Annotated in this window: 49 protein-coding genes (1 of these 49 running past the window's edge); 7 read left to right on the plus strand and 42 right to left on the minus strand. The window is 37.4% G+C overall.

The genetic code is table 11. From position 1 onward, the window contains the following. Positions 1 to 315: 315 nt before the first annotated feature. The 9 genes from DBR40_RS25065 to DBR40_RS27090 all read right to left on the minus strand — a co-directional run bounded on the left by DBR40_RS25065 (position 316) and on the right by DBR40_RS27090 (position 8,583). Positions 316 to 810: a hypothetical protein gene (locus tag DBR40_RS25065; RefSeq protein ID WP_124562473.1), complete on the minus strand. Its 495-nt coding sequence runs from the start codon at positions 808 to 810 to the stop codon at positions 316 to 318. 37 nt (positions 811 to 847) lie between these two features. Then, positions 848 to 2,452: a hypothetical protein gene (locus tag DBR40_RS25070; RefSeq protein ID WP_148090186.1), complete on the minus strand. Its 1,605-nt coding sequence runs from the start codon at positions 2,450 to 2,452 to the stop codon at positions 848 to 850. Between the two features lie 512 nt (positions 2,453 to 2,964). After that, on the minus strand, positions 2,965 to 3,132 hold the full coding sequence (locus DBR40_RS26795) for a hypothetical protein (RefSeq protein WP_158674134.1): 168 nt from the start codon (positions 3,130 to 3,132) through the stop codon (positions 2,965 to 2,967). Next, a complete protein-coding gene (locus DBR40_RS25075) occupies positions 3,129 to 3,440 on the minus strand; it encodes a hypothetical protein (RefSeq protein ID WP_124562475.1) in 312 nt (103 codons plus the stop codon). Before DBR40_RS25075 ends, DBR40_RS26795 begins: the two co-directional genes overlap by 4 nt. A 491-nt stretch (positions 3,441 to 3,931) precedes the next feature. After that, a complete protein-coding gene (locus DBR40_RS25080; RefSeq protein WP_124562476.1) occupies positions 3,932 to 6,586 on the minus strand; it encodes a TonB-dependent receptor in 2,655 nt (884 codons plus the stop codon). A gap of 172 nt (positions 6,587 to 6,758) precedes the next feature. Then, the gene (locus DBR40_RS25085) at positions 6,759 to 7,511 is read right to left on the minus strand and encodes a GLPGLI family protein (RefSeq protein ID WP_158674135.1); all 753 of its coding nucleotides are present in this window, start codon (positions 7,509 to 7,511) and stop codon (positions 6,759 to 6,761) included. 56 nt (positions 7,512 to 7,567) lie between these two features. Then, on the minus strand, positions 7,568 to 7,831 hold the full coding sequence (locus tag DBR40_RS25090) for a hypothetical protein (protein WP_124562478.1): 264 nt from the start codon (positions 7,829 to 7,831) through the stop codon (positions 7,568 to 7,570). 112 nt (positions 7,832 to 7,943) lie between these two features. Beyond that, positions 7,944 to 8,336 (minus strand): recombinase family protein, encoded by a 393-nt coding sequence (locus DBR40_RS27085; RefSeq protein WP_233603985.1) that lies wholly within the window; start codon positions 8,334 to 8,336, stop codon positions 7,944 to 7,946. Further along, entirely contained in the window at positions 8,266 to 8,583 is a 318-nt protein-coding gene (locus DBR40_RS27090) for a recombinase family protein (RefSeq protein WP_233603986.1), read from the minus strand. The genes DBR40_RS27085 and DBR40_RS27090 overlap by 71 nt, the downstream gene beginning before the upstream one ends. 526 nt (positions 8,584 to 9,109) lie before the next feature. On the opposite strand from DBR40_RS27090, the gene DBR40_RS25105 reads away from it, so the two are divergent. Beyond that, positions 9,110 to 10,339 carry a hypothetical protein gene (locus DBR40_RS25105; protein WP_124562480.1) on the plus strand — a complete coding sequence of 410 codons (1,230 nt, stop codon included), beginning with the start codon at positions 9,110 to 9,112 and terminating at the stop codon, positions 10,337 to 10,339. Here the strand turns inward: DBR40_RS25105 and DBR40_RS25110 are convergent. Beyond that, positions 10,317 to 11,096 (minus strand): hypothetical protein, encoded by a 780-nt coding sequence (locus DBR40_RS25110; RefSeq protein ID WP_199748426.1) that lies wholly within the window; start codon positions 11,094 to 11,096, stop codon positions 10,317 to 10,319. The two genes, DBR40_RS25105 and DBR40_RS25110, sit on opposite strands and share 23 nt — an antisense overlap. On the opposite strand from DBR40_RS25110, the gene DBR40_RS27335 reads away from it, so the two are divergent. Together DBR40_RS27335 and DBR40_RS25120 are read left to right on the plus strand one after the other, a co-directional pair. Further along, complete coding sequence (locus DBR40_RS27335; RefSeq protein WP_410522646.1) at positions 11,089 to 11,493, plus strand: GtrA family protein; 405 nt, start codon at positions 11,089 to 11,091, stop codon at positions 11,491 to 11,493. The two genes, DBR40_RS25110 and DBR40_RS27335, sit on opposite strands and share 8 nt — an antisense overlap. 119 nt (positions 11,494 to 11,612) lie before the next feature. Beyond that, complete coding sequence (locus DBR40_RS25120; protein WP_124562483.1) at positions 11,613 to 14,012, plus strand: carboxypeptidase-like regulatory domain-containing protein; 2,400 nt, start codon at positions 11,613 to 11,615, stop codon at positions 14,010 to 14,012. Between the two features lie 196 nt (positions 14,013 to 14,208). Here DBR40_RS25120 and DBR40_RS25125 read toward each other — a convergent pair whose 3' ends face one another. From DBR40_RS25125 to DBR40_RS25190, 15 genes are all read right to left on the minus strand, one after another. Beyond that, the gene (locus DBR40_RS25125) at positions 14,209 to 14,613 is read right to left on the minus strand and encodes a hypothetical protein (protein WP_124562484.1); all 405 of its coding nucleotides are present in this window, start codon (positions 14,611 to 14,613) and stop codon (positions 14,209 to 14,211) included. Positions 14,614 to 14,664: 51 nt separating this feature from the next. Continuing rightward, positions 14,665 to 15,324, minus strand: coding sequence for a redoxin domain-containing protein (locus tag DBR40_RS25130; protein WP_124562485.1), 660 nt, complete (start codon positions 15,322 to 15,324; stop codon positions 14,665 to 14,667). Next, positions 15,294 to 16,538 carry a glycosyltransferase family 39 protein gene (locus DBR40_RS25135; RefSeq protein ID WP_124562486.1) on the minus strand — a complete coding sequence of 415 codons (1,245 nt, stop codon included), beginning with the start codon at positions 16,536 to 16,538 and terminating at the stop codon, positions 15,294 to 15,296. The genes DBR40_RS25130 and DBR40_RS25135 overlap by 31 nt, the downstream gene beginning before the upstream one ends. A gap of 61 nt (positions 16,539 to 16,599) precedes the next feature. Next, positions 16,600 to 17,799 (minus strand): 6-bladed beta-propeller, encoded by a 1,200-nt coding sequence (locus tag DBR40_RS25140; protein WP_124562487.1) that lies wholly within the window; start codon positions 17,797 to 17,799, stop codon positions 16,600 to 16,602. A gap of 93 nt (positions 17,800 to 17,892) precedes the next feature. Further along, positions 17,893 to 18,222 carry a DUF2304 domain-containing protein gene (locus DBR40_RS27340; RefSeq protein WP_124562488.1) on the minus strand — a complete coding sequence of 110 codons (330 nt, stop codon included), beginning with the start codon at positions 18,220 to 18,222 and terminating at the stop codon, positions 17,893 to 17,895. Then, positions 18,222 to 18,911: a glycosyltransferase family 2 protein gene (locus DBR40_RS25150; protein ID WP_124562489.1), complete on the minus strand. Its 690-nt coding sequence runs from the start codon at positions 18,909 to 18,911 to the stop codon at positions 18,222 to 18,224. Before DBR40_RS25150 ends, DBR40_RS27340 begins: the two co-directional genes overlap by 1 nt. Continuing rightward, the gene (locus DBR40_RS25155) at positions 18,908 to 20,380 is read right to left on the minus strand and encodes a hypothetical protein (RefSeq protein WP_124562490.1); all 1,473 of its coding nucleotides are present in this window, start codon (positions 20,378 to 20,380) and stop codon (positions 18,908 to 18,910) included. Before DBR40_RS25155 ends, DBR40_RS25150 begins: the two co-directional genes overlap by 4 nt. 1,356 nt (positions 20,381 to 21,736) lie before the next feature. Continuing rightward, entirely contained in the window at positions 21,737 to 22,075 is a 339-nt protein-coding gene (locus DBR40_RS25160; RefSeq protein ID WP_124562491.1) for a hypothetical protein, read from the minus strand. A 220-nt stretch (positions 22,076 to 22,295) separates the two neighbouring features. After that, complete coding sequence (locus tag DBR40_RS27220; RefSeq protein WP_124562492.1) at positions 22,296 to 22,409, minus strand: histone H1; 114 nt, start codon at positions 22,407 to 22,409, stop codon at positions 22,296 to 22,298. 43 nt (positions 22,410 to 22,452) lie between these two features. Beyond that, the gene (gene arsB, locus DBR40_RS25170) at positions 22,453 to 23,514 is read right to left on the minus strand and encodes an ACR3 family arsenite efflux transporter (RefSeq protein WP_124562493.1); all 1,062 of its coding nucleotides are present in this window, start codon (positions 23,512 to 23,514) and stop codon (positions 22,453 to 22,455) included. Position 23,515: 1 nt separating this feature from the next. Beyond that, complete coding sequence (locus DBR40_RS25175; protein ID WP_124562494.1) at positions 23,516 to 23,935, minus strand: arsenate reductase ArsC; 420 nt, start codon at positions 23,933 to 23,935, stop codon at positions 23,516 to 23,518. A gap of 11 nt (positions 23,936 to 23,946) precedes the next feature. Then, positions 23,947 to 24,300 (minus strand): GNAT family N-acetyltransferase, encoded by a 354-nt coding sequence (locus DBR40_RS27095; protein ID WP_317125545.1) that lies wholly within the window; start codon positions 24,298 to 24,300, stop codon positions 23,947 to 23,949. Further along, positions 24,242 to 24,418 carry a hypothetical protein gene (locus DBR40_RS27100; RefSeq protein WP_233603987.1) on the minus strand — a complete coding sequence of 59 codons (177 nt, stop codon included), beginning with the start codon at positions 24,416 to 24,418 and terminating at the stop codon, positions 24,242 to 24,244. Before DBR40_RS27100 ends, DBR40_RS27095 begins: the two co-directional genes overlap by 59 nt. Positions 24,419 to 24,428: 10 nt before the next feature. Continuing rightward, a complete protein-coding gene (locus DBR40_RS25185) occupies positions 24,429 to 24,896 on the minus strand; it encodes a DUF6428 family protein (RefSeq protein ID WP_124562495.1) in 468 nt (155 codons plus the stop codon). 54 nt (positions 24,897 to 24,950) lie between these two features. Continuing rightward, a complete protein-coding gene (locus DBR40_RS25190; RefSeq protein WP_124562496.1) occupies positions 24,951 to 25,280 on the minus strand; it encodes an ArsR/SmtB family transcription factor in 330 nt (109 codons plus the stop codon). A gap of 205 nt (positions 25,281 to 25,485) precedes the next feature. On the opposite strand from DBR40_RS25190, the gene DBR40_RS26800 reads away from it, so the two are divergent. After that, positions 25,486 to 25,716, plus strand: a complete 231-nt coding sequence (locus DBR40_RS26800) for a transposase (RefSeq protein WP_158674136.1) — start codon at positions 25,486 to 25,488, stop codon at positions 25,714 to 25,716. Here the strand turns inward: DBR40_RS26800 and DBR40_RS25200 are convergent. The 4 genes from DBR40_RS25200 to DBR40_RS26930 form a co-directional block, all read right to left on the minus strand. Beyond that, the gene (locus DBR40_RS25200) at positions 25,677 to 27,308 is read right to left on the minus strand and encodes a beta-1,6-N-acetylglucosaminyltransferase (protein WP_124562498.1); all 1,632 of its coding nucleotides are present in this window, start codon (positions 27,306 to 27,308) and stop codon (positions 25,677 to 25,679) included. The two genes, DBR40_RS26800 and DBR40_RS25200, sit on opposite strands and share 40 nt — an antisense overlap. A 6-nt stretch (positions 27,309 to 27,314) precedes the next feature. After that, on the minus strand, positions 27,315 to 30,164 hold the full coding sequence (locus DBR40_RS25205; RefSeq protein ID WP_124562499.1) for a glycosyltransferase family 2 protein: 2,850 nt from the start codon (positions 30,162 to 30,164) through the stop codon (positions 27,315 to 27,317). A gap of 20 nt (positions 30,165 to 30,184) precedes the next feature. Further along, on the minus strand, positions 30,185 to 30,652 hold the full coding sequence (locus DBR40_RS25210; RefSeq protein ID WP_124562500.1) for a hypothetical protein: 468 nt from the start codon (positions 30,650 to 30,652) through the stop codon (positions 30,185 to 30,187). A 104-nt stretch (positions 30,653 to 30,756) separates the two neighbouring features. Next, positions 30,757 to 31,335 (minus strand): lysozyme, encoded by a 579-nt coding sequence (locus tag DBR40_RS26930; protein WP_199748424.1) that lies wholly within the window; start codon positions 31,333 to 31,335, stop codon positions 30,757 to 30,759. A gap of 175 nt (positions 31,336 to 31,510) precedes the next feature. Here DBR40_RS26930 and DBR40_RS25220 point away from each other — a divergent pair, with 175 nt between their 5' ends. From DBR40_RS25220 to DBR40_RS25230, 3 genes are read left to right on the plus strand one after another with little or no spacing between them, the layout of a single operon-like run. Then, a complete protein-coding gene (locus DBR40_RS25220; protein WP_124562501.1) occupies positions 31,511 to 33,712 on the plus strand; it encodes a peptidase domain-containing ABC transporter in 2,202 nt (733 codons plus the stop codon). A 10-nt stretch (positions 33,713 to 33,722) separates the two neighbouring features. Then, positions 33,723 to 35,045 (plus strand): HlyD family efflux transporter periplasmic adaptor subunit, encoded by a 1,323-nt coding sequence (locus DBR40_RS25225; protein WP_124562502.1) that lies wholly within the window; start codon positions 33,723 to 33,725, stop codon positions 35,043 to 35,045. 17 nt (positions 35,046 to 35,062) lie between these two features. Further along, on the plus strand, positions 35,063 to 35,740 hold the full coding sequence (locus DBR40_RS25230) for a class I SAM-dependent methyltransferase (RefSeq protein WP_124562503.1): 678 nt from the start codon (positions 35,063 to 35,065) through the stop codon (positions 35,738 to 35,740). Between the two features lie 94 nt (positions 35,741 to 35,834). Here DBR40_RS25230 and DBR40_RS25235 read toward each other — a convergent pair whose 3' ends face one another. The 13 genes from DBR40_RS25235 to DBR40_RS25295 form a co-directional block, all read right to left on the minus strand. After that, complete coding sequence (locus tag DBR40_RS25235) at positions 35,835 to 36,734, minus strand: helix-turn-helix domain-containing protein (protein ID WP_124562504.1); 900 nt, start codon at positions 36,732 to 36,734, stop codon at positions 35,835 to 35,837. Between the two features lie 703 nt (positions 36,735 to 37,437). Then, on the minus strand, positions 37,438 to 38,562 hold the full coding sequence (locus tag DBR40_RS25240) for a metallophosphoesterase family protein (RefSeq protein WP_124562505.1): 1,125 nt from the start codon (positions 38,560 to 38,562) through the stop codon (positions 37,438 to 37,440). 144 nt (positions 38,563 to 38,706) lie between these two features. Then, complete coding sequence (locus DBR40_RS25245; protein ID WP_124562506.1) at positions 38,707 to 40,119, minus strand: hypothetical protein; 1,413 nt, start codon at positions 40,117 to 40,119, stop codon at positions 38,707 to 38,709. A gap of 4 nt (positions 40,120 to 40,123) precedes the next feature. Further along, positions 40,124 to 42,916 (minus strand): TonB-dependent receptor, encoded by a 2,793-nt coding sequence (locus DBR40_RS25250; RefSeq protein WP_124562507.1) that lies wholly within the window; start codon positions 42,914 to 42,916, stop codon positions 40,124 to 40,126. A 131-nt stretch (positions 42,917 to 43,047) separates the two neighbouring features. Next, a complete protein-coding gene (locus DBR40_RS25255) occupies positions 43,048 to 43,347 on the minus strand; it encodes a hypothetical protein (protein WP_124562508.1) in 300 nt (99 codons plus the stop codon). Between the two features lie 512 nt (positions 43,348 to 43,859). Next, positions 43,860 to 46,247 (minus strand): glycosyl hydrolase family 95 catalytic domain-containing protein, encoded by a 2,388-nt coding sequence (locus DBR40_RS25260; RefSeq protein WP_124562509.1) that lies wholly within the window; start codon positions 46,245 to 46,247, stop codon positions 43,860 to 43,862. A 23-nt stretch (positions 46,248 to 46,270) separates the two neighbouring features. Then, positions 46,271 to 47,524: a DUF2264 domain-containing protein gene (locus tag DBR40_RS25265; protein WP_124562510.1), complete on the minus strand. Its 1,254-nt coding sequence runs from the start codon at positions 47,522 to 47,524 to the stop codon at positions 46,271 to 46,273. Between the two features lie 11 nt (positions 47,525 to 47,535). Then, positions 47,536 to 48,903 (minus strand): glycoside hydrolase family 105 protein, encoded by a 1,368-nt coding sequence (locus tag DBR40_RS25270; protein ID WP_124562511.1) that lies wholly within the window; start codon positions 48,901 to 48,903, stop codon positions 47,536 to 47,538. A gap of 153 nt (positions 48,904 to 49,056) precedes the next feature. Next, positions 49,057 to 50,598, minus strand: coding sequence for a discoidin domain-containing protein (locus DBR40_RS25275; RefSeq protein ID WP_124562512.1), 1,542 nt, complete (start codon positions 50,596 to 50,598; stop codon positions 49,057 to 49,059). Between the two features lie 45 nt (positions 50,599 to 50,643). After that, positions 50,644 to 52,323 (minus strand): RagB/SusD family nutrient uptake outer membrane protein, encoded by a 1,680-nt coding sequence (locus DBR40_RS25280; protein WP_124562513.1) that lies wholly within the window; start codon positions 52,321 to 52,323, stop codon positions 50,644 to 50,646. Between the two features lie 55 nt (positions 52,324 to 52,378). After that, positions 52,379 to 55,402, minus strand: a complete 3,024-nt coding sequence (locus DBR40_RS25285; RefSeq protein WP_158674137.1) for a SusC/RagA family TonB-linked outer membrane protein — start codon at positions 55,400 to 55,402, stop codon at positions 52,379 to 52,381. A 61-nt stretch (positions 55,403 to 55,463) separates the two neighbouring features. Next, complete coding sequence (locus DBR40_RS25290) at positions 55,464 to 57,122, minus strand: RagB/SusD family nutrient uptake outer membrane protein (protein ID WP_124562515.1); 1,659 nt, start codon at positions 57,120 to 57,122, stop codon at positions 55,464 to 55,466. Between the two features lie 10 nt (positions 57,123 to 57,132). Continuing rightward, on the minus strand, positions 57,133 to 57,671 hold the 3' portion of the coding sequence (locus DBR40_RS25295) for a SusC/RagA family TonB-linked outer membrane protein (protein ID WP_124562516.1). The gene runs 2,653 nt beyond the window's last position; the window shows 539 of its 3,192 coding nt (coding positions 2,654-3,192); its start codon lies off the right edge, out of view; it ends in the stop codon at positions 57,133 to 57,135.

Genomic DNA, 57,671 nt, shown 5'->3' on the forward strand with positions numbered 1-57,671 from the left:
GCTATTTCAGGACAAGACATACTATTACCGAAATCCCCAGGATCAGCAGCTAAAGAGAGTGAATTTGCCTCTTAAAGTTTTAAAGCGTGATTAGAATCAGCGGTCCTGACAGCGCACCTTCTAGGGATTATAGGTATTAATAGCCCATGAAACCTTATACGATTATAGAGCTGCTCCCGCCCGATCTTTATATTTCCCTCGCCGTAGCACCGCTGATATTATCTTATGCTATAATAAAAAAGCGAAACAGGTTTATGAACCCGTTTCGCTTTTTTATTATCCTATGAAGTGGCATTCCTGCCTGAGGACAAATTTTTAATTAATAACAAATGGTATCTCATTACTGTTAAACCACCCTTTAATACAATCCGAGCCATATTGGTTATGGTATGAAATTTTTATCTTGTATTTACCTGGAGCCAATGATATACCCTGTTTTTTTAATGTTGCACTTATATTTAAGACTTTTGTATATGAGCTACTTTGTGAAATCTCAATATATTTAAACTTGTTTGCTTTGCCAAAATCCATTTTGCCGGCTCCTGAGGGACTTATAATATTTCCATCTTCTTTTGTAATGGTTATTGAGAAGAAAATTCCTTCAGGATCGAAAAGGTCAAGAAGTTTTACGGTTTCATTTCTCAAATTATTAAAGTGGACCTTTATTAATAATCCATCGCTTTTTACAGCGTTTTTATTTTCACTATCTATTGTTAGGCTAATTTGCGAAGTTTTATTTGTTAAACTATTCTGGGCAAATGAAGAAAAGCTTAAAACGGTAAAAGCCAATAATACTATCATCTTTTTCATAATACGAAGTTAAGGTTAAATTTATTTATAATTAATATTAAGGTACATAACATGGGCTACTTCCTGTGCTTGGGGAGTCTGTGCCACTTGGAACTATCCATCCATTTATTGAAGCTAAATGTTGGACATGGAGTATCGCCCCATTTAAAACTAATTGCCCGGCAGCCATAACCTGGGAACTTGGTCCATCCGAAAGGCTAAACCAATAACTACGTGCCTGGTTCTTAAAATTATCTATCTTCGTGGCTGCTCCAAGGGCTAATAATGCTGTTAAGGCACTTGAAGCATTTGAATAAGAGCTCAAGGGAACTGTCAAATTTTCCAAATCGGTTTCTACAGCTGGCCAATACTTTTCTGAAGAACATTTCCATTCACTATAGTGATAATTTTCATGAGCCATAATTGCTGCATTGGTAAACCAAAGGCCCCTGGTGCCATTTGTATAATGCGCTTTCATTTCAGTGACCGCCGCATAGGCCTCGGCTTGATTTACGGGAGGGTTAGCAAATGGATCTCTCATTGATCCGTTTCCTATGGTAATATTTACACCGCCGGTGATACTCTTAACCCTTAATCTCCAAACGGCGTTTGCATTATCGGCACATGCCTCATACTCTACGACAAACGGAGTTTCTACGGTTGTGGATGTTGCAGTGGAACTATTAGTACTACTGTTTGCGGCATTCCAAGTGATGGTAACATTTGTGTTGGGACCACATTCGGTATAGCAATTCGAAATTCCTGTTGTACCGCCAATGCAACCGCAATCACTCACATAAGCAGTTCCTCCCTTAACTCCTGCACAATCTACATTCCCCGTGCCTCCACCAATCGGTTCCTCTGGATATTCAGGATCGGCGGTAATTTCTGATGGATGGAATGAGAATGGATATGGAACAACCTGATAAACACCGGGTGAGCTTGCAATGATCATAAATATTTCCGGATAAAACGCCCCATTAACTACATTCTCTGCAAAATCACAAAGGCACGTTGTTGGTTCAAACATCGTCCCAAGCGGGCATTCATATATGATTGCCGCTAAATAGCTTTGTCCATACATTCCCTGAACAAGTTCCATGAACCCGCTTTCGGTTATCATTGTTTTATCAAATGCTGGCATAGCGCCCTTGCCCAATTGCATCTGTTTGGATTTTGAACTTAAAACCTTTGCGGCAATACTACTCCCTAGCTTGGTCAATTCCGCTCCATTTAAGTTAAAGCGTAAGGGGTAATATTTTCCCTTTAAATTCATGAACTGCATGATGCTAACCTCACGTCCTCCATTGTCCTTTTTAATAAAAAGTTCGTAAACGGTTTTGGTTTCAGGAATCGTAATTTGTTTTCCGTCTTTTGGCTTAAACTTGCTTAGATCAAAAAGCATAGGCACGCGCACGTTACCAGCGCTATCGATAGTAGCATTGTTCCAATTTATCTCGAAACCCATTTTTTTAATATAGCCATTAGGTCCCTGCAGTGATATCAGGGAATCCACATGGCTCTTGGCATTTAAAATGGTTTGACTGATTGCTAAGGGTGTGTTTTTTTCGAGTTCAAAGCCTCGCTTACAGGAGTTGACAAGTGATGCGATGCCAAGCAATAATACCAGACATAAAAGCCCCTTCATGTTTGTTTTTTTCATGGATTTAATTTGTTTCATTATTGTAAATGAATGCTTCGCATGATGCATCTGCATATAGGGCTAAAACCTACTCTTTGGAAAAATTCCAAATGATTTTTTAAAAAACCTTTTCGCTTATTTTTAGATAATAAGCGGTTTAAGCCTTGCAGAGAAAGATTGAGCATTACGTTAATTTATAAATCCAATATATAAATATTTATTAAGTAATTTTTAAAAAAAATAGTTTAATATTCTTTTAAGGAATTATTATTACTCCTAAAACAGTCATTAAGATCCATTTTAAGAAGTCTTATGCTATAGTAGAAAACATACGGTCTTATCAGTCTATAATTTTACAAATCCTCCTTAATAAATAAGGAGGATTTTATTTACGTTTTTTAAAAAGTTCGATCAAAAAATGAATGTTCGATAAATGATGTCATTTAGATTTTGAGCTAAGTAGTTTGACCATCTTTTAAAAACAATGTCCTCTACCGCAGCACAAGAAATATAATCAATTATAAAACAGATATTTACATAAATTTCAAATCTATTTCTAGCATCAATTTATTTTTCTCTTTAACATTAGTTAACGAAATTATTTTTCTAATATCCTCAATCAAAGTGTGTGTCAGCGGCACATGGTGGAGCACCTCACGAGATAAGCCAGTTTTAGCACTGCTTATCTCGTTTTTTTTCATAAATCACTATTTATCAGATATATTAGCTCAGCTCCTTTATTCAGTCTAGGTGTTCGATAATGCCCGTTTTCATACTCGAGCTTTTCTGGGAACAAAATTCCGATGATTTCTCGCTTAACCTCGATTCCAGCCTCCAGATAAAGATGTTCGAGATTTTCCAAGGTGTTCACTAGATTTTCGGCAAGGTTTGCAAATTCTCCTTTCTTTATCGGTTTCGCCGTTTCCTGACGTTCTAAGCGCTCTACCTTGTGTTCGAGTTCAATCTTGTGTGCTCGATATTCCTCTGAGGTAATGGTCCCTTCTATCAAAAGATCTTTGATCCTAAGGAGTTTCTTTTCTGCATATTCCCTCTCGGTTTTCAGCTGACGTTTATGGTCCCCGATGGCCGTGATAGTAGCTTGGTCACCCTAAATATATAAAGAGGCAAATAAAAAACATGAAGAGGGAGATCTACCTGAAAAACAAAGAATTAGGGCAAAAAAAAGAACAAAGATCTTCGAAAAAATCTTTGTCCCACTCGGGTCAGTGCCAGTGCGTAATTCGAACCACTTTGTTAATGAATTAATCGAATTAGACGGTTTTTCAAAAATTTTTGAAAAACCAACATCATAACCTAACCTGTGAACTTTATCGATAAAATGTCACTATTCTTTAGTGGTATTTTGCCGTTTAATTTAAGGACTAATAATGTAAGGCCTAATTTTTATATACTTGTTTACTTCGGTATACTGTCACCAATATTGGCAGATATGGATAATGGAAGATTAGTATTTAATATTGAACTTGATATGTAAAGCTATTACAAAATAAACTTAACAGAAAAGAACAAAGTACGTGGCCGAAGTTGATAGTTTTCTAAGCTTGAAGCATAAACATCCAGATACTGCAACGTATAATCTTTATTGTTAAAAGCATTGATCAGTTGGAGGTTAAATGATGTCCTGGAGTTATTTAAGTAGGTAAGTTTAACATCACTCATAAAATATTTCGATTTACCTATGTTACCATTAAAGAACTGATACTCTTGAAAGGTTTCGCAAATAAACTTAGGACTAGGTTTGAAGGCCAGGTTGAGCTTACCGCTTCCATAATAATTTCTGTATTTGCCTGCTGATTGCCCCGCAAAAGTTTTTACATCTACAATCGTAGAAGTGAATAAGAAATTGAAGTTAAAAAACTCAACAGGCTTGCCATCAAAACTCATATTTGCAGTTATACTATTGTTCAGGCCATTTAATAAACTACCGTTCTGGAAAACTGGCTGTTTCAATAAACTGATAACCAAAGATGGTTTTAAAGTGGTTTTTAAGCCGAAAATATATTTACTGGCATCTAATTTCAGGGAATATCTATGGATACTATTAGGCAACATTATTCGCTTCAAGTTGATCACCCCACCCGGACTGATATCATTCTGGGTTATCGAATTAGATTTTGTACCCGAATAATCAAATGATATGGATGCAAAGAAAATCTTTAATGTGTTTTGGTAGCGATAGTATAGCCCGGCATACCTACTTTGGTTAATCACTATAAAAAAATCATTATTTGATAGGGTTCGATAATTTTTTAACACGGAGCCCTGTAATATATCCATCGGTTGTGATGTATTCAGTGAAGAATTATAGTTCAATCCTAATGTATTCTTCCCCTTGAAGGCATAGGTTAGGTTCAGGTTTACCAGCGGCTTGAATATTGAAGTATCGATCCTGTTCCCACGCAGTTTATCTGTTGACCTGATAGTTTCATAAGTTAATGGGAGAGTAGCCTCGAACCTGAATTTATCTGCCATATAAGTGATCCCTGGTGTAATAATTTTCTGTGATTTAACAAAAGAAAGATTGTTTACATACTCAGTATTTATATCTATTGTGTTTAACTTGCTTTCAAATATAGATCTGGCTATATTGTAACCTAAAGTCAGGCTAGGCTTTAGGTTTTTTGTTCCATAGGTTATAGAACCTCTGTTTGTCAGATAATAGCTTTGTTTTTTAATCCGCTGCTGAAGGTTTTCGGATGGGATGGAATTACCTGTGATAAACAAGTTATCACTGATAAAATCGTCTTCTGGATTGTTGGTATATCCGGACTTATTTCTTAAATTGACTATCAATCCCCTACCCAAAAGCTTTATAATGCTTATGGTATTATTTAAATTATTATTACGCTGTTTTGCTAGCTGGAGTAAAGATCCCCTGTCTGTATATAACTTTCCTTCAGCTTTATTGATGTCAAAATCAGTAACCAACTTATTTTGAACATAAACCTGTTCGGAATTCTTTTCGAATTCAAAATTTGTCCTTATGGTATTGAGGCTATTTTGCAAATCCTGGGATTCAAACTGTTTTACAAAACCATTGGGTGAAAAATAGTTATTTTCAAAAGAATATGCTCTTTTATTTTTTTCAGGGACGTACCCAATATTGATACGTAAAACCTGCTTTTCAGCTAAATTTATTAATGTGTTGATGTTAGCAATGCCACTATAATTTGTAAACCATCTTGAAAGGCCAATTTCCGGGGTCACAAGATTTTGGGTGGCATATATCGGTGTAGAAAAAGGGGTATTATTCCTATCCAGATATGCATTTAATGAATGATCTATGAGCTCTTCGCTGTAAACAAGAGCGGTGCTGTTAAATCCTATTCTATTAATGGTCTTAAACTTTTGTTTAAGCAACATGGTATTCGCATTGGCCAAAAAATTATTTTTTGTTCCTACTCCGATCTCTGCCTCGCCGACCAGTCTAAACTTCGCTGTTGTTTTAAGTTTAAGGTTTAAAGCAGGACTTATTGATGGGGCAACATTACGTAAAACTGCTATAGGCTGGTGCCTCTCAAGTATCTGTACCTTCTCAACCATGTCAGCAGGAATTGTATTCTCTGCAAGGTTGTACCTGCCCCCTAATATATCATCACCATCTATGTAGAATTTATTGATGGCCATTCCATTGTAACTGATTTGGCCTTTCGCGTCTATGTCTATGCCGGGTATGTTTTTCAAAACATCTCCAATAACGCGGTTTTGTGCTTTTTTGAAAAAGTCTACGTCATAACTGATCGTATCCCCTTTAGATGAAACCGGCGGAGCCTTGACGTTTACCTCTTTTAAATCTATTGCTTTCACTTTAAGGGTGAAATCTTCCCTTGTTGTTATTTTGAAAATCTTCCGGGTGATACTTTCGAAGTTGAATGCGTAAACGTTTAGGATAAATGGCATTCTATTTTCTATAACTTTTAACTTATAGACTCCTTTACTATCCGTGAATGAATATCCTATGGTATTCCCCAAAGAATCCATTGCCACTACGTTTGCATTTTGAATCACGCCACCCTTTTCAGAGGCTACTTCCCCGGAGATAATTTGTCCCCTTACATTACCCATTGAAATAAACAAGCACATAAAGGCTATACAAAATTTAATGGCAGTATTGACAAAAACCTTTTCTTTCATCGACTTTTCCCATTTTTAGGTTTTGTGATGGGGATTTAATACAATATAGATTTAGAAATCTGGACAATATGAGAAGTGAACGCCTATAGTCTGGGATTTTTTGATTGACGATACTGCCTGTTATCATAAAATGATAAAGATTTGGATCAGGTTACAATCTTTGTTTATTGAATTACTGAACTTTTAGCCCGCTCACAGTTCCTTTTATGTTCATTTGGTTTATAATAAGCTGGGGGTCCTTACGATAAGCTTCCATTGCCCTATCAAAATCGGCTTTTGTTGTTTTTTGGACATCCTTGTCAAACCATACGATCTTGTTGGTTTCATTAGGCTTAGAAACTTTTACGGCTTCCCAGCCCAACGTCTTATCTTCACTTTCAAATTTTAATATCAGTCCTGGAAGTCCTCCGGCATTTGACGGGCCGGTAGGGAAAGGTATGTCTGCGGTAAACCAGGCTAAAAAGTATTTCTGTGAGCGTTCTGAAAACATCTTTGCTTTTGTACAATTGTACCCGGCAATTAGTTGTTTTTCTTTAAGTATTTCCCATTTCAAAGTAGTTTTGTCTTGCTCCCAGTAATAGGGTTTGACAAGCACAGAACCAACAAGGTCCTTTTTTTGCGGATCATAATTTCTTAGGTACTGTTGAATATTCGGCATATTGGACTTGAACTTTAGCTCGGTACCGCCATTATTCTGTTCAATTTTAGACTGTCCGGACTTAGCCTTCGGCTCGGCCCGGTAGAGAGATGAAGTGCTTCCGATCAAAAGTTGTGTGTTTACCTGTGTTTTTGCTGCTGAATGTTGATCAGAAGACGGCAAAGTAAAAATGTAATCCACAACGATTTTGGTTTGGTCATGAACCTGCTGACAAAAACCCAGTATAGGCAAAATAAAAATAAAGGTGGTATATAGTGTTTTTTTCATAATGTTAGATACTCGCATCCGGATTAATATTTGGTTATTTATAAATCGTTTTAAGCCTAAACAAAATATGTTGTAGGGCAGGTATTGTTTTCAATAACAGAATTGATCAGGGCAATTTCATTATCAATCTGCTGCTCTGACATTCCATCTTTAGGTGTATAATCATATCTTGCGACCGTACCACACCAGGATACGGAAGTAACATGGATAACTTGTGCAACAAATCCAGTATTTATGCCTACATTGTTAGCTGTGTTAGTATTTGCATTTGCAATAGCAGATATAGAAATTAGGGAAATAAATAATAATAATTTTTTCATAATTAATTGTTTTACAGACGCGAGTAATCAAAGGAAATGAAAAATAAGAATATAACAAAACCAAACTAATACATTTTTTTATCCAGACGCATATATAATATGATCAAATATGTTATCGTGACGAGTCTTTATAGATATACATAAGTCGATTTACCTCGAATTTTGTTTTTTTTATCCAGTTGGAAAGTGTGGGTTCGGTAACGTTATACCTGACTGCTATAAATTTTTGGGTCGCCCCATTAGCCAATAGTGCTTCTATCTCAGGCTGGAAAATATCCAGTTTACTTTTACCCGAACCTCTCGGCCTGCCCAGTTTTATACCAGACTTTTTAACCGCCTCAAGTGCCTCCTTTGTTCGTTTACTAATCAGGTCCCGTTCAATTTCGGCTGCCATCGAAAAGACCATGGCCATAATCTTGTTCAGTATCGAATCATCAAGCTGCCACCCACCTTTCACTGTGTAAATCTTGATACCTTTTTCCACTGCAATAGAAATAATTTCCATACATTCGAGCATACTGCGGCCAAGCCTGGGAAAATTCGCTGAGCAGTATCGTGTCGTCTTTTTTAAGATCTTCGAAAATAGAACCAATGTTACGTAACCTCCAGGGTATTTTACCCGAAACTTTTTCTTCAATAAATTCAATCTTACCTAGATCCTTATCATTCGCTAAATGTAAGATATCGGCTTTATTCTTTTCTAGGTTTTGGTCAATGGTAGATACACGCAGATAAGCAATTGTTCTTCTCATTTTAATGAATTAGGTAAAAACCTAAAATTATAATTTTATTTTAATATTTATGAGTGTTTAAGACTTGATATTTATCTAATAAATAGTATATGAACGTTTAAATTATAATTCGTAACTTTCTTATACCGTATTTTATCTATAGATTTTTAAGATATGGAAAAGCTATCTTCACTTGATAAATACCGGCTGATCTATCCGGTACTGGAAAAAGAGGTTTCTGCTAAAGTCATTTCTCAAATAGGGAATATTCCTGTTCGGACATTGCGGAACTGGATCCAATGTTTTAAACTAAATGGCTTACCAGGATTGGATCGTTTGAAAAGAAAAGGAATAGTCCTGGTAAACCACCAGCTCTATCAGTTTTTCCTTAAGTTCCTCAGGATAATCAAATCTTGCAATTGCTTCTTCTTTCATTGAGCGAAAACAGGTGGATACTATTGCTAAATCCCCACTTAGCTAGCAAAAATCTTTCTGCCTTCATTTATTTATGATATTTTAGCGGTATGGCTTCAGCAAAACAATATCAATGAAAAAAGGACTTTTTGCCGTTGCGATACACCTTCTGCTTGTAAGCCTGACATTGGTGTTGGTGTTTATACTCAAACTGGATACATTTGAAAATTTTCCGTCCGGCCTCTTAAATTGGGATGCCTACTGGTACCAGTCAATAGCTGAGAAAGGATACGTTTATTTAGCAAATAGAACCTGTAATTTAGCTTTTTTTCCACTTTTTCCTGCCTTTTGGAAATTGTTCGGCGTAGGGTTGGTAGGGATTAGTATAATTAACTTATTTGTCTTTATAGGTGCTTTTGTAGCCTTGGTTAGATTTCTTAACTTATCAAAGCATCAAATTTTTTTGTTGCTAAGTACTGGCTCTTTCATTTTTTTTGCATTACCCTATTCAGAGGCATTGTTCTTTCTATCAGGATTTTTATTGATTTATGGTTACGATGGGGAAAACTCTTTAGTTAAAAACAGCGGTTTTTTTATCATTTCCCTTACGCGTGCGGTGACTACAATTTTTATCCCTTTGATCATCTTTACTGAACTGATGACAAACCATGGCACAGTTAAGAATAAACTGATGGCAATATTGAAGAGTGTATTTGCTGCGCTTTGTGGTATGGTGTTATCAGCATATTTACAGTACATACAAACAGGAAAGTTTTTGTACTTTTTGGGTGTGCAAAAATATTGGAAAAGGAATTTCATCTGGCCTCGTCTCCCTTTCACCACTTATATAGCAGATGAAATCATTTTTTTGGATGCTATTGCTTTGGTAATTGGGTTAATTGCCATATATATTGCCACCAAGTATTTTATTGTCAAAATTATAGTACCAAAAGAAAAAATAGATTTACCTAAATCGTTGGTTTTTAGTTTAGGCTATATCAGTATAGTTACTCTAATTGATGTCTTCTTTACTTTTTATGATATGAAAAGTGGAACAAACATTTGGAGTATCAACAGACATGTTTTATGCACCCCATTTTATATTGTTTTGATGAATTACCTATTTAGAATCAACTACAATAAATCTGATTTAACCGCATTTTTTTTGGCAATCTGTTTGGTGTTTTTTTTTACGGATCTCACCAATTATTTTGCAATGAGCTGTTTTTACCTCTTATTTTTCTTTCAACTCACCTTTTTAAAATTGGAAAAACACAAGACTTTTATGCCATTGTATCTCCTAACCATTTGCCTACAGGTTTTTTTGTATGTTCAGTTTATTAATGGCGGTTGGGTGGGATAAATACACGATTTTGATCTGGTGAAAATTTATCTAAATACCTAATTGTTAGCGTAGGCGAATCTTCAAAAGGAACCAATATTTTTGAAATTTTAAGAGTACTATCTATCTGAAAAAAATAAGGAAGCCCTTTACCTTCCAAAGGAATATTAAAACTTTGATAGATGCTTTGTAAATAGTAAATTTTTATTTCTTTAGATAACTTCAAAATTGTTTTTTTATGAGGTGCCCTGTCCAGTATTAGTAAAATATTCTTTTTGTTTTTCAATGGGTTTAACAACGAAAAAAAGTGGCTTAGTCGATATTTGTCACCTAAGCCAGCTCTTAATACAACACAATTTCCCTTAGAGGAGATTAGCTTAGCAAATGAAATTTGTTGGTTATTGCTATCATTTAGCAAAATGTTACGATCTAACACTTTACCATCTGATGTGACAATAAGGTTTTTGTAAATATTCAAAAAATTGGCTTCTTCATCAGCAGTAGTTGTATTTTTAAACGGCAAACTACCTGGGCCATAATCCCTGTTTTTGTTTTCCTTGAATAAAATGTATATTGCATATAGAGAAACGCAAACAAAAAAAATGCCGATTAAATTGATGTAATTGGACTTAATTTTATCCTGATGTGGTTTAACAAAGTTGAACATATTTCGATTTTTTAAAGATGGGTTGCTTCTGGCTAATGTAGTTAATATGGATAAAATCATTTCAAAAACACTAGATATTTTTTTTCCTCTATTTAAAAAAGTAATGACCAAAGAGGTTTACCGATTTTTGGCAGTAGGCGGAGTCTGCTTTTTTTTAAATTTCTGTATTTTTCACAGTTCGTACTTCTTTTTGTATAAAGACAACTTTCACCCTGTTAAGCCTCATACGCTTGCCCTGCTTTCCTCGCTTTCGATTACCATTTTTGTTGGTTATTTTTTAAATAGAAGTTATGTTTTCGTCACAAAGGAGGCGAATGAACAACGACAGTTTTTCCGTTATTTCTTGACTACGATATTAAATGTATTGATTTCTATTTACCTGCTCGATTTCTTAATCATGGCTAAAATAAATGTCACCATCGCATTTATTTTGAATGTTGTTATCGTACAAACCATAAATTTTTTCGTTCAAAAGAACTTTTCTTTTAAAACAGCAAAAATTTCCTAAATAATTGTTAACCTCTATCGGTAAACATACTACTGCCCGTTATGAACAAACCTATCCTTAAGAAGGTAATTTTCTTTTTGCTGTTTTTTAATGCATTTTATTCACACGCCCAAAAAGCAATGAATGCTGATAGTCTGTTAAAAAACCTAGACCGTTATGTAGCTGCCCACCCCCAAGAAAAAGTGCATCTTCATTTCGATAAGCCATTTTATGCCAGTGGCGATGACATCTGGTTCAAAGCCTATGTCCTAGATGCTACCACGTTGCAGCCTAGCGCTAACAGCGGCACTTTATATGTGGAACTGTTCGATGCACAGCACATCATCCTACAAAAAAGAACCCTACCAATGGTCAACGGTATCTCTTGGGGCGATTTTAAACTGACAGATAGTTTGGCCACGGGCCAATACTGCATAAGGGCGTACACTCAACTGATGCGGAACATGGGCGCAGACTTCTTCTTCGAAAAAACATTCGCGATTGCCAGCCGGATAAAGACTCAGAAAACCGAAGTGGTCAAACAACCGCCAACAGCCAAGGATGTTTTGACATTGGCAAACGAAAAAGCAGCGACAGATGTACAATTTGTGCCAGAGGGTGGAAACCTAGTAGCCGGCCTGCCAAGCAAGATTGGCTATAAAGCCATAGGCCCCAATGGCTTGGGTGTAGAAGTGAGCGGTGTAATATTGGATAGGGACAACAACGAAGTAACTACCTTGGGCAAGAGCTATCTAGGTATGGGGAGTTTCCTGTTCACGCCCGAAGCGAATATGGATTACCGTGCCCAACTTAAATTGCCCAATGGTGCGGTAAAATTATATCCCATGCCCAAAGTACTACCAAGTGGTTATGGGGTGATGATCAACAATGTCGATACAGCAAATCTAAAAATAAAGGTACTGATCAGTGCCGATTTGTTGGGCAAGGGCGATTTGTTTCTGTTAGGCCAACAGAACGGTAACGTAGCTTTCAGCCTCCCAATTGCCAGCGATAGCCAACTGAAAGTGTTGAACATTGCCAAAGACAAATTGCCAGCGGGAGTAATGCAGTTTACGCTATTTGCAGATCAGCAACCTGTTTGCGAACGTATAACTTTTATACACCCAAATCAAAAAGAAAAACTGACCCTGATGGTAAACGGGCTGAAGGAAAGTTACAAAACTAGAGAAGCGACCACATTAAACTTGGGTGTAACCAATAATGGGCAGCCAGTGCAGGGTTCTTTTTCCGTTTCGGTAACCAATACCAATGTTATAAAACCCGATACTGTAACCGGAGACAATATACTGACAACCATGTTGTTGTCGGCAGATTTACGTGGACATATAGAAAAAGCCAACCATTATTTGGAAAATGATGATGCAGAAACAAGAGTAAAGTTGGATAACCTACTACTTATCCAAGGCTGGAGGAAAATAAATTGGAAAAAATTGGATAGTTTAAGCGAGCCAAAGTTTCCTGCAGAAAAGGCAATCAGGATTAGCGGCACGGTGACCAAAAAGAATCAGCCTTTGGCCAAAGTGAAGGTGATTTTGTTAAGGACAGGTCAACTGGACATAGACGAGACCGAAACTGACGGTCAGGGTCATTTTGCTTTTAATAAGATGTTTGTGGACACGGCAAAGTTTGTGGTGCGGGCTAAAGTAGCAAGCGGACAGTCTTTCGTAGCAGTGAAGTTGGATAATATAGCTCCGCAATTGTTTACCGAAAAAGCACAAACTACCGATACCCTTTTCGAAAGTAGTTTGAGGGCAGGTATGCATACATACCTGAACCAAACCGAAAATTTTTACCAACAACAATTGAAATCGACACAGAAAAAAGACGGCATCATGCTTAAAGAAGTAAACATAACTCAAAGACGGGCCTTTTACTTTCCAAATGGTCAACCTGTGAATACTGGCAATATAGTACAAACAATATTACCAAAGGACTTAAAAGGCTACGAAGACATTACTGACTATCTGGGGAATCATGTCAGTGGTGGGGCATATTTAAAAAATAGTGAACGTGGCGTTCTCAGGGCTTATTTTATGTTGGGAACAAATGGAGGAACACCACCATTCATTGAAGTTGAATTGGGTACGGTAGTTAATGACACTTATATGGATGAAAATTTTGACCTCTCAAGATTACCTGTCAATCAAATAGAGAGAATAGATAATTATATAAGTAGAGCTCCACTTACTGCATATATGGTAATTTACATGAAAGATAAAACCATTACTTATGAAAACTACAGAAAAGATACGCCACCAGGAATGTTGACTATTACTAAATTGGGCTATTCGGTTAACCGAGAATTTTATTCTCCCAAGTATGAGGTAAAAAACAACAAACAAGAACCAGATTTGCGTACCACCCTATATTGGAATCCAAATTTGAGCCCAGATAAAAATGGTAATATCAAAATAGATTATTTAAATGCAAATCAAGTAGGCAAACATCAAATTTTATTAGAAGGAATGGACAGTACCGGAAAGCTGTTTCATCAAGTAATACTTTATGGCTTGAAATAATTATTTGATTATCGCCAAGACGTTCTACTATTCTGATGAAAGCAATAATGGAGTATTGGAGTAACTTGTAAGAGAAAACTTTGATTTTATGGAGCTGAATAAAATAGACGGTTTAAAAACCATATGTATAAGTTAATCCTGCAATTTGGTCGCCTCCCTAATTCCGCCTTGCAGGATTGAAATTTTGTAGCTATTATTAATAAAGGGTATCTGTGTCAGTATCTGTATCCGTATCTGGTAACGGTTTACTTGTATCCACACCTTCAGGGCAGTTGACACTGCTTACATACTGTTGTTGGCAAGTCCCACTCCCTCCCTTATAAACACATTGATTTAGTGAAACGACTGCATTAGATGAGTGCTCTTGATAAAAAGCATTCCCATGTTCATCAAACTCAACGGTGTACCATACACAGGTTCCGCAGTTCTGAACTGTGGAACTCGCAAGTTGTGTTCCATACTGTGTTTGTACTGAAACTACACACTCTGAATTGAGAGAGGTATTCGTTTGTGCCGATACCTTTTTAGGCATCAGTACTATGTTCATTACGAACGCCAAGGCAATAGCAATGAAACCAATTAAACGGATTTTTTTAATCATAATAATTATTTTAAGATTTATGAAAGGTGGGGAGGTTACATGTTAACAATTTCATTGTGTAATAAAGTTGAGGTATTCGCTTATTTGTTTAGGATGCTCTTTAAATGGTATGAAGATCCGAGAAGTGATACCTTGAGGGCTTACTGTAAATAGGAAAGGTATGCCCATATGTTCCAATGGGAGATTTAACCCTTTTTTTTCATCAAGTAATGAATAAATTGGCAGTTTTGAGGTAGAGTGTTTGGCCTTGGTCAAAAAGTCATTGTCAGAATAAGAATCTGTGATAATCAGTATCTGTGTGCCAGTATTTTTTAGTTGATTGATTACCTTGGTCACTGCGCCTATGCATAGGTCACAGTCATTCCACGAATACCTAAAAATTACGGTCTTTTTTTTGCTGATTAAATCTCTTAAAGAAATCTTCTTAAAAGAAGTATCTTGAACTTTGACATTCAAACCAATTAGCTTATTTTCATTATGTAATACCAATTTTATATAATTATCGTAGAACATAGTCCGGTTATCCGCAATTTGACCTTTAGTAATTGCAGCATTTTTATCCTTGCAAATTTCTACTATGGGAGGACTAGCTACACCTTTCTTTAGGGCTAAATAGCATAAAGAAATAGTAACAAGCACTGAGAATATGAGGGTAAATAGTCGAGAAGGTGAGTTTAGGTTCATAAAGAGTGAATTGTATTTTTGATCCATTGTAGGGTGAGTTGGTTGCTATAGCAAGCTAAAAATCCAATATAGAGTAGTGTCAATGAAAATAAGATGTTTCTGTATTTTCGATTAGTTACCAAATTATTAACTACGTAAATAATAGCAAATATTAAAAAAAATGAAGGGAGATACATATATCTATCAGCCACAATAGCAGGTCGTGTAAGAGGAACAATCTGTATACATAGAGAAAGTTCAATCAACGCGGCAGCGATGCAAAAAATAACTAACCAATTGAGTTTGATTTTTTGTTTATAGAGAAAAGAAAAACAAATAGCTAGAAAGATAATTGAATAAGCATAATAAATAGCAGGAAGTGCTTCTCCTGCTTTCATCGGAAATGGATAATGATAATGAAGCCCTATTGGGGCAATCAAATTAAATAAATAGAAAAACAAGCAATAAAATGCTAAAAAAAATCGCTGATGAAAAGGGTATCTAGACATTTTAGAGATCTCAACGCCATTCGCTCTAATTGTAATTAAACAAAAAACAAGGGTAGCCAAGCAAAATACACAAATAAACCAGAGCAACTTAGGATTAAATTTAATATGCTCGTCATGATGTTTGATTGAAATCCACAGCGCAAAAAGTAATACAGGCGTAGTAACAGCTTGTTCTTTTGATAAAAAAGAAAGTAAGAAAAATAGAAAAGTTAGAAGGTAGTTCTTAATACTGTTTTGTTCAATGGCATTAATAAATGTTAGGATAGAGGCGAGAGTGAAAAAGGAGAATAACAATACTTTGGATGCGGCAATCCAGGTTACAGATTCTACATTTAAGGGATGTATCGCCCAAATCATCGCACAGAGAAATGGGGTATATAAATTTTCAGGTTGTTTAAATAATGCTAAGAGTTTTTTGCTTAACACCAGGATCAAAATAGAATTTGTGATATGCAGCAAAAGTGAAAATAAATGATAATAATAAGGGTCGAACTGATTGATTCTAAAAATAAGGTTATCACAGAGGGTATTAAAAGGAGAATACTGATTGCGGTTATAACTTATGATTAATGTTTTCCAGTAGCTGAAATCCATTGGGCTATTACTTACTAATGGGTTGTGTAATAATTGCCAATGATCATCTGCAGAAGCAAAGCCGAGCATATGTACGGGAGAAAATGTAACCGTTACAACAAGTAATATTATCAAAAAAGGAAAAATAGTTTCTAATCTAATTGGCGCTGCTAATTTCATTGGAAGTTGGCTTGGTGTTAATGGTTTAATTAATCAATTTGAATAGCTGGAGTGAGCATACTTATTTCATTTGAAACTTGGTTAGGATTGGATTAGATAAAGCATTGGAATGATTGACAAAATCTTTTAGATTTTCATTATCTGCAATGTTATCATAACCTAATTTCATTAAAATATCTAGCAGAAATTTCGCACTGTAAGTGCCATAAAAGCTAGTGCCGTCTGAAGCTATAATCTGAAACTCCGTAATCGGTAATTTGCAGGTAGTGCGGTCGTAGTATATACTACGTAGATTAATCGCTTTTTTTGTCTTTAAATTACATAAAGAAGTGAAATATAAATTATCCATAGATTGGATGTTAATGGATAGAAAATGGTTATCTATTCCATAAACATTAGATATATTCCAAATTAATTCTTTGTTCTTTTGTGTCAAAAATACTCTCCTTTTATCCAATAGGCTTTTGTCTTCTAAAAAATCATCGGGCAATTGATATGTTTTAGGCATGTTAATGTGATAAGCAGTAAATGTTAGCTTATCGTCAATTTCGTAAAAAGATGAAATACCCGGCATGGCATAGAAAAGATTATCTCCTGAACTAAAAAAAGATTCCATAGGGTCGAATAAATCTCTCTCGCCTATGGCTTGCGGGTCGTAGCTGAAAATAGATTTGATAGGCTGTCCTTGTTTATCGTAGATTGAAAGACGTTTAAACTTTTCTCCTGAATTATTATCATGATAAAATCCATTATAGAACAAAGTCAAACCTTTGGTTTTTTTGAAGTAAACAAAATGTTGGGGATAATGTTCTTCTCCAGTTCTTTTCCCATTTAAATCGAAGACTTGTAAGCTCTCGTTCCTGTTGTCGTAATCGAATAGGTAAACTCTATCACCTTGAATATCAAAATTACCTATCCTCATTTTCTGCGTAGGCGTAGACACGATTTTATGGTGGTAGATGCCATTTTTTAGAAAAAAATAAATAGCATTAGAAGATCTGTCTAGAATTGCATAATAATTCTCGGTAGTTAACATTTTATCTATTTTGCCAATCCTACATTCGTCTAAAGTTTGTAGCGGTACAAATTCAACATTTTTAAAAATATCCTTAGCGTATTTTGGAGTTTTATCCTCTGGATTTAGTGATATATTTATTTCATTTGAGGCAATGTTTTCTGTGGTGGCTTTTTTGTTGTTTTCACAAGCAGAAAAGATTAAAAAACCTAATAAAAGATTTAAAAAAGGATTTTTTTTAGACATGAGGCTTTAATGTAATAAGATGAAAGTTCTGATATGAGAAATTGGTTTTGATTTTTATTAAAAGAAATGGTTTAATGAGTTTTTTTGATTTAACTACTCCCCTCCTTTTTTAAAATTATTAATCGCTATATTTCTTATGATTTTGGTATTCGCTTGCTCAAGCTTTCGTATTTTAAGGTAGAGCTTAATGACCATGAAGGTTAAAAAAATAAAACCAAAGTAAAACAACATATCTACCCCTCTATGTACCCCCAAAAAAAGAGCAATCACGGTAGTCTGTTCAGGTTGGTAGATAAAATAGACACAACCGATCGTGAAAAAGAAAAGCAACGATTTTTTAAATAAGTTTAGTTTCAGTCGCTCGAAGATTAAGACCGCCAGGCCTAAAATGCAAAAGCTGAGTATGATTTGTATGGTTGTCATCAGTTGAAAATTTTTGCTAAGATCAAATCGCCAATAATATTAAAAGAATTTAGGGCATGTTGCCCTTTTTGTTTGGAGTAGGCTGTGTAAACAATTTGTACAGGAAATTCTCCATAGTTTAATTTCAGTCGTTTAGTTTCAGCAAGTATTTCTGTAGCGTGCGCCATTCGATTTTGGTTAAGCTGAATAGCACTGGCTGCTTGGTGGTTCAGAATACGTAAACCATTATGGGCATCACTCAACCATAAACCTGTGGAAAGATAGTTGAAGATTCTGGCAAGTTGGAGTAGCTTTCTTTTGATAGCGCTCATATTGATTGCTCTTTCACCCAAAAAACGGGAACCCAGAAGAATGTCAAGTTTTGATTTTTGAATTGCTGTAACCATTAAAGGCAAATCTCGTGCCTGGTGTTGTCCGTCTGCGTCAAAAGTGATATAATAATCGAATTTTAACCGGAGGCTATAAAGCAGCCCTGTTTTAATCGCAGCACCTTGCCCCAGGTTATCAAGGTGCCTTAAATAAGCAATAGGAAGTGTGTTAATTTGCGATAGGATATCATCAGTAGATCCATCATCCACAACTACCACTTGATAACCTAAGGGCAACAAGCTTTCAACCACTGTTGAAATTTTTGCCACCTCATTAAAAGTTGGAATAATTACACAAACTGAAGGGGTATTTTCTGTCATGATTTGAGCGCAAGGATTTTATAAACAGTAAAATCCCAATTATCGAAAACGATAGTGAATTTTTTTGAAAAATCGGGCTTAAAGAAAAAAGGAGCAGTGGGGGCAAATTGAAAGGGGGTAGTCGAATGCTTGTGAATGACCAAATAGTTGCCTAGTTGCTGTATTTCCTCCCAATTTCTAAAAATCATCGCCGATTTTCTTTCAGTAAACAAAGACATTGCACGTGGCCTGAAGAAAATAATCACGTCATTTGGCTTCGTATATTTTTTGATGTAGGCAAACATCTCTTGCGCATTTGGCTTAAAAGGTCCTTCGATAGGGGGTCTCTTTCTATTCTCAATTAAGTTAGTGTCGCCGAAAAACAGGATACAACTAAGCATAGCTATCGTTATACCTGTATATAAATAAGGTTTTAACGAGTAAAGCTGATAGCAAAGCGCAATGCCCTGACAAATGAAATAGCAAATGAAAGGAAAAAAAACAAGCAGATAACGACTCTCCTTAAACGGCCATAACAGGTAAACGATGGTGATACACAATAAATATATGGAGGCATGGATATCTTTAATAAATCTATAAATGAAGCCCCAGAAAAATAAAATGGATAACAAATAGAAAACGAAAACATAATTTTCTGTTCCCAAAAATAATTGTGACTTTTCTATATAGAAATGAAATGCATTATTGATAGAATGAATAGAAATTAAGTTTGAATTATGGAGATGTGTTAAAAAGCCATTGGGCAACCAACAAAGACCAATGCAGTATAAGGTGATGATAGAAAGGAAAGGTGTGGAGAGCCAACTGATTAATATTTTAAATTTTAATTCTTTTCGATGGAGGACGTACCATCTGACTTGCGAAGCAAATAAAGCAGCTATTAAAATAATGCCTTCTGTTCTGATTAAAAAACTAAAATAAATAACAAGACCGAGTAATATTCCCTTAAGGTAAGTAAACGTGGAAGGTTGATATTTTTGGATACAATAAAGAGAAAAAGTAGAAAAGAAAAGATAGGGTATTTCTGTGAGAATGGTGTTTAAATGATTATTATAATTTGGATGAATACAGAGGAAAAGCAGCAATAACAATGAAAGCTCTTTTTTGATATTGAGAGAAGAAAAAAGATAGAAAATGCTTAAAAAAGCCAACCAAAAAAAATATTCAAATACTTTAAAAGCAACAATATTAAGCCCGAATATTTGATATACAGGGGCGAGTAGGATGGGCCAACCCCATGGGGCTAAGAGCGGACTGAAATTGTGTATACTAGAATAATTGATGCTGAACTTGTTAGCATCAATCACTTCTTTTGTAGATCCTGTAGCTAAAGATTTTGCCTGTGCTAGATAAAGCGCAAAATCATCACCCCAATTGTGCCCCTGTCTGGAATAAGTGGAGCAAAAAAAAGCACTAACCAAAAAAACAAGTATAAAGGGCAAAAAAAACTTGAAGTTAGCTTTAAACATGTGGTTGGGTAAATTAGTTCAAATTACAATAAGCATTTAAGATTTATTACAATTGGCGGTTCCGACACAGTTCGTGGTACACCCTCCAGTTATTTTAAAGCCCTTAATTGTATAATAAAAACTGTCGTAGATGCACTCAATGGTTACATCAGTTTTTTCAAGCGGACGTACAATTAACATATCAGACTGCTTTGTGATTACACAACCTGATTAGTCCACCTGTGACATTTACCCTAAAAATATCTGATTCGCCGTCAAGTTCGACCGATGCTATTTTTTTTTCATGAATAATTAAATAGGATTCATCAGTAGGAATGGGCCTTATGCAATGATAATCCGGTGTACAGAATGTATAGGGATTGTTTGAATAAATTTTCATTTTTGAGAAATTAATTTAAATATTACCAAATTTAACCAAATGGTATTTTCTTTTATATTTTTTCTCAACGCAAACGATTGTTCTTTATGATAAAACACTTTTAAATAGATATGTTTATCAAACAATCACTGCGAAAGTTAAAAAGATGCTATTATTTTGAATGTTAAGGGCCAATTATAACAATATTTAATCCCAGGAAGTTATTATGACAAAATACAGGGGTAAACCACACTATTTATCCGATGTATACTAAATTAAAAACTTTGTTTTCAGAATGTTGTGTAGTAAAAATTTATTGCACAAACGTTTGATTTACAGTATCGAATTCGTGGATGCCTAAAATGTCCAAAATGCCATCGATCTTTAAGCGGCAGTAATAACATTTCACCTACTACCATTGCACATCATCATGTGGTATTCGCTTCCGTTCAGAAAAAGTAAATGAAGCTTTTACTCTAGAGCTTTTAGTTATTTACCGAGAAAGGGATATGAGGAAATATTTGTTGAAACGATTGCAGATGCTTACCAAAATCAGGTTGGTTCAATCCTGGATGAACGAAAATCATATTCTAAGCAAATACAAGACCTGTCCCGTCCTGAATTTACTTGTCGTTGATAGTTGCTATAAATTAATAGCTAATCTGCATGACTTTCTTTCCAAAAAACAAGTAGCAGTGAGGCTTATTTCGAAATCTTCAAATCCGAAATTCTCTTCAAATCCTCAATAAAAAAGTTCGTTAAAGGTCTTGTTACGAGCACCTCACGAGACAAATCAGATTTAAAGCTGTTTGTCTCGTTTTTATTTCACATAACTCATTATTAATCATACACATTAGCTCTAAACCTTCGTTCAGTCGAGGTGTTCGATACCCATCAGGAAAATATGTTAATTTTTCCTGGAAAATTGCTGCTATAATTTCGCGTTTTAACTTAATATTCGCCTCAAAATATGCCTTGTCGATATTTAAAAGGGTGTTCTATAAATTTTTGATTAGGTTGTCAATGTTTTCTTGTTTTTTATCATATGAATTGAGACTTTTCTTTAGGGTATAGATCTTTTCTTCCAACTGTTTTTTAATCACACCATAATCCTCCGGCGAAATCTGATCGTTAATTAAAAGCTCTCTAATTTTATCGATCTTTGTATTGAGCGAATTAATATCGATTTTCGTAATCCTTTTCCGCACTCCGCCTCCTTTCATTGTTGATTCGTAATTCTCCCTAATGGTTGCCTCGTACAATTCCAACATGCCCTCAATTAGTTTAAGATTAGCCAGGCCTAACTCGAAAGCCTTATTTGCTTTAACTGCATTCACCCTAAACCGGCATGGAGAAATACGAGCGAAACAAGATAAACACTCTTGAGTCCAATTAAGTGGGGATTTAAGGAAAAATGGCCACTCGTTTCGTTTTCAAACTTACGCCTGATTTCGGAGCAAAGTGGTCGTTTAATGACTATTTTTTATTGATTGATCGATAAAAAAAAATCCCGGCCGGTGGCCGGGCCCCTGATACTTTCCCAAAACAGCGATGTCTTTACTTTGCGCTATTTTTCTTTTCTGTTACTTCAACTCTAATTTCCTGAGCCAAAACTTTTAAGTCTGGCATTGCTTTACGTAAGTGGCTGTTGCACAACTCAGAAATAACCATAAAAGATAGATTAGAATGCGGCAACTTAACATTGCCGCATTTTTTATTTATAGTATTTCCTGCGAAACCAGAATGCGAGGTTAACGAGTGCTATTAATGCAGGAACTTCTACGAGTGGACCGATCACTCCTGTAAATGCCTGTCCGGAGTTAATCCCAAACACACCAATAGCGACAGCAATGGCCAGTTCGAAGTTGTTTCCCGTTGCTGTAAAGGCAATTGATGTACTCCGTGAATAATCTGCACCGAAGTATTTGCCCGCAAAAAAGCTGACCACGAACATAATCGAGAAGTAGATCACAAGTGGTAACGCAATACGAACGACATCCAAAGGAATCTGAACGATCAGGTTTCCCTTTAGACTGAACATAATTACGATGGTGAAAAGCAAGGCGATCAAGGTAATCGGCGATATCATTGGTACAAACTTATTTTCGAAATAAAGCTCTCCTTTAAGCTTGATCAAAACGAACCTTGAGATAATGCCCATTGCAAATGGAAGACCTAGGTAGATGCTGACACTTTTGGCAATTTCACCGATGGTAATGTTCACCTCCAGACCTTTTAGCCCAAAATAAGGTGGCAATACGGTAATGAAAACATAGGCAAAAACACTATACAACAATACCTGAAAGATACTGTTGAGCGCTATCAGTCCTGCGGCATATTCGCGGTTTCCCTCAGCCAGCTCATTCCACACCACGACCATGGCAATACAGCGGGCAAGTCCAATCAGGATGAGGCCAACCATATATTCGGGATAATCCCTTAAGAAAGTTATTGCCAAAAAGAACATGAGAAGCGGGCCGATGACCCAGTTCAGCACCAGTGAAACGGTCAGGACTTTCGTATCCTTGAACACTTCCCCCATCTTTTCATATCTCACTTTTGCAAGTGGCGGATACATCATCAAGATCAGTCCAATGGCAAGTGGTATGTTCGTTGTTCCACTTGAAAAGGAATTGATCAAGTTCGATGATGATGGAACAAAATAGCCTATGGCTACGCCAATAGCCATCGCCAGGAATATCCAAAGCGTTAGATAACGGTCAAGAAATCCCAGTTTTTTACGCTCTACCACAGGCGCATAATTGTTTGCAGACATCTTAGCGTTTTAAGTTCTCGTTAACAAAGTTCTGTGCGTATTTGCGGATCATCTCCCTTACTTCACGGAACTGTTCCATCACTTCTTCTTCGGTGCCCTTAGCTTTTGCGGGATCTGGAAAGTTATAATGGAACTTTACCGCACTGGTCGGAAAATAAGGGCAGCTTTCCTTTGCATTATCGCAAACGGTGATCACGTAGTCGAAATCGATATCCATGTATTCATCGATGTTGTTTGAGGTATGTCCGGAAATGTCTATACCATCTCTCTTCATTATCTCGATGGCCTTTGGATTTACCCCATGGGTTTCTATTCCCGCACTGTATACTTCTGCTTTATCTCCAGCAAAATGTCTTAAATAGCCTTCTGCAAGCTGGCTCCTGCAACTGTTCCCCGTGCATAGCACTAATATCTTCTTCATAAATTTTATCGTTAAATGATTGTTTTACTTCTTCTTTCCAGCAGTACGATGTCCCTCCAAACTCCGTTCTGCTTTCCAATTTTCTCCCTAATGCCAAGTGTTCTAAAGCCTACCTTTTCATGGATGCATCGGCTACCGATGTTCTCAGGAAATATACCTGTCTGTAATGTCCATATTCCTGCTACCTCATTCAAGGCAACAAGTTCTTCCAAAAGTGCAAGCCCAATGCCCTTGCCAGATTGTTCAGGATCAACATATACGCTGACTCTGCTACACCAGCATATACGCAACGTGAAGAGACTGGCATCAGTGCTGCCCCCCAGATACGTTTCCGTTTTCTCCGGCAACGATCCTGCAACTGCCAAGGTATGAGCTGTCCCATTCTTCCCAAGATGGGAAAGTGGCGTTGCCCGTGGCTATGCCTTTTTCATAGATTGATTTCACAAAACCCCAGTCCGATGGCAATAGATTTCTTATTTCCATAACAAACGGATTAACAGCAACCTCCACCAGGTGTACAACTATTCACGGCACCTGCCAGATTAACCATTCCTTTTTTTTGTGTTTCTTCAACTCCACAGGCTTCCCTAGCAAGGCAAGCGGTCTGTTTGGCAAGTAACAGAAAGTTCGTTCCATCAAAACCAAGGTCGTATTTGCCAATGGTTCCAGATTGGTATTCCACTTCGATCTCCAGGTCTTCCATTCCAAGAATTTTCTCCGAGAGCGAAATGATGTTCAACAATTTACCCGCTTTCAAACGGTGCTCGTAGTCATCTGCATCCCATAACTGGAAGTTTGCCACCTTTTCATGACGCACCTTGCCACCACAATCGATAAAGTCCTTGGTTATGATACCAACTTCGGTAACATGGAAATGTTCTGGTACGGTTTCCCCGTTTTCTACTTGGAAATTAACTGCTTCAGCTGTAGCCAAGATGGTTTTGATTTCTGATAGTTTCATATTAATACTATATAGTAATATTGCAATTTTACGATTGAAATGGATAAAAAAAGGTCAACAGCAGACCGTTTCACCTTTATATGAGCCTAAAAACCCGCCCAATTGTTCTTCGAGTATCTTCCAAGTTTTTGGATTGATGCAGTAACAAACACTTACCCCCTCGATTGTACCCTGTATGATCTTTGCAGTCTTCAGTTCTTTCAAGTGCTGGGAAATGGTTGCTTGTGCCAATCCAAGCTCCCCAACCAAGTCCCCGCAAATGCAGGTATTGGAAATAATGATCCGTTGAAGGATGGCAATGCGGGCAGGATGTGCAATTGCTTTTAAAAGCGTTGCAAGTTGGTTCTGCTCCTCGGTGAATATTTCTGTTTTGGTAAGTCCCATAATTTTACATCGCAATATTACGATTGTAAATAATCTTATCCAAACAACTCATCGTTATTTTGCGATTAATTCAATCAAACATTTGATAATCAATGATATAATTTGTGCTTTTTATATCTTACATGGTAAGAAGAACTATCAGAAAAAGCTTTTCATAAGCTTTCAACTTTCGAACTATATCCCCGTAGATAATTTTTACAAACGCTTGAACGAAACGCTCGATCTTGAATTTATCTACAGGGCTACCGCTAAATATTATGGCAGGGAAGGCCAGAAAAGTATCGATCCGGTTGTATTCATGAAACTGAAACTCGTTGGCTATCTCGAAAATCTTTCCAGTGACAGAAAGATCATCAGCACATCAAGGATGAGAATGGACATCATGTTTTTCCTTAGCTATGACCTCGATGAAAAACGGTTATTTTTCACCGGATGATAAAGATACATTTTTGTCATTTCTTCAGGCTTAATTTCAGGCCTATAACGCATAGAACCGTCCCCCATTCCACCCGCGTAATCTTGGCTCGCAGGCTCATAGAATCCAATGGAATGCTTCATCAGTCCATAAGGCACATTTGTACTAAAATCATTGACAGAATAACCATTGTGCAGAAGTAGACTTGGAATAAGTACCTCATGATGTCCACTCCATCCCTCACGTAAGCACGCATCAATATATTTTAACGCAGCATTTGATATTCTGTAAATCGGATTAAAAGACCTTATTTTTTCGGCATTTGGCAACTGGATTTCAGGATGCTTCAGAGAGTTCCACCAATACCAATAAGGCTGATCAGTAAATTTATTAATGTTAGTTGTCAGAAAATCAGAACTGACATCTTTCAAGAGTGAAGAATTAAAAAAATCAGACCATTTCCCATTAAATTTCACATCATCTTCAATAAGCCAATAGTAATCATAATCGCTGTTTTTGAGATAGAATGCTAAAACAGGAAAATGATTGTTGCCTGGAATTAATTGTTCTGAAATAGGTTGATATGAGAGGGATGTTAAAATGGAATCATCAAACATAAATGGTTTTAGTCTTGAAAGGTGCTTGGAACTAGGAAAATACCGGTTATGAAAGAGTAAGTGACAGTCTCCAGAATTACTACTTTCCTTCACGAAATCCTCATAGCTTTCCAATACAGATGGTTCATCTCGATGCGTCAAATACAGAAAGGCCTGTTTCTTCATCCTCTGATTGCCCATACCAATACCAACTTTGGTCAGTGGTTTTATATGCTCATCAATCGAGTCTAATATTTGTTTGTCAATTTCAAAGTCAAACTTTCTTGCGAATAGACAGTCACTATCCATTAAACCAGGAAGGTCGTCTGTTCGCAGAATACTGGGGTGAGCATATGGGGGAGCCCATTTAATATACCATAAGTGTTTGCTCTGCAAATTACATGAAATGAACGCGTCATCACAATTAAGCAATAAGGTTTGAAAGAAACTTTCATCGGGAATTGTTACCGTCTTGAAATATTGGAGAAAAAAAGAGTTATTTTCAATAAAATCTAGAATATAGCTAACAATCTTAAATGGAAGAGACCACCATTGTGATCCTCCATAAATCTTGACGTGCTTGTCAATCCTATAAAAATTAGGAAACCTTGAGATCCCTCCTCCATACCAATTATCAAATGGTAACCGAAAAAAGTTTAAATAGATGACATCTTTGTTTTTAGCAAAAAAATCTTTGATAAATTTGTTAGTTTTTATGGGGTAGTCCTGCCCACTTAAAAGTGTTACCCTATCAGTGTCTGGCAAATTGTCTTTTACATATTTTAAAAGTAAAAGACTGGCTTCAATCATGCTAAAACTACCCCAGGTTATATTAACCCTATCTTCTATGAAATATACCGAATTATCCTTATTCGCCATTATTTTATGGAAAGGTAACATTTCAACCTTTGCGTCAATATGGATAACAAAATAATTCCCCGGTTCATCTAGTTGATTGACTAATCTGTAGATCTGTTCCGGGCATTTGTGTGCAAGAATAATAAACACATGCTTCATAATCCACTAATTTTGCATTTGGATTGCGGGGGTACTATTAATCTTAACCTGTTTCTTTTCAACAATCACCTTTCTAAAGAATGATATCAGCCTATCTACATGATAGTCGAATGTAAATTGCTTACGGTTGCTCCAGACATTTTCTCTGACTTGGATAATCCTAGATTTATCGTCAAACGATGCAGATAAATTATCAAAAGAGTCAAAAAATATGCCCATATCCAACTCTGATAGAAGTGAAAATGTAGTATTGATATGACCGCAATCATTTTTATGCAATAAAGGGAGGCCTGCTGCGATTAAAGTAGGCATCCTTGCAGGTAAGTTTAAGTCATCCCATGTGGTTCGTGATAGCTCTCCCTGGTTTTCCGAAGGAAACATATGGAGCCAACCTGCATCGTATTGAGAAAATTCCCTTACCCAGTCTGAGGGATTGCAATTTGGATGAATATGCAGGTGCCCCTTAGCAATAAAGTATGCTTTTTCCACCCATTTTCTCCAAACATTTTGATGAAAATCTCCATAGAAATGCAAATGAATGTTTTGTTTAGCGAAGCTATAAAGATCCTCAGGACGCAATCCATATGGCCGGCCTGGCAATACAGTATGTATTCCTCCAATGCTATCTGATAATAAAGGAGATCTATCGTCTGTGAAAAAGTTTTCTTTGGGCAGATCACCATCCAATATTATACTTGGCTTCCTGTTGGTATCCAAATACTGGGAGAACCATCTTTTATAATCCTCACTTAAATATACTTGGCCGTCAGAATTTCTAAATAGAGAAATGAGTTCATTCCAAATCCCATATTGTTTACAATATGTAGGACTCTCCTTAAAGTGCCATACGAAAGGAATATCCGGAAATTCAAGCATAATTTTGTGGGCAAAGGGCACAGAAACATAATTCAGTAGCGCATAAATAACATCTGGCTTTATGGCTTTGATTTCTGCTGCATAGTGAGCTGCTGACAATGTCTTTATTTTACCGAATGCAAATGGAGCAACAGAATTTAAGAAACCAGAAGCCTTCATCCAAAGTCCAAAAAGCTGGTGTCCTTTTTCTTCCAAGGCTACAATTCTTTCTGGATTGAGCGAAAGCTCTCCGACCAACAAAATTTTCAAAGGCTCTGTTTGTATAGGTGGAATATCAATATTTACTTTACTGTAATAGGATTCTTCATCGATCAAATTTCCTGAACCTTTAAACCGAATGGGATGTTCAACATTATAATATTGCTTGTAAGTGTAGATTCCACCCCGTTTTAATTCACTTACAAGCTGATGATGTTGCATAGGATGGCTAACCCATTCGCAAGAGATTATTTTAGTAAAGGAAACTTTTCCGATAGAGAAAAAATTATTCCAGAATAATTTACCCAAATCCGCAGTTACCAGTTCTTTTCTTTCAACCCACCTATCAGATGTTTTTCTATGAAGCACTTGAACGAGTTGAGCGAAAAGGCCAGGTATTATCCCTGTTGATTTAGCTCCCCTACTCGAATTAATAGTTTCTGCATGGTTATAAATAATACCGGAAATTGCAATGAATGCTGCATCTTCTTTTAACCTGGCACTTAATGTTTCCAGGTGATTTTTATGATATAAATCATCAGAAGGCAGATAGGCGATTAAATCAAACGATGCAAGGTCGAGTCCTGTATTGATGCTAGCACCTATCCCCTCGTTTGAGTTGTTTTTTATATAATTAATTTTTGGATGCATTAGATACTCACTGATAATCTCTTGAGTATCATCAGTACATCCATCATTAACAATGATCAATTCCCAATTTGAATAAGTTTGTGAAATCAGGCTTGAAATTGCGGCTAAAATAAAGGCTGACTGGTTGAATGTCGGCATAATTACAGAAATACCAGGCTCAGACTGCTCTGCTTTAGCGCTAACGAAAGTCTTTGAACCATAATTTCTGATGCTTCTATTTCCATAATTTAAACCGCAATAAAGCTTCAAGATTTCTGCCCTAAATATTGTTAGCCACTCTTCAGAATACTTATCACGGAGTGTTGCTGATTGAAATAATTTATCGTGCCACTGATGCAATTCCTCTATAGTCTCTTCATTACGAAAAATGTGTTTCCCCATTCCGAAGCACATAGCTCCATGCAATTTCAATTCATCCGCTGAGTGTTCTACTCCAAGTTTATCGAGTTCTCTGGAAAGTAATCCTAAAACTGTGATCTTTAATCTATCCTGATTTTTATTGCAGCTGTTATCTATGTGCCATCTATATGAAAGGAAATTTTCCTGAATATTTGCGACTTTGGATATTTCAGCAAATCGAATCCACAGTTCATGATCTTCGCAGTAAATATAATCTTCATTATATTTTAGTTTTTTCGCGAGGGCTGTTCTCATTGTGACTGCAGAATGATGAAACTGATTTCTGAATAAGAGTGCCATCTTGACAAATTCAGGATTGTCGCTTGTCTGGATGCTTTCCAGATAGGTACCGCCATTATCCATAATTTGATAATGCCCTCCCACCATTCCATAATCCTGATTGAATCTTAAGAATTCTATTTGTCTTTGCAGCCTATCTCCTAGCATAATGTCGTCTGCATCCATTCTTGCTATATATATCCCATTTGAAAGGTCAATTCCTTTATTTAGAGATGAGACAATTCCTTGATTCCTTTTATTTTTATAGTAACGTATTTTGGGAGAGTTGAAGCTGGAAACAATGAACTCAGTATTATCAGTACTTCCATCATCTATGATTAATATTTCGTAATCGTTATAGTTCTGTCTAAAAATGCTTCCTAAGCATTCATATAGGTATTTACCGCAGTTATAACTGGGAATTAAAATAGTAGTTTCAGGTTTGAGATTCATTAATTTTGATAGAATTGAATTTATTTAAATTTTATTGAGCCTGCACAAACATCCCCTTCTTGAGTTCCTTTGAGCCATTGATTAATGAAGGCAAAACGTTCGGTGTTATTTTTGATCAGAAGTTTATATATACAATCCATATTAATCTGCCCGTAATAATTAGGGGATTCATTTGGGTAAATGGCTTTAATATCGGAGTCTCTTAATAATTTCCATAAACGTTGAGACTCTGTTAAATGGCTAACAAACAAGCTGTCATTATGATATTCTTTAACAACTGCATTAAACGCAGAGTCGACTTTCTTTTGGGAATTAATAAATTCCTGGCTTAAACCTTTGGTAGTTGCCATAGACTCTATTTGCAATCGCATCAATAGCGATATGGTATTGTCGGTTGCATTTTTTTCTGATTTCTTCGGTACCTGAGCTTGTGCAACCAGGGCTAAGGTAGTAAGGAAACAACATAATAGCGTTGTGGTGAATTTCATTGGTTTTTGTGATTAAATTATTAAGGTCAGAAGTGATATTTCATTTTAAATAACGAAGCGAGAAAGGTGTTGGTCTCGCTTCGTTATAAACATTTTAGATTAGTTTAGTATTGATAATCTCCGTTTGAAAACAGGTCCTGTTCCTGATTCCTGCGGTTTACCAACCCATTTACAACACCCCCACTCGCATAAACCCAGCGGTCCATTTGGGCAGCGGCCCCTGAATAATCACCTGAGTTTAGCTTACTCAACAGTGTAGAGTTACCGAAAGCACCTCCTCCGGTATTGTACACAAAACTAACAAGTGCATCGAATTGATTTTGCGTTAAGCTCACTGTTACCTGGCTATTTACCGCGTTGATTGCATTTTGAGCATCGCTCATGAAAAGTGCATGCGCTTGCTGCTGAGTTATGCCACTTGCGTATGTTCCACTGGAAATCTCTTGTGAGGTTAACTTATGACCATAACCAATGGTCATGTACCCCGCACCATCATTGTAGGCCGTACCATAAAAACCACCCTCAGCGGTTTTAATGAAAGATGCACCTGCTGAACTTAGAGAACAATTCGGTCCTGGGCCTGTTGAACCTGTACCTCCTAGATAAGAAGATTGTTCTTCTTTACTGATCAACTCCAACTCTTTTTCCAAGAGTTCGAACGCTAATTTAGACTTTGCTGTCATTTTTTTTTATTTAAGGTGAAAGATTAATTAAAATAAAATTAAAGCGGGAAGAAGATGAAAAAGAGCAATTAATTAACCTAGCTCAGCACTATGTTATCTATTTCTAATTACATCTATTCAGACTTTAAAAAGTTGCGAATAAAACATCATTTTAGGGTATTAAATTACGAGCTCTATGATTTTCAATTCCTTCCCCAACGATCGGCAATTAGATATGATGGACTGTGGCCCAGCCTGTATAAAGATGATTGCTAAATTCTATGGGAAATTTTACTCATTACAATATTTGAGAGATAAATGTGGATTAACCCGTGAAGGTGTTTCTTTTGCTGATATAAGCCATGCCTCGGAAGCAATAGGGCTCCGCACTTTAGCTATAAGATGTACTATTGAGGATTTGTTAAAGAAAATCCCACTTCCTGCTATAGTTCATTGGAACAATAGCCATTTCGTGGTTATATATAAAGCTTCAGATGCTATTTATGTATCTGACCCTGCAAAAGGGCATATTAGATACGGTATTAAAGACTTTGAAAAAAGTTGGATAAAAAGAGAGTCAAATAAGGGAGTGGTTATGGCGATTGAGCCACAAGCTGACTTTTATGATCGACAGGAAGGAGAAAAGCAGGAACGTTTAAAGACATTTGAAAATTTCCTAGGTTACTTTAAGCCTTATAAGAGCAGTTTCATAAATCTTTTTTTTGTAATGCTTATTGTGACGATTCTTCAGGGATTCATGCCATTTATCAGTAAGGCGGTGATTGATGTTGGTATTCAAACTCACGATATAGATTTCATTAACATTGTATTAATCGCCAACATTGCCATTATCATCAGTATTCTATTTAGTAATATGGTTCGGGATTGGATTTTACTCCATGTAACTTCCCGGGTAAATATTGCTTTATTGTCTGACTATCTGATTAAACTGATGCGCTTACCGATCACTTTTTTTGAAAACAAAATGACTGGGGATATACTCCAGCGGGCGCAGGACCATGAAAGGATAAGATCATTCATTATGAACAATTCTATAAATATGGTCTTTTCGGCTTTAACATTCTTTGTTTTCGCGTTAATCATGTTTAAATATAATGCGCCTATTTTCTATATATTCATTATTGGAAGCGCAATCTACGTCGCATGGGTTATGAGCTTTCTTAGCATTAGAAAAAAACTGGACAGGGAATATTTCGATCTGGTATCAAAAAACCAAAGCTACTGGGTAGAGACAATTAGCACAATTCAAGATATTAAGATCAACAATTATGAGAAACATAAGCGTTGGAAGTGGGAAAATATACAGGCAAGAATGTATAATGTCAATCTTAAGGTGTTGGCAATAACCAACACCCAAAATCTTGGTGCACAGTTTATTGACAGTATAAAAAATCTTTTCATTACATTTTACTGTGCGAAAGCAGTTATTGCGGGAGAGATTACCTTTGGGGTCATGATTTCTACCCAGTTTATTATTGGAATGCTTAATGCGCCGGTTACACAGTTCATCCAATTTGTCATCTCATTTCAGTTTGCAAAGATCAGCTTTCTCCGTTTGAATGAAATTCACCAACTGGAAGATGAGCATGAACAGGTAGGGCAAAACAGTATTGAGTTGCCAAAGAACAAGAGTTTAATACTAAACAATATTGCATTCCAATACAGTCCTAATGGAAAGATGGTTCTGCAAAATGTTAGATTAATCATTCCAGAGGGTAAGGTTACCGCTATTGTTGGAGATAGTGGTAGCGGTAAATCTACTTTACTAAAATTGCTCCTTCGGTTATACAAGCCAAGCTACGGAGAGATAAAGATCGGGGAAATGAACATTAACAACATCAGCTTGCGACAATGGCGGGAAAAATGTGGTGCAGTAATGCAGGATGGTAAAATTTTTAATGACACCATATTAAATAATATCATTTTAGATGATGAGCAAATTGACTACGATAAATTGAAAATGGCTCTTGAAACAGCAAACATATCGCAAGAAATAGAGCAGTTACCTTTGGGTTACCAGACCATGATGGGAGAACAAGGACGGGGTCTTAGTGGCGGACAAAAGCAAAGATTACTGATTGCAAGAGCTTTATATAAAAACCCTGATTATCTATTTTTCGATGAGGCGACTAATTCACTAGACACTATAAATGAAAAAAAGATAACTGATGCACTTGACAATGTATTTAAGGATAAAACAGTAATTGTTGTGGCTCACAGGTTAAGTACAATCAAAAAAGCCGACCAGATCATAGTTATGCACAGCGGCTCTGTGGTAGAGATTGGGAATCACCATTCATTAATGGAATTGGAAGGAAGGTATTCTAGTCTGGTGCATTCCCAACTAGACATTAGAAATACGATTTCATTACCCTAAACAACTTATAATGGAAACAACAAAATTCGAACAAATCATCAATAATGAGCGTAGTGAAGAGGTCCAACATATTATAGAACGTATGCCTACGAAATTCGGTTACTGCATCAGTTCAATTTTATTTATAATTTTTTTACTACTTATGGTATTCGGATGGGTAATCAGATATCCGGATATCGTGAGCGGGCAAATTGTGATTAACACTAAGTTTTCTCCAACAAAATTAGTAGCAAATGTAGCAGGGAAACTAAAACTTGGTAAAATAAAATCTTTACAGCTTGTGAGGGAAGGAGAAATTATTGCATATATAGAAAATGCGACAACACCGGGAAAGGTTTATTATATTGATAGTATAATAAAGCAATATAGCCCCAATAGTGATGCTATCATAGAAATCGAGAAAAGGCTTCCAAAAAATGCATCATTAGGGGAACTTAATGTTGCATACTATTCATTCTTAAGTAATCTTCAGCAGGTAATCAATCACAAAATTGACGGGAAATACCAAAAGCAAGAAGAAGGGTTGAGCGAAATGTTAAATGTGCAAAGTAGCGCAGTAGCAGCATCTGTAAGTCGTGTGCAGATGAGTTTGAATGCCCTAAATTTTGTTAAAAAATTTTATGCACGGGATTCCCTTCTGTTCCTCAAAAAAGTAATTAGCGAATCTGAATTGGATAAATCCCAAATGTCATACATTTCAGCAAAAGATGCCTATCAAAATTCATTGAATACGCTATTGAATGCTAAACAACAAGTCCAGCAAACTAACAGCAGGCTACAGGAATTAAGTATTGCTGAACCGGAAAAAAACAAAGAGCTTAAAATTGCCCTTATTTCCTCATACAATGAACTCGTCGATCAAATCAAAGTATGGGAGCAAAAATATGTATTCAAAGCGCCATACAAAGGAATAGTTCAGTTTTCAGACTTCTATGCAGAAAATCAATTTATTTCTTTAGGAGAAAAAGTATTTACAGTAATTCCCAAAAAGGAAAATGCTATTGGGCAGCTAATACTTCCGGCCCTGGGGAGTGGAAAAATACAGCCTGGGCAAGAGGTTATTGTCAAACTCGACAACTTTCCATATATGGAATATGGATCAATTACAGGCAAAGTAAATTCAATATCGTTGACAAGCAATAAAACTAAAGCAAATGATCATGAAATTGAAACTTACCAAGTGCTTGTTGATTTCCCCAATCAATTAAAAACCAACTACGGTACTATTTTGGATTTCAAGGCACAATCTTTAGGGACAGCTGAGATTATTACCAATAACCGAAGGCTTGTTCATAGACTGTTCGATAATTTAAGATATATCACGAATCGCTAAAAAACAACTAATTTCCCATGTCATATATAAAAAACCTGTGCTCAAAGAATGTTTTTGAATTATTACCTATTGATTGCTTTGATTTATTAGGTGGATTTGCAATGTCCCATTTTGGCCTATCTATACTTAAAAATGAGTTATTGTTGAATAAAAGAACTAATATACTGGAATTTGGTTGCGGTTTGTCAACCTTATATATGGGGCTTGTCGCCAAGAAATTCAAACTTGATGTTAGCATCACTAGTATAGAAAGTGATACCTTTTGGCTGGATAAATTGAATAGGAAACTTGAAATACATGATTTAAAGGATATTATTAAACTTGTTTATGCCCCTTTGATTCCTGATGTAGAACGAGGGTATGGAAATATGTGGTATCAAAAACTGGCCATAGATAGTGCATTAGATCAAAATAGTCGCTTTGATTTATTTGTAATTGACGGGCCACCAGCTTTCAAATCAGAAATCGCATATAGTAGATATAGTGCACTTCCATTTATCCTAAATAGGATGGATAAAGATTTTACAATTGTTCTGGATGATGCAAACCGAGCAGGCGAGAAACAAATAATTAATTGGTGGAATGAAAGATTTCAGATTTCCTTCAAGACATATGATTCAAGAATAGCTTTAAGCAGAAAAGGTCCGTTCATCAACACAGTACCTAGTTTCTTGAGTAAAAAAACCGGCACGTAATACTATTAACACATAAATAAGATCCATATGGGTGGGGTAACCCAGAACCACTCCACCCCGGAGCAGTTCCAGTAATTTAACGAAGGTCAATCATCTAGACACTATACGCTTTTTTATTAGTTTTGCTATAATTATCTATATAATCAGTGGGTGATTGTCCAATAATTCTTTTGAAAACCCTATTAAAGTTTGTCATAGTATTGAATCCCGAATTACTGGCAATAGCTGACATACAAATTGCCCTCTCTCCTGAAATAAGGCTCTTACAAGCATGATTAATTCTTATTTCGTTTAAGAATGATACAACAGTACGACCAGTGTGCTTTTTAAAGTGCCGGCAAAATGAGTGAGGGGTCATAAATACTACATTAGCTACATCATCCAAGGTGATACGGTTACTGTAATTTTCCTTTATAAATTGAATGCTTCTTTTAATACGTACATCATCACTTTCACTTACAAATAAGGAAGACAAATCCGAACACAACGGAATAATACAGTCACCGATTGACTCAAGCGCCACGATCAACTTGACGAAAGAGAATAAAAGATTAATACCTGAGGCATTATGAACAGCCAACATTTCACTAGCTATCTTTTGAATATAATCTGACGGCACCTTGAAGCCATGTTTATTTTGTGCTAAAAAAAAATTGACCTTTCTCAACTCTGGAAGTGAGAACAATGACTCAAGAGCTTCATTCGGATCAAAATAAACTGAACACACCGTTATAGAATGCTTACTATTTGGTTCAAAATATTCAGGATCACTTTTGAATAAATGAGGTATTTTTGCCCCCACAACATATATTTCTCCAGATCTAAAAGCATGCAGATCATTGCCAATAGTCAATGTTCCTTCTCCCTTTTCAATATATGTGATTTGCCATTGATTATGGGTATGTAAATATTGATAAAAAAAAGGTAATTCTATGAATTCAGACAAAACACTTTTTTTGTCTGTGACCAGCATGGTAAACGGAAGTACTTTCATTGGTTAGAGCGTTTATTTATTATTTAAGACTTATAATAACACACTAAGTGTATAAATAAGTCTCACATCCAGGCATTGTTAACATTACAACTATTGCCTGAATCCAAATTTAAATAGCCTCCCACTTAGAAACAGGGGTCTAAATCGTAAAATTGAAGGGGTATTTTAGATTATTTATATTATCTGGATTTAATTATTCAAAATATCGGAAGCTCAGCGGACAACTGTATTGCTTCGATTATCATTGCAAATCAGATAATAGGATTTAGTCGGAAAATATAAAGCTATAGACGGATAAGACCATGACAAGCTATTTCACGACGAGACAGTTGTCGACAAAAAGAAGAAAATTAGGACAAAAAGGAAAGCTACAAAAGTTATTCTAAAAAACTGGATAATAAACATTGCCAATTAAAGTCTGAACTCACTAAAGTTTGTTATTTTCTTTAGGGCCAAATTTAAGTATTTGAATATGGCTCACTTTAGTACCCATAATCGGGAATACTTTCAATATTTAAAAGTCTTTTTATTGCTTATTGAGCCTATAGTAGAAGATTTAAAAGTTAAAGGTTTTATAAAACAATTTAAAACCCGGTCAAGGTATTTCATTCCAAAAATACCTTGACCGGGTTTCTTTGAACCAAAAAACCTGACATTATAAACTTAAATAGTCACAATAACAATTGGGATCAGTTAAAATGGTTTAAGTATTTAAAAATATCGTCTTACTTTTTCCAAAAACAATCCCTTTTGGTTTTTTTGGTTTAGTATTCCAAAAACATTCCCTAACGGTTAAACGTCTGTTTTTGGTATCTAAACTAATTAACTGAAAAGACAAGCGTTTTTCATTCTTCGAAGAATATTTACCTTTCATTGGCGAATCGACCCGGAACACATTTAAATTAGCCTTTTTATGCGGTCCCTGATAAATATAAAACTCATTCCAATTGCTGTTACCATGAAAATAAACTTTTATATTAGGGTATTGTACAAGAAAATCTTCCCAGCCAGCCTGCTCTATATCAGTTGTCAGATGCTCCTCTTCAGCATTTTTTAAACCTTTGTAGTTTTCGCTCAAAAGATTTTCAAATCCTGCTCCTACTCCATTAAAATGTTTTGCCTCGCAAGTGGGTTGGTCATGGGTAAAAATAACAACAGGTGTTTTGATGGTCAAGGTATCTAAATCCTTTTTAAGCCAAATCCTTTCGGCAGAGTCGGGCCATAAATTGATAAACACAAAATGAATCCCATTTATATTTTTAACATAGTTAATTTTATCCCTTTCGTAGTTAAAACTTTCATTAGTTAAAGGTGTTGAAGGCTTCATCATTAAATTATAAATCCCCACAAAAGCTGTTGGATCTGTTTTTTGATTGGCCAATTTGCGATGCCCAATAGCATTGGAGATATCGTGATTTCCGGGTGTAATTAACAGCTCTGTTTTTACACCTTTGCTATTTGTTAACCTTAAACCTGTGATATAATCATTCTCAAACTCCTGCCACGATACACTGGCTTTTTGAATATTACCTTCCATCCGGTTGGCAATGTCGCCACCTTGTATTAAATAATCTATACCATTTACTAAACTACCTTCGTCTACGCCTCCATCTGCCGGCAATCTTAAGCCCTTAATCTTATTCAACTCACTAATCAAAGCCTGGTTCACAATATGTCCGGAAACGTTTTTGTTTCCCCTAAAATTTTCTCTACTGATACCAAAATGCGCGTCGGAAGTATAAATAAAAGTTACAACCTCCGAATCACTTTTAATTTGAGAAAATACCTCAGCATTACCAATTAAGAAACTAACTACAAAAGTTAGCATCGTTATTATATACTTTTTGCAAAGAAAAACTTTCATTTTTTCAGATTTGAAACTGTTTAAAATATGAGCTTATAATATTTGCACTCAATTAACAAGACCTTAAGGTTTAAACAGAATTTTTATTTTAAAATTAAAATAGCTTTTTTAATGGTGATTACCCGAACCATCAATTTGATAAGCACCAATATCTTTACCCGGAGGAGTAATTTCTGTTGCACCAAATTTAGGGTCAATAGGTACATCGGCTTTGGCGGTAAAACCTGTAAATCCTTTACCTACACAAGGAGACGTTAATTTTAAAGCAAAATTATAATTACCCACCACATTTATATCGGCCACATTTATACCTGTTGGCAAAGGAACGGGGCCATTGATAAACTGCGGATTGTTGGCACCCAAAATACTAGTATTAGCCACATAGGTATCGCCCGCTTTCCATCCGACAGGCAAAAAAATCGCTGGATTAGGTATATCAGTTGGCTGCGCTTCGCTAATTGCAGTGCTAATTGCCAATGAAGGGTAAATTTGATTGGCGACCGAAGCCAGATCGGCATAAGTAAAATTATAACCGTATTTTAAATTAGCCAAATCGGCAATTGGATTTTGCACCACGCGCAAACCAAACTTACAGTTAACCATTAAATTGTTATAGGCCATACCGCCAGCGTCCTGTTCAAAATTAATAGAGCCACCCCGGCCGGCAGCCTGCCTTCTGTAACCACAATTTACAATCGTGTTGTTGTACATTCTAACGTTAGAACTTGGCACACCTACTGCAGCGCCAGAATTAGAAAGTTTAGGTCCGTTGGTTGCAATACCGATACATAAGTTATAAGCAAAATCGCCAATAGTACCTGCTTTGGCATTTAGAGCTTCGCCACCAGTGGCACCACATTTTTCGAATGTATTTCGCATAATGGCAATTTTACCACCCAAAGTACGGATTGGATCATCAACACTGCCGTAAATCCACGAATCTTCGAACACAAAGATCCCTGCCGGATTTTGGAATAAAATTGGATATGGGCTTTTCGAAATGGTAGCAACAGTTCCGCTTGGTGTAGCACCGCCAAATTCGATGTGTGTCCACTTAATAATCATTTTCTGACAGGTTGGCCCAGCCATTATACCCGTCCACTTACCAGTATAAGCCGGATCTTTACTGGGATCGGAGCCTATAGCATCGGTTTTAGTAACCCCCAGCATGGTAAAGTAATTGGGTTTTTCTTTAGTACCCAGGCAAATTAAAGTACCCTGAACACCAATACCATAATTGCCGTTAAAATTAACTGTAACACCTTCCTGAATGGTCAAAGTATCATTTTTACCCACAATTAAATTACCGCAAACATTATAAGTTTTACCAGCCAACATTGTGCCTTTTACAGCAAGATCTGTTTTTCCTGGTTCGGGACTTAAACAGCCAACATCGCTAATTGGCGAAGCTACTATAACTTCGGCTTCTGACAGGTTTTTATGGTCAGCACTTTTTTTGCAGGCATAAAAAATAGCGCACAGCAATACAAAAGCGAGGATTAAATGTATTTTCGTTTTCATAATATTATAATTTGTAGCGTAAGCCTAATAAGAAACTTGGTTTAAAAAAGTCTTTCTGAACAATGATTTTATTGTCAGGATCGCTTTGCAGGTTTAAAGGCCTTGATCCAGGAGCTTGTAAATAACTATTGTAAGATTGGTGGATTTCTAAAATAAAAGGGGCATTGGTTAAATTATTGGCCTTACCATACACAGAAAAAGCTTTACTTAATTTTTTCTCAATCGAAAAATCCAGTTGCTGGGTTGGAGCCTGCCAATAATCGAGCCCGTAATAAGGGCTAACCAAAGAGATGCGTCTACCAGTATAAACAAAGGCGGCCTGAACATCCAATCCGATTTCCGGGTTTTTATATAATAACGATAAATTACCAACGTGCTCCGATTGCCCTTGAAGTGGCCTTGTTTCAGATAAGATCTCGCTTACAATCTGTCCGGCATCATTTCTATAAACCTGCAATTTATCAGATGTTATTTTAGATTTAGTGAAAGTATAGTTAGCCATTATACCAAACGGACCAACATACTTTGTAAATACTGCTTCCAGACCGTAATTGGTTGCTGCACCAAAATTCTGTGGCAAAAGCATCAGTTCGGTAATGCCAATTTTAGTGGCCACCAAAGAATTTCTTCCTGTTGCTGCGAATTCAATTGGATCTTGAATTTGTTTATAAAATGCGCCCAGCAATACCTGATCAGCATTTTTTGCAGAAAACAGTTCATATTTTAAATCGAAATTATCAGCAGTTGAATGGTTTAAACCCGCCGGATTACCTGATTCTTTAAATACTTCTCCCTGCTGCCCGTCGGGAATTAGCTCTGCAAATGCCGGTCTGGCTAAAGCCCGGTAATAGGATAGCCTAAAATTCTGATCTTGGTTTAAGCTATACTTAAAAATTGCACTTGGCAGGAAATCGGTATACCAAATTTTACCGCTTTTAAAAGGTACAGAAGTAGGCAACTGCGTATCATAGTTTTGATCTGTATGCTCTATCCTTAAACCTCCTAAGGCTTCTAAGCGTGGGGTAAGTAGCCATTTACCTTGAATATAACCGGCAATAATATTCTCTTTAATGGTATAATTATTTCCACTTTCAGTAGAAAACAGCGCATCATCTGGCGTTTTAAAATTGAAAATGGCATTGTCAATTCCCGTATATACTTCGCCAACCAATGGCGACAAACTATAAGAATTATAATAATTTCCACGGGCTTTATTCCTTTCTACACCACCAATTTTCAATTCAAATTTCCGGTTTAAAAGCTCAAAATTATTGGTAAAGTTTACATAAGCAGAATAATCGCGATCATCATTATGTGCCCAGGTTCTTTTCATTGGCTGTAATTTGTAATCACTCTTTGTAGCTGAGGAAGAAATGGGATACTCGTAGGTAAACTCTGCCTGATCAGGAATATGGTTATTCGCATCGGCATAAGCCAGAGACCAGTCTAACCTGCTATTTTTAGCCAATTGATGATTACCCTGAAGGGTAGAATTATAGATAGACTGATATTGCCACCTGCTTCTGCTAATGGCATCTACTAACGAGTTTAATGCAATGGTATCGCTGATTAAGCGGGTTTGATAATCATCTAACCGAACAAATACGTTAACTAAAGAAAGTTTATTTCTATCGTTTATTTTATAATCAAACTTACCGGTTACACCCAAACGTTTAATTTGTTGAGAATAGGAACGATCTTGCAATTCGATAAATTGGGGAACATTGTTAACAGCAGGTTGCGCATTGGGCAGAAAAAATGTCGAATTGTTACCTGTAAAGCTATTTTGATAGCTACCAGAAACAATAACACCAAACTTGTTATCTTTTCCAAAACGGGTACCGATAGCCAAACCTATATTCGTATTGATCGGGTTATCCCTTTTCCTATCGAACCTTAAATTATTTAGGGGAAAATCGGCTGGGGTAGCTCTGTAATTTACGCCATTTACTTCACTAGGTGCTTGTTTTGCAATGATAGTGGCATCGAAACCGACAAATGGACGATTGTGAAAAACGGTATTATAACCCTGATTAAAATTTACGTTAAACAGCGTTTTATTCGGTGCATCTTTCATCACCAAATTTATGGTTCCACCAATGGCATCACCTTCCATAGCAGGAATTAAGGTTTTACTTACTTCAACTCTTTCTAATAATTCTGCAGGAAATAAATCCAAAGGTATAAACCGGTTCTTGTTATCCGGACTCGGAATTTTGACTCCATTCACCAGGGTATTGATGTAACGTTTTTCCATACCCCTGATAATTGGATACCGACCTTCACCGGATGAACTTCGCTCTATTGTTACTCCAGAAACCCTTTGCATTACATTGGCTACTGTGATATCGGGTGAAAGTTCTATGTTTTTGGCCGAAATAATATTGACCAATTGATTGGCATTTTTTTCGAGTGTCCTGGATCTTTTATCACCTGATTGCTCTTCGCCGGCAACATTAATGGTATTGAGCTCTTCAACACTTGATTCGAGCTCCACATTTAAATTAAGGCTTTGATTTTGCTTAAGGCTAATGTTTAGCTTTTTAGTTTTATAGGAAACGTAATGTATTTCTAAAACATAATCACCAGATTTTAAATTTTTTAACTGGTAGTTACCATCCAATTGTACAAAAACAGCCTTCCCATTGTCTTTTAAAAAAACTGAGGCACCAATTACAGGTTCTTTGGTAACAATATCTGTAACCTTACCCCTTATGGTTTGGGCATAGCCATTTGAGGCAAACAGCATAAACAAAAATAACAGCAATAAACTGCCGAGATGATAAAGGTATTTCATAAGCCTTTTTTATTTTTTTTACAAAGAGAGCTTATGAAATCTGTAGTAATTCTGATTTTCAGAACTACTACAAAAAGATTAATTTATTGATAATAAGAAATTAACATACAGACAGGCATTTGAACGAGGAGCTAATATCCCATTACTTCATTTTCGTTTGTAAAATTGGTAATGAAAGCAAAATCATCAACAGGAGAATTTACAGAAAATCTTAGGCTAGCCAGTTTAGACCAATTGTTTTTTATACCTTTTGCTGAAAATATATCTAAACCACCCATTCCAGGTAGTCCCCTACTGGAGTAATATAAAGTACCATCTGCTGCAATGTTAAGGGACATTTCGTCCTGACTGGTATTAACTCCTGAACTCGCACTCTGAGGTTTCCCCCAACTACCATCGCTTTGCAACTGGCAATACCAGATATCTGTCATAAAAGATAACCGGTAAAACACCGAGTGACTATCGAAAAGAATGTATGCGTTCCACCTATGAGTATTAAAAGGAACAATTTAGGTAATTGCTCGGCAGTCAAATTCGTGTACAGTTTGGTCCGAAACGGACTGCCAAGTTTCGGATTCTTCCCCAATTTTGGTGGTTTTAGTTGCTAAATGCTTGAATGCATCTAATGAAAGTATTGGATATGATGCTCTAAATGCAGCTATCATGTCACACCTAGATTAATAACCATTCATTTTTAACCCGAAAAAGAAATTTACCCTGTTAAACAATTATTCCCCAAAATTTGAGGACTTGAGCATCGTTAAAAACTTTTGTTGCACTCATAAGCTAAATTATTGACCACCAAAATTGGGGAAGAACCAGTTTCGTTGAAATACACAATATGATGTACCGCCCTGAATTTACTTGTCGTTTGGTCTAATACGGGTTTTGCTTTAAATAACTACTGGTTTGGCAAATTCAACTAATACAATCAATAGAGATCTTAAAATCGAATCCGATACCTCCTTCCTTTCTCTGTATCAAGTGTTTTAAAACTTGTTCTATACCTCAATCGGCAACTTCCTCCCTGTTTAGCAAATATCTCAAGGAATATGAGTTTCCCGGTTTGCCACTTTGCACTAATTTCGAAACCACCACGAGCAACCAGCCCCGAAAAACTGCCATCAGGCCACTCTAGCGGTAAGGCAGGTAATAGTTCGATATATCCTTGATGACTCTGCACCAACATCTCGGCAATGCCTGCCCCTCCGCCATAATTTCCATCAATTTGAAATGGCGATGCACATAAAAGATTAGGATAAGTACCTCCTTCTCCGGCTTTCAGCATGCTGGCCGGGCGGAATAGCTTCTTTAACGCCTCGTATGCCAATTCACTTTTCCCCAATCGTGCCCATAAATTTATCCTCCAGGCTAAAGCCCAGCCCTGGCCTTCGTTCGTTCGCATTTCTAAAGTCTTTTTAACAGCTTCAACCAATTTAGGGGTCCGATCTAATGTTATACTACTACCAGGGTATGCAGCAAATAAATGCGAAACATGGCGATGGGTAGGTTCTTCATCTTTCCAGTCGTGATACCATTCCTGCAAATTACCCCCCTTGCCAATTTGATAGGCATAAAGTTTGGCTAAGGCAATTTTTACGCTCAACTGCATAGCTGTGTCTTTATTAAGTATGGTAGCAGCCTGTAAAAAATCAGCAAACAGCTCGCGGATTATAGCTAAATCAGCAGTTGCACCATATAGCGTTTGCCCTTTATAGCCTTTATCGGTTACATAAATGTTCTCCGGAGAGATGGTCGGAGCAGTAACTAGGTTTCCATTCTTATCTGAAACTAAGAAATCCATGCAAAATTGCACTGCACCTTTCATCAATGGATAGGCTAGTTTTTCTAAGTAAATTTTATCATGGGTAAATGCGTAATGCTCCCAAAGATGGGTAGACAGCCAATTACCTCCCATCGACCAGGTAGACCAGATGGGGATACCTTTACCAAATGCGCCAACCGGATTGCTCATTGCCCATATATCACTATTGTGATGGGCCACCCATCCGCTGGCATTATAATAATTTTTAGCTGTAACGGTTCCTGTTTTGGCTAGGCTGGCAATAAAATCGAACAAAGGTTGGTGCATTTCCGGCAAATTTCCGGTCTCAGCTCCCCAATAATTCATTTGTAAATTGATATTGGTGGTATAATTGCTAGCCCATGGTGGTCTAATGGCTTCGTTCCATATGCCTTGTAAATTATTGGGTACACCACCCGGCCTCGATGAGCTTAGAAGTAGATACCTACTGTATTGATAGTAAAGAGCAATTAAACCATTATCACTCTTATCTATTGTAAATTTGTTTAAACGAGCTGCCGTGTTTAAATTCCCCGCTCCACTGTAACCTAAATTAAGTTTCACACGGTTAAAGTATTTACGAAAATCTTTGGTGTGTTGTAATAAAATCCCTGTATAGGTTTGCTGTTGTGCTTTTGTAAGGTAAGTTTGTGCAATAGCTTTTTCATCCTTTCCATCAGTGGCAGGATTTTTATCCGGACCATTGTAACTGGTAGCAATAGATAGAAGTAAAACAGCCTCGGTAGCGTTTGATATGATTAAACTGGTATCGCCAGTTTTCTGCATTCCGTCGGTTTTTAACACTTTCAATAAGGCCGTAAACCTCATTGTATTTTCATCATCGAAAACAATGGTACTCGGAAGGTGCGAACGGAAATCTTTCTCTTTATGTGATAAAGACCTACCATTAAGACTAAGTACTTGATTGCTAACTAATGATTTGGCCTTTAGTAAAGAATTGAAACGGCAGGCAAAGTCTAACTTGTTTTTTCCTTTGGCAGTTATTCTAATTACAATTAGCTGATTGGGATGAGAGGCAAAAACCTCTCGCGTATAAACAGTTTCATCACTTGTAAATACGGTTTTGGCAATTGCATTTTGAATATCTAGTTCTCGACGGTAGGCGCTAACATCCTTAATATTTTTAAAATCAAGAAATAGGTTCCCAAGTGGCGCATATGATTCGCTATAGCTGCCCTGCATAAACCGCATAAGCGAATCAGCCTTTTTGTAATTTTCTTGAAATAGTGCTTCTCTAATCAGGCCTAAATAATTCTTTGCATTCGGGTTCATGTTTGGATCAACCGGCGCACCACCCCACAAGGTCGATTCATTTAATGATAACCTTTCGGTTTGGGTTCCACCATATACCATGGCGCCCAAACTACCGTTTCCAAGTGGAAGCGCATCTACAAACTTTTCTGCAGGTTGGGTGTACCATAATTTTAAATCCTGCTGCTGTGCAAAGCAAGCTGAAGATATAAACAACAGAAAAAGACAGATGTAAGTTTTAAATGAGTTAAACATTTGTTTTTAGCTTAAAGTTAATATTAATTGCCCGCAGCATGGTCTTTTAAAAAAGCATTACCTGTCCAGGCTTTCTGTGATGTCCATAGTCCGGCAGGGGCTGTCCAGAATGTATTATCGGCCGGTAATCCCAGTGGTAAAAAACCAAGAGTTGCCATATAAAGGCTTCCTGTGCAGGTGTAAGGATCGGCAATTTCTGGTTGGTGACCATTAAAGCCCAGCACTAACCAGCCTTGTTCATCAAAATTCTGGTTGCCCGCGTACATATTTTGAAATACTTTTGTTAGTGCACACCTTACCTGCGCCGGACTTAATTCATTTGGTAACTTCTCATCTAACGCTACCTGCGCCAGGGTTTGAAAAGCAGCTGTACGATAAGTTACACTTCTACCTATAGGAGGGTATTCGCCGGTTGAGGAAATCATCCGTTCGGTAATTTGAGCATAACGTACAGCCCGGTTAGTTACCTTAAACAATTGTGCTTCAGCCATTTTTTTCTTGGCTACCATCACTTTTAAAATATCCATCATCATGGGGTGGATAACGTAAGCATTGTAATAATCTGTACTGAAACTAGCTCCGTCAGAATACCATCCGTCTCCAACATACCACTCATTTAGCTTGTTAATAGCAGTCATGGTACGATAAGGTTCATACTCCTCCCCCACGCTCAATAGCCAGGCCTCTTCAATAGCCTGAAACAAAAGCCAGTTGTTGTATGCGCCGGTTCTGTTTCTTAACGACTTAACTTCTGCTATGTACCTTTTCTGAGTGGTTTCATTTAATGCTTTCCAAACATTAGGCGCTCGTAAAAAGCCTTGTACAACATAGGCTGCATCTACAATTGGTTGTGCATCTGTTCTGAAGTTAATGTAATCGGCACTTAGCGGATCTACAGCATTAGTTAAAGCCTGGATTGTCTCTGACTTAAATCTTGCCCTTAATTTTCCTTCTTCCGTATCATCATCAGGCAGGTTTAACCATGGGGCAATGCCCGCAAAGGTCCGGCCTAAAGCTTCGGTATAACCAACTTCTTTTACATTATTATAGTAATGAGGGGCTACTTCAGTAGCCATATTTTTTTTCAGGGTATTATTAGCCAGGTTATGGATAACGGGGTAAGCTATTTTATACAATGTTTTTACCCAAAAGGCCCTGTCCTCTACCCCCGTGGCTACCGCATTTGTTTTCGTTTTCTTCCCTGATTGGGCACGGCTGGCAAAATTTGTTACTAAAAACGTAACTCCTATTAAAAAGGCATATTTAAAGTTGTTCATACCTGATATTGTTATTTAGTATTGATTTCGAAAAATTGATTGGTTCCGGCGTTAAGGCTTGCGTTGAAGTGTATTCCGGTTATCTTTTCTCCTTCATAACTTGTATTTAAAGGTACAATTTCACCAGTAGCAGCATTTCTTACTATTAACTGGCTAGCTTCTTTTACCTTTAACTTCTTTACAATACGAGGCCAGGCCACTTTTATGGTTTGCTCGGCTTGGGTTGAAGCCCCATTATAGGCTTCAGCAATGAGGCCATTACCCTGCGTTAATGAAAGACGAAACATTTCGCTCCCTGCCAGGAGAAACGCACCAACACCAAAAACATCAGTATCTTCATAGCCTACCTTATCTGGTGCAGCTCCCTGGGCCTGTACAAAGCCCAGCTTCCCGTCAGGGTGTACAGCAGATTTTAATGCATCCCAGGCCTTTGAAACAACAGGCTTATATTTTTTAGCGGGGATAATTCTGTTATTTATTCCCCAAGCCATTGCATAACAAATAAATCCCGTTCCGCTTGTCTCTTTGGTAGGATAACTCCCGGGATCGAGCAGGCTGGCATGCCAGCTTCCATCTGCCTGCTGCAATGAAGCTAATTTACTGGCCATATTTGTAAACAGTTTCACTAACTTATTGCGCTGAGGATGATTTTCGGGCGTTACAGACAGCAAGCGTGCTAAACCTCCAATCACCCATCCGTTACCTCTGCTCCAGAAAACCTTAGCTCCGTTTTTCTCTTTTTTATTAAAATAACGGCTATCTCTGTAAAAAAGACATTCGTCTTTATCATATAGGTAGGCGGTAGATTTCCACCAAAGTTCGATTGATTTGTTGAGATATTTTGCATCTCCTGTTGCCTGTGTTAAATAGCCCAATGCTGGCGGCCCCATAAACATGGCATCACACCAGGCCCATTCGCGGGTGTAAATATTATTTTTCCATTCTAAACTTTCTAAATGCGGTAAAGTAACAATGGTATCGGCCAGGGCTTTAAACTTTCGGATATATTCGGGATTTTTATAAACTGTATACAGCTGCGAATAAAGCTGGCCAACACAATAGTCATCGGCAAAATAACGGTAACTTCCCGTATCCCATTTATTATCCGCACCAACCCTTTTTAATTTGTTATAATATTGTTCGTCATTGGCTAGTTTAGCCCAGGCCATCATGCCTGCATACATCGCGCCACTGGTCCAGTCTTTTTTCGGGTTTTTCCATCCCTGGGTTTCCAAATTTTGCCATTGCCAATCCGCCACTTTTTTCATTTGATAGCAAATAGAGTCGTCAGCTAATAGTTTACGTTTACCGCTGGATTTTGTTTGTGCCAACAAATTAATTTGGGTAAAAAAGAGCAGTCCAAATAGGATTTTTTTCATTGTGTGTTTTTAAGTATTAAAAAAAGGAATGACAGGCAAAAATTAATGCCCATCATTCCTTAGCATTATAAGATTTTATCAAAAAGTAGCGGTTTTTCGAGGCCCGGCATCAGATACCGCTAAAATTTATGCCTTACTCATTTATCGTTCTTATTAGTTTTTATAAATCCCGAGTTCTGCAATACATGATTTATTAGGTTCTGCAGTGTCATAATTCGACTTTACCAGCACCTTAAAATACCTGAACGTTTTTGTCGAATCAAATGCCAGTTTAGATGCCGTTTTAACATTTGGCACCACATAGTTCCCGGTCGATTCCCAATTTATATTATCGGTACTGATCAACACTTCAACGTTTTTTACCATTCTGTAAACATCCTGACGTTGGTTAATTGTAAGTCCATCCGCCTGTAATTGCTTGTTCATATCAATAATCAGATAATGTGGTAAAATTGCTGCAGGCTGCGAAAATTTGGCAAACCAAAAGGTGCTTAAGTTATCATCAATTACTTTTAAGCCTTCGTAAGTCGCTTCTTCCGAACTTACATTAATTACCCTCCAAGCAGATTTATCCGGTCCCGGGGTTATATTAATAACAGGAAGGTTGTTCAAAAAGTTAAAATCATACGTTGTATTTGTAACTACCCCATTTTCATGAATCAGTTTTACTTTCAATTCAGCTGGATTATTTGCTTTATAGGTATTATTCATTTCAGTCATTGGTAATTCCACATAAAAACTATCCGTACCAATTACATCAGAACGCCAGGTAACCGCGTTATAATCTTTATTCACTCCTACACCTTCATTATTATAATTAGGATCCAGGTAATAGGTAACATTAGTAACCGCAACGTTGCTGGTAAATCTGCCTGAAGCAATAATGGCTCCTTTAGTAGCTGAGTAGGAAGCATACATTCTCTTAATACCAGCTGTTACAGCACCATAGTAAGTAATGGGCGATTGCTTTTGAAAAATCTGGTTGGTATTTAAAATAGCACAATCTGCTTCGGTTAAAAATGTAGGCGACTTACCATAAGTTCCATTACCACTCCCCATTAAAGAAGTACCATAATTGGGGTCATTTATTCTCGATTCCCGCTGCCTGTTGTGTGGTAAATTTAAACCATGCCCCAGCTCGTGTGCTAAACCACCCTGGCCGCCCAACACCACCCCATCCTCTCCTTTATCTGGCCAGAAACAATACTTGCCATAGCCAACATAAGGATTGTCTATTTTATTATCCGGACTGATAATTAAGGTATGTTCGCCGGATTTCTCTCCTGGATGAGCAGTGAAGTAACCCTCTACTTCCGTAATAATACCTGTTAAGTTAGCGTTTGTATACTTATCGGCTGTTAGCTTGGCAGGTATAGTTACAATTTTAATTCTGGTTTTGTTTAGTTTGGTTAATAAACCAAAAGTTTTAAATCCGTAACCATTTGCCTGCATCTGGTCACCATAAAATTTAGCTAATTTGAGCAAAATTTCACTTAACCTGCGTTCATATTCAGGTTTTGCCGGATTATCGGTTGGCACAAAGTACACTACATTTAAGTTATAAGTATGATCGCTTGTAAAACCTGTGTCAACCACTGCGACAGGAGTTGATGTTTCAACAATTTCTACTGGAACGTTTTTTGTACAAGCCGCAAAAAAAAGCGGCAGGCACAACCATAGGAATGTTTTTTTCATTTTGGGTACATTAATAGGTTGATTATATTGATTTACTATAAGGCTTTACCAGCCTGGGTTTTGATTCTGACGACCAATGCCCGTATTTGCATCTACTTCGTTTTGTGGTATAGGGTATAGATACATTTTAGGAAGGAACACCTTGTTTTCGATCAGGGAAGAAGTATAAGTGGTAGCGGTTCCATCCCTGCTTACTCTTATTCCACGCAAAGGTGCACCCAATGTAGTTTCTCCAATTTTCCACCTGCGTACATCCCAAGGGCGGTGACCTTCAAAAGCCAGCTCAATCCTTCTCTCGTTGCGTATCCGCTCCCGCATTTGCGCCTGAGACAAACCCGCAGGTAATACCGGCATCCCTACCCTTGTTCTGATAGCGTTGACTGCGGCGTATACCGATACATCTGCACCAACAGTTTCATTACGGGCCTCGGCATAGTTCAACAGCATTTCTGGCAAGCGGAAAAATATCCAAAAATGGCGGGAAGTCTGGCTATTGGTTAAGTTGAGTGCCGGATCGAGGAATTTTTTAAGGTAATAGCCGGTTACGGTACCATTGGTCTTATCTGGTCCATCCGCGCCCCCGCGGGTAACATCAATCACCCGTCCGTTATAAGTTAAACCATCACGTAAAATAGTAGCATCCAATCTTGGGTCGCGGTTTAAGTAAGGCTGTAAAGGGTCATATCCCGAGCCTGCCTCGCTAATCGGCTTACCAGTTGTTTTCATTTCAAATGCATCCACTAGGTTTTGTGAAGGTCCTACTCCCCCACTTCCCCTATCAAAGCCTACGGCATAATTTCTCAACTCCAGATAATTCTGGTTCGATTCGTTCTGTACCCAGATCATTTCCTTGTTTGCATAAGGATTTCCCCGGAAATTGGCTTCGTAATTGGCCATGTTGTTACTGATTGCCGTAAGCGAAAAAGGGGCAGTACCATTAGCAAAAGGTAAGGCTGCTGCTGCTGCAGCTTCCCATTTCGAGGCATCATTTGAAGGATTATTCAGCGGGCTGGCAGCGTAAAGCAATACCCTTGCCTTTAAAGCCTGTGCCGACCATTTTGTGGCCCTTCCATAATAGTTTTGAACATTTGATGCAGTATAATCAACCGGTAAACGGTTAAAGGCAGAATCGCAATCTTTTAAAATGAGTTTTACACCATCGTCATAACTGGCCCTCGGAGTATTTGCATCTTCTCCTACATTAATTGTTTTGGTAAGCAAAGGAACACCGCCATATCTCTTAATCAGCTCGGCATAAAAGTAGGCTCTTAAAAAATATACTTCACCAATCAGGCGTTGCTTCTGTACCTCAGCCGTGATGTTGTTGATAATGATTGGTGCACCATGATCTACGGTATTTACCTGGCCTATCTGCTCAAAGAATTTATTGCATTTGCGGATACCTGTGTAATAATAGTTCCATAAATTATCGGGGTTATTATCTGCGCTCCAGGCACCGGTACCAAACCGCTGTACCTCTGCAGAGAGGTTGTTATGCTTGGCATCATCGGTAGCTGTTTCTATAAAAGTGGTACTCGAAGTGGCACTAAAACCACTTTGCAGCGTAGCACCATAAATATCGTTTACAAACTCTGTTACATAATTGATTTCTGTAAAAATCAGTTTTTCTGGTACCAGAATTTCAGGTGGGCTGTCCAGCAAGCTTTTTTTACAAGAAAGCAGCATTGCGAAAGCACAGATCAGGATAAGAATACTTTTTTTCATTACAATATATTTTTATTGATGTATGGTCAATTGACCATCATGATTAAAACAAAAATTAAAAGGTGAACTGTCCACCTACATTCACAATACGCATACGTGGGTAATTTCCGATTCCTGCACCCGACATTTCCGGGTCCATCCATTTTACCGGTAGTTTATCCATGATAAAGAGGTTTGAGCCATTGACGAAAATTCGCATGTTATCAATCACTACTTTCCCTTTATTGCGGATTGCGGTAGAAAATCCTACTTCTACATTTTTCAATTTCAGGTAGTCGCTTTTATAGATCCAGAAATCCGAGGCCTGATAATTAAGTGCGTTGTTTACCACAGAGAGACGAGGAAAATCTGCCATTCCAGCTGTTTCCGGTGTCCAGCGGTTTAACACGAATGTGCTGGGTTTAGCACCGCCCTGGAATCCCTGTGTGCTTACATTGCGTACATCTACCACACCACCTGCAGCTCCCTGAAGTAGGAAAGAAAGGTCGAAATTAGCATAGCGGAAACCTCCACGGATACCATAAAAGTATTTAGGCAAGCTGCTTCCCAGATACGTCTGGTCATACACATCAATCAGATTGTCGCCATTCTGATCTTTGTATTTCATATCACCGGCTTTAACCGTACCAAATAATGGTAATGGAATGGTTTTATTTGCCGCAGGCATAGCGAGTTCGTTGTTGATCTTTGTGGCTTCGGCTACCGTGTAAAAACCTTCACTGATCATTCCAAATACACTACTTGTTGGTCGGCCGGTTCTTTTCAGATAATCGTAGGGACGAAAAACTTCGTTGTTAAATACCAGTGTATTTTCTGTCCATGATCCGAGGAGGGCAATAGAGAAACCAATTTTGTTCTTTTCATAATGGTAAGAAAGTTCCCCCTCCAGGCCTTTATTATCCATAACACCCTGATTGTAAGGTGCAGTAGCAATCCCCATTGTTCCTGAAATAATTGGCGTGGTTAAGATATCTGTTCTTTTCTCTTTGAACATATCCACCGACAACCTGAAGTGCTCTTTTAAAAAGTAAAGGTCGAAACCTACATTGGCCTGCCTTAAAGTCTCCCAGGTAACATCTGGGTTGGCCAGTCTGGCCTGCGTTCTTCCACCTAAACTAGCCGGGTTATTGCCAAATACATAGCTGGCACCGCCTGTATAAAAATTCTGGTACAGAAAACGCTGTGTTCCGGCTCCGGTAATATCGGCATTGCCGGTATAGCCAAATGAACCCCTGATTTTCAAGTAAGTGATAAAACTCTGATTTTTCATAAAAGCCTCTTCCGAAACGATCCATCCAGCAGAGAAAGTAGGAAAGAAGCCAAAACGTTTACCTTCAGGTAAATTTTCTGAACCACTGTAAGATCCATTAAATTCGAAAAGGTAACGCTGATCAAACACATAACTCAACCGTGAGGCAAATCCCTGCGAAGCGTATGGAAAATCAAAACCGTTTCCATTCTCGTAACTCTGGTTGTAATTAAGAAAACCTTCTACCCTGTGTTTTCCAAATTCGCGCTGGTAAGCCACATTGGTATAAAAAGTTGTCCGTCTATCTTGATCATTAGATCTTGATACCACATTAAGCAAACCTTCGGTCCCAAAACTCTTATAGGTATTATCGGGCTGTAACTGATAAACGGCAAATGTTTTGGTACGCCCGCCATTGGTATAAAAATAATTATCGAAAGCGAAGGCACTATTGATGGAAAGTCCTGGCGTAATCATATCCAGTTCATGCTTTAATTTAATGGTTCCAAGGAAATTGCGCCTAAACTCTGTAGCATAACCTGTGCTGGTTAGCAAACCATAAGGGTTATTCTGAAACTGTGAAGTACCACCAATTTTATCGTCAGGATATTTTACCGGAAATTCATTACCTGGAGAGGTAGAAATTGCATTAAAAATTGTACCAGTACCAGTCCCCGGATAATTTCTATCTTCTAATCGTCCTGAAAGATCAAGGGAAAGCAATAACCGCTTAGTTGCCTGAAAATCGAGGTTTGTTCTAAAGTTATAACGTTTAAAATCGATGTTGTTAGTAAAACCAAACTGCTCTTTGTTTACATCGCCATTTTTAAAAATGCCGCCCTGGTGCAGGTACCCCATCATCACATAATATCTAAAATCGTTGGTCCCACCCCTAAACATCAGGTTGTAACGCGATTGACTGGTGGTTTTCTTTAGCATTTCATCATTCCAGTTTACGTCTGGATTACGCATCTGGTCTCTGCTCGGATTGTTATAGGCATCGATCTGTGCTTGCGAATATTTTGCAGGAAGGCCATCGTTAATTGCGCCTTCGTTATAAAGCTGCATGTATTGCTGTGCGCCCAAAAAATCCGGCGAAGCTCCGGTATACTGCAATCCGCTTTGTGCCACAAAAGAAACTTCGCTGGTATTGGCCAGTCCTCTTTTTGTGGTGGCCAAAATGGAACGCCCTGACCCCCTTATGCCAAAAGCTCCGTTTGCCGCATTATCTTTTAAAATGGTAACCGTTTCCAGTTCCAATGGATCTATCTGCTGGATATCTCTCTCTATTCCATCTACATAGATTAAGGGTGAAAGGGAGTTGTAAGAACTAAAGCCTCTGATATTAAAAACAGCGCCGTCATATCCGGGTTCACTGCTGCCCTGTCTGGCAACCAATCCGGCAAGGTTTCCGCCCAAAAGATTGGAAGAGTTCGGTTCCGGATTTTTCGACAGCTGCGCACCGCTAACCGTTGATACTGCAGCAGTACTGTATTTCTTATTCTGGCTCATCCACGGCAGCTCGATACTGCCTTCCCAAGGTTTTAAGGCATCGAGTGTGATGGACATTTGATCAGTTTTTGTACTTACAGCAGCATTTTTAGTCAGGTAATTTGCTGCGCGTATCGCAATACTATCAGTATTGTTCAATACAAGCAATACTTCCCCTTTTACATTGGTAATGTCTTTTTTTCCTGAAGAATAAACCTTGATCCCAGCACCGGCTACTGGGTTTCTATTCTGATCAACTATGGTAATCCGGATTTTCTGTTGTGCCTGTGCATGTATAACGCAAACACAACTTAAAAATAGTACCGTGATAATTTTCAAACAACGCATGTATAATATATTAAGTCTGATAAATTCTGATTATTAATGAGGTTACGGATAGTTAAAACCATCCTGGATTTTGCTTCAGCTCTGGTGATTTAAAGATTTCTACCTCAGGTATTGGATAGAGGTAAAATCTTTTCAGAAAACTTCGTTTTTCGAATGCTGTACGGCTATAGCTAAAAGTTCCGTTGGCATTTTTATTGATTTTAAATCCATAAAAAGAACCTGCATCCAAACTTTCAGCCATTAGCCAGCGGCGCTCATCGAAAAGGTTTGTTTCTTCGAAAGCAAATTCCAGTATCCGTTCCTTTTTTAACTTTGCGGCAAAATCCGCTTGATTTAAACCAGTTGGAAATGCGGGCATACCTGCTCTTGTACGTACCAGGTTAACATAGGTGTATGAATTGGCATTAGGACCACCTTCAAATTCGTTCTGTGCCTCCGCATAATTCAGGTAAAGTTCTGCCAGCCTGTAAAATATAAAGCGGGCTGCTCCCTGGTTCTGTGCGGTTGCACCCACATATTTTTTTTGCAACATACCGGTAATGGTCCGGTCTCCGTTGTAATCTTGCCCGCCGTTAATAAATGGCTCAAATGTTCTTCCGGCCCAGGCTACACCATTGGTTAAAATGGTTTGTAATAAACGGGGATCGCGGTTTTTATAAGGATCCTGCTCATTATATCCTGATGTTGGATCGGAAATAGGCTTTCCATTAACCATATCGTACATATCTACCAGATTTAATGTTGGATTGGATTGGGATGGCCCAGCCACCTGGTTTGCATGAGAGAAGATTACTTCTTTATTATTGGCATTACCCCTTACATTGATAAACATATCGCCATAATTACTATAAAGCTGATATTTGATCGCTTCTGCAGCATTGGCATCTATAAAATCCTTAGCAGCATCCATAGCTGTTTTCCAGCGCTGAATGTTATATGAAGGATACTTAAATAAAGAATCAGGACAATTCGCATCGCTTACATGCGGGTGGTTGGCATTAAATAACGGACTTGCGGCATATAACAGCAACCTGGATTTCATGGCCATACTCGCCGATTTGCAGGCGCGACCAAAATCGGTGGTGGCGTTCGGCCATATCCAGGGCAGGTTGGCCGATGCATAATCTAAATCTTTGAGGATAAATTTAACCGTTGCATCAAAACTCGAACGTTTTAATTGCTTGCCAAATTCAGGTTTAATGTCTTCGGCATCGTAGATCCAAACCGAATCGATAAGGGGTACGCCGCCATAACGCTTTAAGAGTTCGAAGTAGGCGAATGCACGTAAAAAGCGGTTTTCGGCTTTAAAGTAAACCGCATTTGCCGGTGTAAACTTCATGTACTTCTCGTTCTTTATGAAAATATTGCATTTACGTATCATTGGATAATAAGTACCATAGGCATTATCAACATTGCCCGCACCACCGTTGTAGGCATTTACATTGTATACCTGAAAAGGTGACCATTGTATGCCCTGTTCCGATTCGAAACAGCCATCAGCTAACTGCCCGTTATTTCTATTGAGCTGGTTTGAAGGCATACTCGCGTAAATATTGGCCAAGTACTGGCGGCACTGCAGTTCGTTACTAAAAACTGTAGAATCGGTTGTGGTTACATTATTTGGAGGTGCTGCTAAAAATTCTTTCTGGCAACCAGCAATCCCAATGCCCAAAAGAATGACAATGAGGATTTGATATATTGTAGTTTTCATAATGTTCAGATTAAAAATTAACGGATAGTCCGGCGTTATAAACCACCGACTGTGGGTAGTACCAGCCACGGCTGTTTCTGTTTTCCGGATCCAGGTATTTGATACCCTTGCTATAGGTAAATAGGTTTTGACCGTTTACATAACATCTCAGGCTACCCAATCTTAATTTTTTAACTAAGCCATCCGCGAAAGTATAACCGATCTCAGCATTTTTAAGGCGGATGAAAGAAGCATCCCTAATCCAGAAATCGGAATCGACATAGTTGTTATCTGTACCCTGCGGATCGCTTGATAAGCGTGGGTAAGTAGCTGTAGCTGCGGTACCAGGTGTCCACCTGTTTAAGTGATATTCCAGTACTTTGCCGCCGTTAAAAAACTCCCAGGCTACTTCGTTCGAAACAAACATGGAAGTATTGCCTGATCCGGCAAATAATACACTTACATCTAAACCCTTCCAGCTGAAGCCAGTGCTAAAGCCATAGGTAATTTCAGGGAAAGTTGGTTTTCCAACAGGAACCATGTCATAAGAGTTGATCATGCCATCCCCAT

It is taken from the genome of Pedobacter sp. KBW01, from assembly GCF_003852395.1.
Taxonomy (GTDB): Bacteria; Bacteroidota; Bacteroidia; order Sphingobacteriales; family Sphingobacteriaceae; genus Pedobacter.

Coding starts and splice junctions, on each gene's coding strand:
- DBR40_RS25230 (WP_124562503.1), top strand. CDS start 35,063: ATGTCATATATAAAAAACCTGTGCTCAAAGAATGTTTTTGAATTATTA.
- DBR40_RS25090 (WP_124562478.1), bottom strand. CDS start 7,831: ATGAAAAAATTATTATTATTTATTTCCCTAATTTCTATATCTGCTATT.
- DBR40_RS27340 (WP_124562488.1), bottom strand. CDS start 18,222: ATGACAACCATACAAATCATACTCAGCTTTTGCATTTTAGGCCTGGCG.
- DBR40_RS26930 (WP_199748424.1), bottom strand. CDS start 31,335: ATGACAGCAAAGTCTAAATTAGCGTTCGAACTCTTGGAAAAAGAGTTG.
- DBR40_RS25225 (WP_124562502.1), top strand. CDS start 33,723: ATGGAAACAACAAAATTCGAACAAATCATCAATAATGAGCGTAGTGAA.
- DBR40_RS25120 (WP_124562483.1), top strand. CDS start 11,613: ATGAATGCTGATAGTCTGTTAAAAAACCTAGACCGTTATGTAGCTGCC.
- DBR40_RS26795 (WP_158674134.1), bottom strand. CDS start 3,132: ATGAAAAAAAACGAGATAAGCAGTGCTAAAACTGGCTTATCTCGTGAG.
- DBR40_RS27335 (WP_410522646.1), top strand. CDS start 11,089: ATGACCAAAGAGGTTTACCGATTTTTGGCAGTAGGCGGAGTCTGCTTT.
- DBR40_RS25140 (WP_124562487.1), bottom strand. CDS start 17,799: ATGTCTAAAAAAAATCCTTTTTTAAATCTTTTATTAGGTTTTTTAATC.
- DBR40_RS25080 (WP_124562476.1), bottom strand. CDS start 6,586: ATGAAAGAAAAGGTTTTTGTCAATACTGCCATTAAATTTTGTATAGCC.
- DBR40_RS27100 (WP_233603987.1), bottom strand. CDS start 24,418: ATGGAAATAAGAAATCTATTGCCATCGGACTGGGGTTTTGTGAAATCA.
- DBR40_RS25190 (WP_124562496.1), bottom strand. CDS start 25,280: ATGGGACTTACCAAAACAGAAATATTCACCGAGGAGCAGAACCAACTT.
- DBR40_RS25290 (WP_124562515.1), bottom strand. CDS start 57,122: ATGAAAACTACAATATATCAAATCCTCATTGTCATTCTTTTGGGCATT.
- DBR40_RS25175 (WP_124562494.1), bottom strand. CDS start 23,935: ATGAAGAAGATATTAGTGCTATGCACGGGGAACAGTTGCAGGAGCCAG.
- DBR40_RS25250 (WP_124562507.1), bottom strand. CDS start 42,916: ATGAAATACCTTTATCATCTCGGCAGTTTATTGCTGTTATTTTTGTTT.
- DBR40_RS27085 (WP_233603985.1), bottom strand. CDS start 8,336: ATGGAAATTATTTCTATTGCAGTGGAAAAAGGTATCAAGATTTACACA.
- DBR40_RS25270 (WP_124562511.1), bottom strand. CDS start 48,903: ATGAAAAAAATCCTATTTGGACTGCTCTTTTTTACCCAAATTAATTTG.
- DBR40_RS25200 (WP_124562498.1), bottom strand. CDS start 27,308: ATGAAGCATGTGTTTATTATTCTTGCACACAAATGCCCGGAACAGATC.
- DBR40_RS27220 (WP_124562492.1), bottom strand. CDS start 22,409: ATGGTTATTTCTGAGTTGTGCAACAGCCACTTACGTAAAGCAATGCCA.
- DBR40_RS25280 (WP_124562513.1), bottom strand. CDS start 52,323: ATGAAAAAAAGTATTCTTATCCTGATCTGTGCTTTCGCAATGCTGCTT.
- DBR40_RS25070 (WP_148090186.1), bottom strand. CDS start 2,452: ATGAAAAAAACAAACATGAAGGGGCTTTTATGTCTGGTATTATTGCTT.
- arsB (WP_124562493.1), bottom strand. CDS start 23,514: ATGTCTGCAAACAATTATGCGCCTGTGGTAGAGCGTAAAAAACTGGGA.
- DBR40_RS25185 (WP_124562495.1), bottom strand. CDS start 24,896: ATGAAACTATCAGAAATCAAAACCATCTTGGCTACAGCTGAAGCAGTT.
- DBR40_RS25275 (WP_124562512.1), bottom strand. CDS start 50,598: ATGAAAAAAACATTCCTATGGTTGTGCCTGCCGCTTTTTTTTGCGGCT.
- DBR40_RS25265 (WP_124562510.1), bottom strand. CDS start 47,524: ATGAACAACTTTAAATATGCCTTTTTAATAGGAGTTACGTTTTTAGTA.
- DBR40_RS25210 (WP_124562500.1), bottom strand. CDS start 30,652: ATGAAATTCACCACAACGCTATTATGTTGTTTCCTTACTACCTTAGCC.
- DBR40_RS25205 (WP_124562499.1), bottom strand. CDS start 30,164: ATGAATCTCAAACCTGAAACTACTATTTTAATTCCCAGTTATAACTGC.
- DBR40_RS25065 (WP_124562473.1), bottom strand. CDS start 810: ATGAAAAAGATGATAGTATTATTGGCTTTTACCGTTTTAAGCTTTTCT.
- DBR40_RS25130 (WP_124562485.1), bottom strand. CDS start 15,324: ATGGATCAAAAATACAATTCACTCTTTATGAACCTAAACTCACCTTCT.
- DBR40_RS25240 (WP_124562505.1), bottom strand. CDS start 38,562: ATGCTAACTTTTGTAGTTAGTTTCTTAATTGGTAATGCTGAGGTATTT.
- DBR40_RS27090 (WP_233603986.1), bottom strand. CDS start 8,583: ATGAGAAGAACAATTGCTTATCTGCGTGTATCTACCATTGACCAAAAC.
- DBR40_RS25260 (WP_124562509.1), bottom strand. CDS start 46,247: ATGTTTAACTCATTTAAAACTTACATCTGTCTTTTTCTGTTGTTTATA.
- DBR40_RS25155 (WP_124562490.1), bottom strand. CDS start 20,380: ATGTTTAAAGCTAACTTCAAGTTTTTTTTGCCCTTTATACTTGTTTTT.
- DBR40_RS25220 (WP_124562501.1), top strand. CDS start 31,511: ATGATTTTCAATTCCTTCCCCAACGATCGGCAATTAGATATGATGGAC.
- DBR40_RS25105 (WP_124562480.1), top strand. CDS start 9,110: ATGAAAAAAGGACTTTTTGCCGTTGCGATACACCTTCTGCTTGTAAGC.
- DBR40_RS25125 (WP_124562484.1), bottom strand. CDS start 14,613: ATGATTAAAAAAATCCGTTTAATTGGTTTCATTGCTATTGCCTTGGCG.
- DBR40_RS25235 (WP_124562504.1), bottom strand. CDS start 36,734: ATGAAAGTACTTCCGTTTACCATGCTGGTCACAGACAAAAAAAGTGTT.
- DBR40_RS25085 (WP_158674135.1), bottom strand. CDS start 7,511: ATGAAAAAAACACTATATACCACCTTTATTTTTATTTTGCCTATACTG.
- DBR40_RS25255 (WP_124562508.1), bottom strand. CDS start 43,347: ATGACAGATATCTGGTATTGCCAGTTGCAAAGCGATGGTAGTTGGGGG.
- DBR40_RS25150 (WP_124562489.1), bottom strand. CDS start 18,911: ATGACAGAAAATACCCCTTCAGTTTGTGTAATTATTCCAACTTTTAAT.
- DBR40_RS25245 (WP_124562506.1), bottom strand. CDS start 40,119: ATGAAAACGAAAATACATTTAATCCTCGCTTTTGTATTGCTGTGCGCT.
- DBR40_RS25135 (WP_124562486.1), bottom strand. CDS start 16,538: ATGAAATTAGCAGCGCCAATTAGATTAGAAACTATTTTTCCTTTTTTG.